The 55021-nt window shown below is 61.6% G+C and carries 57 protein-coding genes, 1 tRNA gene and 3 pseudogenes (2 of these 61 only partly in view); 32 read left to right on the top strand and 29 right to left on the bottom strand.

The genetic code is table 11. The features are described 5' to 3' along the window. The 3 genes in view from NMG70_RS19890 to NMG70_RS19880 are tightly spaced (each overlapping or abutting the next) and all read left to right on the top strand, a layout consistent with a single transcriptional unit that may run on beyond the window. A protein-coding gene (locus NMG70_RS19890) for a hypothetical protein (RefSeq protein WP_254026110.1) crosses the window boundary here: on the top strand, positions 1-225 show its 3' portion. It extends 135 nt beyond the left edge of the window; only the last 225 of its 360 coding nucleotides appear in the window; its start codon lies off the left edge, out of view; it ends in the stop codon at positions 223-225. Further along, positions 165-593 (top strand): hypothetical protein, encoded by a 429-nt coding sequence (locus tag NMG70_RS19885; protein ID WP_254026109.1) that lies wholly within the window; start codon positions 165-167, stop codon positions 591-593. The genes NMG70_RS19890 and NMG70_RS19885 overlap by 61 nt, the downstream gene beginning before the upstream one ends. Further along, the gene (locus tag NMG70_RS19880) at positions 568-1017 is read left to right on the top strand and encodes a hypothetical protein (RefSeq protein ID WP_436798425.1); all 450 of its coding nucleotides are present in this window, start codon (positions 568-570) and stop codon (positions 1015-1017) included. Before NMG70_RS19885 ends, NMG70_RS19880 begins: the two co-directional genes overlap by 26 nt. Before the next feature lie 529 nt (positions 1018-1546). On the opposite strand, the gene NMG70_RS19875 is transcribed toward NMG70_RS19880, so the two are convergent. From NMG70_RS19875 to NMG70_RS19850, 6 genes are all read right to left on the bottom strand, one after another. Then, entirely contained in the window at positions 1547-1840 is a 294-nt protein-coding gene (locus tag NMG70_RS19875) for a hypothetical protein (RefSeq protein ID WP_254026107.1), read from the bottom strand. 294 nt (positions 1841-2134) lie between these two features. Then, positions 2135-2272 carry a hypothetical protein gene (locus NMG70_RS19870; protein WP_254026106.1) on the bottom strand — a complete coding sequence of 46 codons (138 nt, stop codon included), beginning with the start codon at positions 2270-2272 and terminating at the stop codon, positions 2135-2137. 15 nt (positions 2273-2287) lie between these two features. Then, positions 2288-2620 carry a hypothetical protein gene (locus tag NMG70_RS19865; protein WP_254026105.1) on the bottom strand — a complete coding sequence of 111 codons (333 nt, stop codon included), beginning with the start codon at positions 2618-2620 and terminating at the stop codon, positions 2288-2290. Between the two features lie 358 nt (positions 2621-2978). Further along, on the bottom strand, positions 2979-3335 hold the full coding sequence (locus tag NMG70_RS19860; RefSeq protein ID WP_254026104.1) for a VOC family protein: 357 nt from the start codon (positions 3333-3335) through the stop codon (positions 2979-2981). A gap of 29 nt (positions 3336-3364) precedes the next feature. Beyond that, complete coding sequence (locus NMG70_RS19855; RefSeq protein WP_254026103.1) at positions 3365-3763, bottom strand: SRPBCC family protein; 399 nt, start codon at positions 3761-3763, stop codon at positions 3365-3367. 68 nt (positions 3764-3831) lie between these two features. Further along, positions 3832-4629: a helix-turn-helix domain-containing protein gene (locus tag NMG70_RS19850; RefSeq protein WP_254026102.1), complete on the bottom strand. Its 798-nt coding sequence runs from the start codon at positions 4627-4629 to the stop codon at positions 3832-3834. 375 nt (positions 4630-5004) lie between these two features. Here NMG70_RS19850 and NMG70_RS19845 point away from each other — a divergent pair, with 375 nt between their 5' ends. Then, complete coding sequence (locus NMG70_RS19845) at positions 5005-5697, top strand: TerC family protein (RefSeq protein ID WP_254026101.1); 693 nt, start codon at positions 5005-5007, stop codon at positions 5695-5697. 209 nt (positions 5698-5906) lie between these two features. Then, a complete protein-coding gene (gene rimO / locus NMG70_RS19840; RefSeq protein ID WP_254026100.1) occupies positions 5907-7220 on the top strand; it encodes a 30S ribosomal protein S12 methylthiotransferase RimO in 1314 nt (437 codons plus the stop codon). Positions 7221-7713: 493 nt separating this feature from the next. Here the strand turns inward: rimO and NMG70_RS19830 are convergent, their stop codons facing one another. Both NMG70_RS19830 and NMG70_RS19825 read right to left on the bottom strand, forming a co-directional pair. Continuing rightward, positions 7714-8016, bottom strand: coding sequence for a LysR substrate-binding domain-containing protein (locus tag NMG70_RS19830; RefSeq protein ID WP_254026098.1), 303 nt, complete (start codon positions 8014-8016; stop codon positions 7714-7716). Next, positions 7950-8384 (bottom strand): LysR family transcriptional regulator, encoded by a 435-nt coding sequence (locus tag NMG70_RS19825; RefSeq protein ID WP_254026097.1) that lies wholly within the window; start codon positions 8382-8384, stop codon positions 7950-7952. Before NMG70_RS19825 ends, NMG70_RS19830 begins: the two co-directional genes overlap by 67 nt. 113 nt (positions 8385-8497) lie before the next feature. Between NMG70_RS19825 and NMG70_RS19820 the strand changes: the two genes are divergently transcribed. Beyond that, a complete protein-coding gene (locus NMG70_RS19820; RefSeq protein WP_254026096.1) occupies positions 8498-9805 on the top strand; it encodes a beta-propeller fold lactonase family protein in 1308 nt (435 codons plus the stop codon). Positions 9806-9924: 119 nt separating this feature from the next. Here the strand turns inward: NMG70_RS19820 and NMG70_RS19815 are convergent, their stop codons facing one another. The 8 genes from NMG70_RS19815 to NMG70_RS19780 all read right to left on the bottom strand — a co-directional run bounded on the left by NMG70_RS19815 (position 9925) and on the right by NMG70_RS19780 (position 18070). Next, positions 9925-10992: a BMP family ABC transporter substrate-binding protein gene (locus NMG70_RS19815; RefSeq protein ID WP_254026095.1), complete on the bottom strand. Its 1068-nt coding sequence runs from the start codon at positions 10990-10992 to the stop codon at positions 9925-9927. Between the two features lie 51 nt (positions 10993-11043). Beyond that, on the bottom strand, positions 11044-11964 hold the full coding sequence (locus NMG70_RS19810) for an ABC transporter permease (protein WP_254026094.1): 921 nt from the start codon (positions 11962-11964) through the stop codon (positions 11044-11046). After that, positions 11964-13076, bottom strand: coding sequence for an ABC transporter permease (locus tag NMG70_RS19805; RefSeq protein WP_254026093.1), 1113 nt, complete (start codon positions 13074-13076; stop codon positions 11964-11966). Before NMG70_RS19805 ends, NMG70_RS19810 begins: the two co-directional genes overlap by 1 nt. After that, on the bottom strand, positions 13073-14650 hold the full coding sequence (locus tag NMG70_RS19800; protein WP_254026092.1) for an ABC transporter ATP-binding protein: 1578 nt from the start codon (positions 14648-14650) through the stop codon (positions 13073-13075). The genes NMG70_RS19805 and NMG70_RS19800 overlap by 4 nt, the downstream gene beginning before the upstream one ends. 229 nt (positions 14651-14879) lie before the next feature. After that, positions 14880-15857, bottom strand: a complete 978-nt coding sequence (locus tag NMG70_RS19795) for a quinone oxidoreductase family protein (RefSeq protein WP_254026091.1) — start codon at positions 15855-15857, stop codon at positions 14880-14882. A 51-nt stretch (positions 15858-15908) separates the two neighbouring features. Beyond that, the gene (pcsA, locus tag NMG70_RS19790; RefSeq protein WP_301555165.1) at positions 15909-16745 is read right to left on the bottom strand and encodes a phosphatidylcholine synthase; all 837 of its coding nucleotides are present in this window, start codon (positions 16743-16745) and stop codon (positions 15909-15911) included. After that, complete coding sequence (locus NMG70_RS19785) at positions 16742-17356, bottom strand: DUF1326 domain-containing protein (RefSeq protein ID WP_254026090.1); 615 nt, start codon at positions 17354-17356, stop codon at positions 16742-16744. The genes pcsA and NMG70_RS19785 overlap by 4 nt, the downstream gene beginning before the upstream one ends. 12 nt (positions 17357-17368) lie before the next feature. Beyond that, positions 17369-18070 carry a DUF2182 domain-containing protein gene (locus tag NMG70_RS19780; RefSeq protein ID WP_254026089.1) on the bottom strand — a complete coding sequence of 234 codons (702 nt, stop codon included), beginning with the start codon at positions 18068-18070 and terminating at the stop codon, positions 17369-17371. Positions 18071-18368: 298 nt separating this feature from the next. Here NMG70_RS19780 and NMG70_RS19775 point away from each other — a divergent pair, with 298 nt between their 5' ends. After that, positions 18369-19580: a UbiH/UbiF family hydroxylase gene (locus tag NMG70_RS19775; protein ID WP_254026088.1), complete on the top strand. Its 1212-nt coding sequence runs from the start codon at positions 18369-18371 to the stop codon at positions 19578-19580. Between the two features lie 205 nt (positions 19581-19785). Continuing rightward, positions 19786-20109 carry a heat shock protein HspQ gene (gene hspQ / locus NMG70_RS19770; RefSeq protein WP_029352484.1) on the top strand — a complete coding sequence of 108 codons (324 nt, stop codon included), beginning with the start codon at positions 19786-19788 and terminating at the stop codon, positions 20107-20109. Between the two features lie 116 nt (positions 20110-20225). Here the strand turns inward: hspQ and NMG70_RS19765 are convergent, their stop codons facing one another. Further along, positions 20226-20855 (bottom strand): invasion associated locus B family protein, encoded by a 630-nt coding sequence (locus tag NMG70_RS19765; RefSeq protein WP_254026087.1) that lies wholly within the window; start codon positions 20853-20855, stop codon positions 20226-20228. 232 nt (positions 20856-21087) lie between these two features. Here NMG70_RS19765 and NMG70_RS19760 point away from each other — a divergent pair, with 232 nt between their 5' ends. The 3 genes from NMG70_RS19760 (at position 21088) to NMG70_RS19750 (ending at position 26026) form a co-directional block, all read left to right on the top strand. Further along, positions 21088-22902, top strand: coding sequence for an extracellular solute-binding protein (locus tag NMG70_RS19760; protein WP_254026086.1), 1815 nt, complete (start codon positions 21088-21090; stop codon positions 22900-22902). A gap of 23 nt (positions 22903-22925) precedes the next feature. Next, positions 22926-23606, top strand: coding sequence for a DsbA family oxidoreductase (locus NMG70_RS19755; protein WP_254026085.1), 681 nt, complete (start codon positions 22926-22928; stop codon positions 23604-23606). Positions 23607-24121: 515 nt separating this feature from the next. Beyond that, the gene (locus tag NMG70_RS19750) at positions 24122-26026 is read left to right on the top strand and encodes an ABC transporter ATP-binding protein/permease (protein WP_254026084.1); all 1905 of its coding nucleotides are present in this window, start codon (positions 24122-24124) and stop codon (positions 26024-26026) included. A 136-nt stretch (positions 26027-26162) separates the two neighbouring features. On the opposite strand, the gene gor is transcribed toward NMG70_RS19750, so the two are convergent. The 3 genes from gor to rpiA all read right to left on the bottom strand — a co-directional run bounded on the left by gor (position 26163) and on the right by rpiA (position 28986). Beyond that, entirely contained in the window at positions 26163-27551 is a 1389-nt protein-coding gene (gor, locus tag NMG70_RS19745; RefSeq protein ID WP_254026083.1) for a glutathione-disulfide reductase, read from the bottom strand. 152 nt (positions 27552-27703) lie between these two features. Next, positions 27704-28270: a DUF2059 domain-containing protein gene (locus NMG70_RS19740; RefSeq protein WP_254026082.1), complete on the bottom strand. Its 567-nt coding sequence runs from the start codon at positions 28268-28270 to the stop codon at positions 27704-27706. After that, complete coding sequence (rpiA, locus tag NMG70_RS19735; RefSeq protein ID WP_254026081.1) at positions 28267-28986, bottom strand: ribose-5-phosphate isomerase RpiA; 720 nt, start codon at positions 28984-28986, stop codon at positions 28267-28269. Before rpiA ends, NMG70_RS19740 begins: the two co-directional genes overlap by 4 nt. Positions 28987-29136: 150 nt before the next feature. On the opposite strand from rpiA, the gene NMG70_RS19730 reads away from it, so the two are divergent. From NMG70_RS19730 to NMG70_RS19720, 3 genes are all read left to right on the top strand, one after another. Then, a complete protein-coding gene (locus NMG70_RS19730) occupies positions 29137-29820 on the top strand; it encodes a phosphoglycolate phosphatase (RefSeq protein ID WP_077378024.1) in 684 nt (227 codons plus the stop codon). Between the two features lie 125 nt (positions 29821-29945). Continuing rightward, positions 29946-30020: transfer RNA gene (locus NMG70_RS19725), tRNA-Val, on the top strand. 236 nt (positions 30021-30256) lie between these two features. Beyond that, a complete protein-coding gene (locus tag NMG70_RS19720; RefSeq protein ID WP_254026080.1) occupies positions 30257-31249 on the top strand; it encodes a hypothetical protein in 993 nt (330 codons plus the stop codon). 974 nt (positions 31250-32223) lie between these two features. Here the strand turns inward: NMG70_RS19720 and NMG70_RS19715 are convergent. Next, complete coding sequence (locus tag NMG70_RS19715; RefSeq protein WP_254026079.1) at positions 32224-32484, bottom strand: hypothetical protein; 261 nt, start codon at positions 32482-32484, stop codon at positions 32224-32226. A 596-nt stretch (positions 32485-33080) separates the two neighbouring features. Here NMG70_RS19715 and NMG70_RS19710 point away from each other — a divergent pair. From NMG70_RS19710 to NMG70_RS19690, 5 genes are all read left to right on the top strand, one after another. Then, entirely contained in the window at positions 33081-34340 is a 1260-nt protein-coding gene (locus NMG70_RS19710; protein ID WP_254026078.1) for an ABC transporter substrate-binding protein, read from the top strand. A gap of 69 nt (positions 34341-34409) precedes the next feature. Then, the gene (locus NMG70_RS19705) at positions 34410-35477 is read left to right on the top strand and encodes a carbohydrate ABC transporter permease (protein WP_254026077.1); all 1068 of its coding nucleotides are present in this window, start codon (positions 34410-34412) and stop codon (positions 35475-35477) included. Between the two features lies 1 nt (position 35478). Then, a complete protein-coding gene (locus NMG70_RS19700) occupies positions 35479-36354 on the top strand; it encodes a carbohydrate ABC transporter permease (RefSeq protein ID WP_254026076.1) in 876 nt (291 codons plus the stop codon). A 97-nt stretch (positions 36355-36451) separates the two neighbouring features. Further along, on the top strand, positions 36452-37537 hold the full coding sequence (locus NMG70_RS19695) for an ABC transporter ATP-binding protein (protein ID WP_254026075.1): 1086 nt from the start codon (positions 36452-36454) through the stop codon (positions 37535-37537). Positions 37538-37665: 128 nt separating this feature from the next. After that, a complete protein-coding gene (locus tag NMG70_RS19690) occupies positions 37666-37923 on the top strand; it encodes a PepSY domain-containing protein (protein WP_254026074.1) in 258 nt (85 codons plus the stop codon). Positions 37924-37981: 58 nt separating this feature from the next. Here NMG70_RS19690 and NMG70_RS19685 read toward each other — a convergent pair whose 3' ends face one another. Continuing rightward, positions 37982-39874, bottom strand: coding sequence for a L,D-transpeptidase family protein (locus tag NMG70_RS19685; protein WP_254026073.1), 1893 nt, complete (start codon positions 39872-39874; stop codon positions 37982-37984). Between the two features lie 230 nt (positions 39875-40104). Here NMG70_RS19685 and NMG70_RS19680 point away from each other — a divergent pair. Beyond that, positions 40105-40191, top strand: a pseudogene (locus NMG70_RS19680) (TetR/AcrR family transcriptional regulator); the annotation flags it as partial. Between the two features lie 16 nt (positions 40192-40207). On the opposite strand, the gene NMG70_RS19675 reads toward NMG70_RS19680, so the two are convergent. Next, complete coding sequence (locus tag NMG70_RS19675) at positions 40208-41119, bottom strand: alpha/beta hydrolase (RefSeq protein WP_254026072.1); 912 nt, start codon at positions 41117-41119, stop codon at positions 40208-40210. Positions 41120-41166: 47 nt separating this feature from the next. On the opposite strand from NMG70_RS19675, the gene NMG70_RS19670 reads away from it, so the two are divergent. Beyond that, positions 41167-41619: a MarR family winged helix-turn-helix transcriptional regulator gene (locus NMG70_RS19670; protein ID WP_254026071.1), complete on the top strand. Its 453-nt coding sequence runs from the start codon at positions 41167-41169 to the stop codon at positions 41617-41619. A 108-nt stretch (positions 41620-41727) separates the two neighbouring features. Here the strand turns inward: NMG70_RS19670 and NMG70_RS19665 are convergent. Then, a pseudogene (locus NMG70_RS19665) lies at positions 41728-42337 on the bottom strand (pyridoxamine 5'-phosphate oxidase family protein). Positions 42338-42401: 64 nt separating this feature from the next. Then, complete coding sequence (locus NMG70_RS19660; protein ID WP_095492986.1) at positions 42402-42755, bottom strand: gamma-butyrobetaine hydroxylase family protein; 354 nt, start codon at positions 42753-42755, stop codon at positions 42402-42404. Between the two features lie 197 nt (positions 42756-42952). Here NMG70_RS19660 and moaA point away from each other — a divergent pair, with 197 nt between their 5' ends. The 10 genes and pseudogenes from moaA to NMG70_RS19610 all read left to right on the top strand — a co-directional run bounded on the left by moaA (position 42953) and on the right by NMG70_RS19610 (position 51216). After that, positions 42953-43948 carry a GTP 3',8-cyclase MoaA gene (gene moaA / locus NMG70_RS19655; protein WP_254026070.1) on the top strand — a complete coding sequence of 332 codons (996 nt, stop codon included), beginning with the start codon at positions 42953-42955 and terminating at the stop codon, positions 43946-43948. Between the two features lie 149 nt (positions 43949-44097). Beyond that, positions 44098-45018: a DMT family transporter gene (locus NMG70_RS19650; protein ID WP_254026069.1), complete on the top strand. Its 921-nt coding sequence runs from the start codon at positions 44098-44100 to the stop codon at positions 45016-45018. Between the two features lie 213 nt (positions 45019-45231). Next, positions 45232-45741, top strand: a complete 510-nt coding sequence (gene mobB / locus NMG70_RS19645) for a molybdopterin-guanine dinucleotide biosynthesis protein B (protein WP_254026068.1) — start codon at positions 45232-45234, stop codon at positions 45739-45741. A 234-nt stretch (positions 45742-45975) separates the two neighbouring features. Then, entirely contained in the window at positions 45976-46758 is a 783-nt protein-coding gene (locus NMG70_RS19640) for an ABC transporter substrate-binding protein (RefSeq protein WP_254026067.1), read from the top strand. A gap of 112 nt (positions 46759-46870) precedes the next feature. Continuing rightward, on the top strand, positions 46871-47584 hold the full coding sequence (locus tag NMG70_RS19635; RefSeq protein ID WP_254021124.1) for an ABC transporter permease: 714 nt from the start codon (positions 46871-46873) through the stop codon (positions 47582-47584). After that, positions 47581-48414 (top strand): ABC transporter permease, encoded by an 834-nt coding sequence (locus NMG70_RS19630; RefSeq protein WP_077378084.1) that lies wholly within the window; start codon positions 47581-47583, stop codon positions 48412-48414. The genes NMG70_RS19635 and NMG70_RS19630 overlap by 4 nt, the downstream gene beginning before the upstream one ends. Before the next feature lie 58 nt (positions 48415-48472). Further along, positions 48473-49348, top strand: a pseudogene (locus tag NMG70_RS19625) (NAD(P)-dependent oxidoreductase); the annotation flags it as partial. 8 nt (positions 49349-49356) lie between these two features. After that, positions 49357-50058 (top strand): DNA alkylation repair protein, encoded by a 702-nt coding sequence (locus NMG70_RS19620; protein WP_254026065.1) that lies wholly within the window; start codon positions 49357-49359, stop codon positions 50056-50058. Further along, a complete protein-coding gene (locus NMG70_RS19615; protein WP_254026064.1) occupies positions 50021-50599 on the top strand; it encodes a GNAT family N-acetyltransferase in 579 nt (192 codons plus the stop codon). The genes NMG70_RS19620 and NMG70_RS19615 overlap by 38 nt, the downstream gene beginning before the upstream one ends. Positions 50600-50646: 47 nt before the next feature. After that, positions 50647-51216: a DUF3299 domain-containing protein gene (locus NMG70_RS19610; protein ID WP_254026063.1), complete on the top strand. Its 570-nt coding sequence runs from the start codon at positions 50647-50649 to the stop codon at positions 51214-51216. Between the two features lie 11 nt (positions 51217-51227). Here NMG70_RS19610 and NMG70_RS19605 read toward each other — a convergent pair whose 3' ends face one another. The 4 genes from NMG70_RS19605 to NMG70_RS19590 form a co-directional block, all read right to left on the bottom strand. Beyond that, positions 51228-51719 (bottom strand): Lrp/AsnC family transcriptional regulator, encoded by a 492-nt coding sequence (locus tag NMG70_RS19605; protein ID WP_006333679.1) that lies wholly within the window; start codon positions 51717-51719, stop codon positions 51228-51230. Positions 51720-51838: 119 nt separating this feature from the next. Beyond that, positions 51839-52456, bottom strand: coding sequence for a uracil-DNA glycosylase family protein (locus NMG70_RS19600; protein WP_254026062.1), 618 nt, complete (start codon positions 52454-52456; stop codon positions 51839-51841). Positions 52457-52471: 15 nt separating this feature from the next. Continuing rightward, entirely contained in the window at positions 52472-53083 is a 612-nt protein-coding gene (locus NMG70_RS19595) for a glutathione S-transferase (RefSeq protein ID WP_254026061.1), read from the bottom strand. A gap of 149 nt (positions 53084-53232) precedes the next feature. Beyond that, positions 53233-53856 carry a thermonuclease family protein gene (locus tag NMG70_RS19590; protein ID WP_254026060.1) on the bottom strand — a complete coding sequence of 208 codons (624 nt, stop codon included), beginning with the start codon at positions 53854-53856 and terminating at the stop codon, positions 53233-53235. Between the two features lie 75 nt (positions 53857-53931). Between NMG70_RS19590 and NMG70_RS19585 the strand changes: the two genes are divergently transcribed. Then, positions 53932-55021 carry the 5' portion of a sensor histidine kinase gene (locus NMG70_RS19585; protein WP_254026059.1) on the top strand. It continues 431 nt past the right edge of the window, so the window shows 1090 of its 1521 coding nt (coding positions 1-1090); its start codon is at positions 53932-53934; its stop codon lies beyond the right edge, outside the window.

Raw genomic sequence — 55021 nt, 5'->3', positions numbered from 1 at the left:
CCGCATATGCCGGCGGTGGCGGCACTGAGGCAAAAAGCCAAAAAGGGAGTGGACGAAACAAAGCGCGAGCCAGTCCTGGCGATTACCGCCGCTGCGATCCTGCCGTTCTTCGCCTATTATGCCGCCTGGGGTTTCTTGGGGATACGGTTCGCGAATATTCGCGCATGGCGCTCGCCCAAGCCGATCTCGGCAAGAGCGTCGACATCTTCGCCATTCTTCAGTTAAGCGGCGTGGCACTGTCGATCGTCATATGTTGGCTGGTGCGTTTGGCCGCCAAGCGACTGAATGCGCGCGCCTCTCACCCCTACTGGCGGCTGCTGATCGTAGCGACGGACGCAACCTGGGTCTTCATCGGCCTCTACGCGCTCGGCGTATGGAAGGACCAGTTCATCCGCTGGCTTGGGCGCAGGCGCCGCTCTGCAACAACTCAGCCTCGATTTGCTTGCGCCGATAAGCCAGGCGGCCGCGGCCGGCCAGTTCGTTCCCGTGGAATTCCGGCCGGTTCCCTTCGGCGAGCAGCTTCAGAATCTTTTCTTTTTCGCGTTGCTGCCGATTGTCTGGCTGGTGATGGCGGCGATCATCAACGGCTATGAACTTTCCGCGCCGGCCGCTCCCGGTCCCGCGCCATCGCGCGTAACCTCCTGGCAGAAGTGGCTGAAGGATTTCGCGTCTCACTTCGTTGGCGGCTACCGCAGCCGCTACTCGCCGGTCTGGACTTGCCTCAAGCTGACCCTCAGTGCCGGGCTTGCCACGCTTGTCACCTTCGTCATCGCCTATCAGGCCATTTCGTGGGCCGGCGCCTGGGCATGGTACGGCCTGACGAGGCTGATCGGAGCGCATGATCTCGGGACCTGGCAGATCTTCGCCGATGCCATCAGCCTGTTCATCGGCAGCCCAAGTGAACTCGACGGAGGACTCCTGCTCGACGCGGTCCGGGTCGCGCTGCTTGCAGCCGTGCTCGAGACCGCGGTCGCCCTGGCTGGCGAAGCGAATGGCGTCAAGTCCGCGGATCGCTGAATCTGAGATAACTCGGCAGCCCCGAGTAGAGGGCGATCGATAGCGTGAGGCTGTAGCGTGAGGCTGCTCGCCGCAGGCGGAATCGAAAAGCTGGCAGCCATCCGTGCCGGTTTGCCGGGCTCCGTCGCCGCGAATGCCATGCCGCCACACAGGGACCGTTGCTCGGCCTCCGGATACTGCTTCCTGACCACCGGATCGGCAAACAGGGTTGGCCGCCATTCGCGACCGCTGCCATCGGAAAGCCGCACCTCGCAAGGTACCGAGCCGAGCGCTTTCGGGTCAGCAGCGAGAGCTTCGAATTCGGCAAGCACGACGGCGCTTCCCGCGCTGCCTGCCAGTCTGGTGAAGCGTGTCACGGTCCATCTGGCGCCGGCATAATCGACCGGCTGGCCCAAGCTCGCAGATACCGGCTGGCGCGCATGTTGGGAGCGCCAGTCCTTGATGCTTCCCCACGTCTGCGCGGCCAGCGCGGCAGGCAGTGCGACCACCAGCGCCATCATGCTCAGCCAGTAGCCTCGCCGCGTTGACGTCACCTTTGCGGGAGAACAGTCCATGGCGGCCTCTCTTCGTTTCGGCGTATGGTGATTGCCGGCTCGATGTCTTTGCCGGAAACATTCGTGGCGACGCGGATCTCGTCGTCGAGCGGCAGCAATTTTGTGCGTGCGACCACGACGGTCCCGCCGGCGACGGCATCCTCCGGCACTTCGAACACCAGAAGGACCCGACGTGGCAGCCCGGGCTGGTAGACATCGCCCGGCATCATTTCGATCGTTGCCGGCACGCGGTCGGTCAGGACATACCGGACGCCACTGCGACTCAGCACTCGCCCGATGTGAGACCCAGGGTCTCGAATTTCGCCTCGGCCTCGCCTTCACCACAACCCAGACGCCGGAACTCGTGTAGGTCTTTGACTTGCCGAAGGTCTCGACGTTGAGAACATGCGACACCCTGGCGCTGTCCAGAGAAAGCGCGAAGGCGCGGGCCTCCACACGCTTGTTCATGCCGCCCGAAGAGACTATCGGCGATGTAATGTCGCTGTACAGCGGACGCGTATGCTGCATGCCGTAGAGCACGGCGGCAGCGAACAACAGCGCCAGCGCCGAACGCACCATCCCCATCATGGCGCCTTCTCCACCGGCAGATCGACCGTCGCAACGGGAACACGGTCGTACCACCCGCTTGCGCCGTAGAGATTGTCGCGCAACTTGTAGATCTGGCCGGTGACGGTGATCGTCACCTTGTCGGGCACGGGCACACCGGCCGGCCACTCCTAAGCCATGGTCAGGCGTTCCGGCATGTTGGGATTGAAATATCCCGCCAGATACTTGTCGCGATTGAGATAAACCGTTGGCATCGGCAGCCTTTGCGCCGGCGCGCTGAGCGTGACGACGCGATGGAGCACGTTGTTGGGGGTGGCGGAACGGTTCACCACATCCATATCCACCATCACAAGCTGCACGGGCCGCGATGGGGGAACGCCTGTCGGCGGCACGGTTCCGACACGTGCCGTTCGCAAGGTCACAAACCAGCGACCAGTATCGATCTGCTGGCCCGCCTGCACAACAGGCGCCTTTGGCGGGTGGGCAGCTTCGTAGAGCGTCATCGAAAACGAGATTGCCGATGCGGCCAGCCCGCCCAGGCCAGCGATCAAAAAAGCATACAGCCTTTGCCGTATTGTCGTTCGTGTCGGTTCCGTCATGCGCCGTGCGATATGCGATGGTCCTCTGGCCAGCCTTATACGATGCGAGAACAATTTGTTACAACAGCAGCGGCAGGCATCTCCAAGGGGTTCAGGGCGGGGACACCTGCCGCGCAATCGGTCCTTGGTGGCTCGCGCGGTCAGTGTTCAATCTCCGCTCCTGGCGCCGGGAGCGGCATTAGTCCCGATGGCCCCGCCTAAACCATTCGGCCCAACCATTCGATAGAGGCGCCGGGCTTGGCTCGGCGCCCCCTCACCTTCTTCACTTGTCCGACCACACCGCCAGCTCGTAACCATCCGGATCGGAAAAGTGGAAGCGGCGGCCGCCCGGGAAGGAATAGGCGGGCTTGACGATCTTTCCGCCGGCCTCCTCGACATGGCCCTGGGTCTCGTCGAGCTTGTCGGCATAAAGGATCACCAGCGGCCCGCCTGCCGCCTTGCGCTGGCCGCCGAGAGCGAAGCCGCCGGCCAGGCGGCCGTCGTTGAACTCGCAATAGCTCGGCCCGTAGTCCTTGAAGGACCAGCCGAACGCCTTTCCATAGAAGTCGCGCGAGCGCGCGATGTCGCCGACGGAAAACTCGACATAATCGATGCGCTTGTCGTTGCTGGATTTGGCCATGATCTTCTCCTTTCGCGGTTTTTGGATGCTCAGCGTTCGAGCATTCCCTTCAGGGTGTTGAGGTCACGCTGCACGGCCTCCGCGTCGGCAGCGAATATCTCCTCCGTCATGTCCGGCGTCCTCAAGAGCACGAACATGACCTCCGCGCCGGTCCCGTTGGCAACCACGCGCATCGCATTGCGGGTTTCCTTGTCCTCGGCAAAGACGATGTGATCGAGGACACCGTATTCGTTTGGCCGGGAGAAGCGGATGCGGATGAGCCGACCGTCGGGGTCCTCCGCGGTCCATTCCTCGCCTAATCGTTCGAAGCGCCTGCCGAGGCCTGCCGCCCAGCGCTGGAAATTCTCAGGGATAGAGGCGAAGTCATAGACTTCGCGCCAGTCCCGGTCGATGGACACGGTGATGATGCGGGATCTGTAGATGGTCATATCTGCCTCCTTTCAACGAAGGCAGACTAGGCCGAGTTGGCGGTCGCGTATTGAACGAAACGGTCAGCTCAGGCGCTGAGCTGTCGCAGAACCGTCGCCGGCGAGAAGCCCGACAGGCGCCGCACCTCGCGCGTCAGATGGGCCTGGTCGGAATAACCCGCCTCGAACGCAAGATCGGCCAGGCGCGGCTCGGTGGCCTGCCGCGCCAGGTTCAGGAACCGCTGGAAGCGGAGAATGCGGTCGAGCGTCTTCGGACCATAGCCGAAAGCTTCCCGGCAGCGGCGGCGAAGCGTTCGCGGGCTGACGTCGAGCCGGTCGAGGATCACCGCCATGCCCGGGCCGGCGGATTCGGTTCTCAGCGCGTTGAAGGCAAATCCCATGTCGGGAGGCGGCGGCTCGACATCTGGCGCAAGCCTGCACAGTGCCGCTTGCATCGCCCGCATCCGCCCCACCGTGGAGGACGCATCGCCAATTTTTTGGGCGATTTCGCGCGCCAGCGCTCCCCAGAAGTGGCTGAGCGCCACCCGGCCGCCGACGATTTCCGACATCGGCAGACCGAGCCACCGGCTTGCCGCACCCGGTCGGAAGCGGGAGCCGATAACCGTAGAGCCTGAAGTCAGCGTAGAGAGGGCAACCTCCACGTCGGGGCCCGCCACGACCAGATCGCCGTCGATCCAGGTGATGTCGACGCAGCCGTCGGGGACCACGGCCGATAGGCTCCCCGCGTCCGGTCGCAATGCCGCGTCCGGTCGCAATGTATTGGACCAGGCACATTGGAAATGCCCTTCGAGTGCGGCCGGAGGATCGAACTCGCGGTATTCCCCGATTGCCCCGGAAAGGACGGGTGTGTTGTCGTCAGACGTCACGAGCCTCTCCTGTGAGGAACACCCTCCAAGGCACCGTACTCTTCGGTACCCGAATAAGGCACTGTACTCTCCGGTACCCGAATAAGGCACTGTACTCTCCGGTACCCGAAATCTATTGCGGTGGCGGCACGCTTCAACCCTATCCTCGGCGGTTCAACCTGAGGTTGAGCCCTGCGCCGTGAGCGGGCGTCTGCGGTGCCTTGCGTGCTGACGACCGGGGCGTCGTTCGATCGGCAGCTTTCACTGGCTGCTGGCGATTTCGACCGCGACTGGCAGTTTGCCGTCTTTATCGCCATGGAGCCTTGACGCGCGGGAACCATACACGTTAGGCGTTCGGCGCGAACGATTGGCGACCAAGCAAGGAAATTCCAGCTGATGGAAATTTTTACCGCCGCTGGCCTCGCGGCCCTGCTCCAGGTCATTGCCATCGACCTTGTGCTTGCCGGCGACAATGCCATCGTCATCGGCCTTGCCGCGGCAGGCCTGCCGTCGGATCAGCGCAAGAAGGCGATTCTCGTCGGCATTGCGGCGGCCACCGTGCTTCGCATCTTCTTCGCCCTGATCACACAGTGGCTCCTCACCATCGGCCCCATTCTCCTGATAGCCGGCGGCCTGCTGCTGCTTTGGGTGTGCTGGAAGATGTGGCGCGAGTTGCGTGTCAGCTACGAGCAGGAACATGACGCGACGGAATCGTTGTCGAATGTCGATTACGACAAAAGCGGGACGATTGGCGGCAAAGGACCACGCAAGACCTTCGCACAGGCAGCCTGGCAGATCGTCATTGCCGACGTTTCGATGTCTCTCGACAACGTCCTTGCAGTCGCCGGCGCGGCGATGGACCACCCGACGGTCCTGATCATCGGTTTGGCGCTGTCGATTGCGCTGATGGGCTTCGCCGCTTCGTTTGTCGCTCGCCTCCTGCATAAGTACCGCTGGATCGCCTATATCGGCCTGGTGATCATTTTCTACGTCGCCGTGAAGATGCTTCTGGATGGTGCTGTGCAGCAGTTCCCCGAACAGTTTGCGTTCCTGGCGCCCTGGTTCGGCCGGGCGGTCATTGAACCTTAGCAGAGCAGGGAAACCTTAGCAGTGCCGGGAACCTTAGCAGTGCAGGTCCGCCCGAGCGGCGCCAAGCCATTCCTCGGTTTGCTTGATTGCGGAACTATGCTATTGCGCCGTGCAAATTGAGCTTCCGCGAAAGCTCAAAAGATCAACATGCATCGAGACTTCCGGGCCGGGCCTCAGGGTTTCCGGCCCGCGTCCATTGGAAACCGCACATGTCTGTCCCTCGCGTCAGTTTCGTCAGCCTTGGATGCCCCAAAGCCCTGGTGGATTCGGAGCGCATCATCACCCGCCTGCGCGCCGAGGGCTATGAGATCGCGCGCAAGCATGACGGCGCCGATCTGGTCGTCGTCAACACCTGCGGCTTTCTCGATTCGGCTCGCGACGAATCGCTCAATGCCATCGGCTCCGCCCTTTCGGAGAACGGCAGGGTCATCGTCACCGGCTGTCTCGGCGCCGAACCTGACGTCATCCGCGAAAAGCATCCCAACGTTCTCGCCATCACCGGTCCGCAGGCCTACGAGAGCGTGATGGCTGCGGTGCATCAGGCCGCGCCCCCGAGCCACGATCCCTATGTCGACCTTTTGCCGTCGCAAGGCGTCAAGCTCACGCCGCGCCACTATGCCTATCTCAAGATTTCGGAGGGCTGCAACAACCGCTGCACCTTCTGCATCATCCCGGCGCTGCGCGGCGATCTCGTCTCGCGGCCGGCGGCCGACGTGCTACGTGAGGCCGAGAAACTGGCCAAGGCCGGCGTCAAGGAAATCCTGGTCATCTCGCAGGACACCAGCGCCTACGGCATCGATATCAAGTACCAGGCCAGCATGTTCGGCGATCGCGAAGTGCGGGCCAAATTCCTCGATCTGTCGGAGGAACTCGGCAAGCTCGGCGTCTGGGTACGCATGCACTACGTCTACCCCTACCCGCATGTCGCCGATGTCATCCCGCTGATGGCCGAAGGAAAGATCCTTCCCTATCTGGACATCCCGTTCCAGCACGCCTCGCCGCGAGTGCTGAAGAACATGCGCCGGCCCGCCCATGGCGAAAAGACGCTCGACCGTATTCGCGGCTGGCGCGAAATCTGTCCGGATCTGGCGATCCGCTCCACCTTCATCGTCGGCTTCCCCGGCGAGACGGACGACGATTTCGAGATGCTGCTCGACTGGCTGGACGAAGCCAGGATCGATCGCGCCGGCTGTTTCAAATACGAGCCGGTCAGGGGCGCCCGCTCCAACGACCTCGGCCTCGAACAGGTACCGCAGGAAATCAAGGAGGCGCGCTGGCACCGTTTCATGCAGCGTCAGCAGAAGATCTCGGCGACGCAGCTCGCCAGGAAGGTCGGCAAGCGTCTGCCAGTGCTGATCGACGAGGCCCATGGCACCTCGGCGAAGGGCCGCACCAAGTACGACGCACCCGAAATCGACGGCTCGGTGCATATCCAGTCGCGGCGCCCATTGCGTGCCGGCGATGTCGTCACCGTCAAGATCGACCGTGCCGACGCCTACGATCTCTACGGCTCGGCGGTCTGACCGCCGGCGGGGTGAAGACCCCTTCTGCTAGAGCATTTTGCAGCCAAACGTCTTCGTTGGCGTCCGACAAAATGCGCTAAAATAGAGAGTTAGAGCGCGGTTTTGGTTCGACCAAAACGCAAAGCGCTCTAATGCATGTCGCTCAAAAGCATGCCCTCGGGCCTGACCCGAGGGTGTGCAGCGGTTTTGCGATAACGACATGCATAAAACAACAACCTAAAGCGCGTCGCGTGAGGCCGGTCAAACGCGACGCGCTTTTAGGACGTGACTGTTTCGCTTGCACGGATAAGCATCCGCCTGAGCCAGGCGTGACCGGGGTCGCTGTCGTTCCTCCGATGCCATAGCAGAGTTTCCTTATAACCGATGTAATCGAAGGGCAGCGGAAATGAGCGCACGCGCGGCCAATTCGTCAGCCGGATCACGTTTGCCGACAAGGTGCAGATCATGTCCGTCTGGGCGATGATCGCCGGCACGGCGAGCGCATAAGGCAGGCTCATTGCTTTGCTACGGTCCGCTTCAGGCCGCGGTCGTCCAGAAGGCGATCAATGTGGCCCTTCAGATCGCCGACATGAGTGACCAGCAAGTGCGGATACTTAAGAAAGAGTTCGAGCGTCATCGCGTCGCGGATCTCAGGATGCTCGGCCGAGACGATCGATAGCCAGTTCACGTGGAAGAGTGATGCACGTTTGATCGTCGTCGGCGCATCGGGCAGGATAGTGACCGCAAGGTCTATCGAGCCCTTGTCGAGACAATCGACGATTTCCTGTCGGTGTAGGCTGCGCAGGACGATCGACATTCTCGGCGCCGCTGAACGGAGCGCAGCATGGGCATCAAAGTCGCCGCGATGTGATCGGTGGTCGCGATCCTGAAGATGCGACCCCATCGCTCCGGCGAGAACTGGCCGAACCCACCCAGCGCATCCTGGATCTGGCGTAGCGCGGCCCGGATCGGATCGGCGAGGTCGAGCGCCTTTTCGGTCGGCCGCACGCCATCGGCATGACGGACGAAGAGATCATCGGCGAAGAGCCGACGCAGATGGGCGAGGCGCTTGCTCATCGCTGGCTGGCTCAGCCCGATACGGGCCGCCGCCCCGCTCACGCTGCCTTCACTGAGCAGAGCGTCGAAGGCGACAAGCAGGTTCAGATCGATCGAAGCCAGATTCATGCTGGACCTCCGAGCTCTTATTACTGAGAGGAATATTGAGATGTCAAATATCGATTTGACGACTGTAAGCGAACCCCGAACATAGGCGCCCTTCAATCAATATGGAGACATTGATGCGACGCTGTTCTCTCGCTGCTGTTGTTCTATTCCTGATGCCGAACCTCTCAAGCGCTCAGCCGGCCGAAAGTCGCGGAGAGACCGTGTTCGCGCTGTCGGATGTCGATATGGTGCCGACCGTCTACGAGACGGGCGAGCTCGGGCCTCCAGATCCTCACTATCGGGATACGCTGTCCATCATCACCTCGCCGACAGAGCGGTCTCGCTCTGTTGCGATGACGAAGGTTTCGAATTCGACCTATGGGCCGCCCGGAGCACTAGACGTCTCCCTGGATGGCCAGTTCGTTTTCGTCGCCGAAACCTTCCGTCAACGCTCCGAGCGGGCGACCCGCCTCGACGAGTTGCAGCAAGGCGACACGATCCGATCGCTCCAGTTCGATGGCGGCCACTCGGCGGTGGTCGACAGCGTGCGGATCGGAATCCAGCCGCAGGCGATCCATCTCAATCCTGCTGGCGATCTCATCGCCGCAATTGCTGCCGACGCCGAACACGAACTCACTTTCGTTCCGGTCAGGGAGGGTCGGTTCGGCCAAGTGTCCAGCTTCGGTCTCGGTCTTGAGCCGTCAACGGGTTTCATTCCATTGAAGGCGACCTGGGTGCAGTGGCATCCAAGCGGCCGGTATGTCGGGATCAATCTCGTCGACCGTGGTCAGGTTGCCTTCTACGAGGTGCTGCGCGGAGAGGACGGAACGGTTTCTGCTATTCGTCCCTGGGGCAATCGCATCCAGACGAACAAGTTCCCCTTTGTCGGCCGCTTTTCGCCAGACGGCCGCTACTACATCACCTCCGATGTTCAATGGGGAATCGATACGGCTGGTTTCTATGGCGTTCAGGAGGGCATTCTCACCACGGTCCGGCTTGCCGATGTCGGGACGACGGGCGACGCAGCAAGGCACACCGTGCCTCACATCGCGCTTGGTGGCTGGGGCGCCGAGACGATCGCCTTCAGCCCCGACGGCCGCTTTCTTGTCACGTCCAATCTTCGCGGCACCGGTAAGCCAGATGGCTTGCGCGACTGGACGGAGCACGCGTCGCTCAGCCTCTATCAGCTGGACACTGAAGCAGGACGGCTATCGCCGCACGGCGAATGGCCGATCGCAGGCGTGCTGCCGCAAGGACTCGCTTTTGATCGCACGGGACAAAAGCTCTTCGTTGGTGTGAACCGTTACCGCAATGAGGAAGCGCCGCTTGGCGGCGCCGTCGAGATATGGCAGATCACGACAGAGGGGCGGCGCCCGGCGCTCGCTCCCACATCGGATCGTATCAGGCTGCCGACGGGCGTTCACACGATAGTCGCCCGCTGAACTTTCGTGAGTGGGATTCGCAGCCGGGCAGTTAATCTTCGAAGCTCTGCAGATGAAGAGAGGGCGCCAAAGGCGCCCTCTCCTGTGCCGGCGAAAGCCGGCCGAGCCAAGGCTTGCGCTTACTGCGGCAGCTTGTCGTCAACGCCCTTGACGTAGAAGTTCATGCCGAGCAGCGTAGGGTCGTCGGCGACTTCGCCGTCCTTCAGCCACGGCGTGCCGTCCTGCTTGGCAATCGGCCCGGTGAACGGGTTCCATCCTTCGACAATCTTCTTCTCGGTGGCTTCCGCCATCGCCTTCACGTCGTCGGGCATGTTGGTGTAAGGCGCCATCTTAACGGCGCCGTCCTTGATGCCCAGCCAGACATTGCCGGGTTTCCATGTGCCGTCGAGTGCAGCATTCACCCGGCCGATATAATACGGCCCCCAATCGTCGACGATCGAGGTCAGCTGCGCCTTGGGGGCGAACTTGATCATGTCCGAAGACTGGCCGAAGCCCTGCAGTCCGCGCTCTTCGGCGACTTGCAGGGGAGCGGTCGAGTCGGTGTGCTGGACGATGATGTCGGCACCTTGGTCGAACAGAGCCTTGGCGGCATCGGCTTCCTTGCCCGGATCGAACCATGAATTGATCCAGACGATCTTCGCCTTGAAATCTGGCTTGATCGACTGGGCGCCGAGCATGAAGGAATTGATACCCATCACCACTTCGGGAATCGGGAACGAAACGATGTAGCCGGCGACGCCCGACTTCGACTGCTTGGCGGCGATCTGGCCGAGGATGTAGCGGCCTTCGTAGAAACGTGCGTTGTAGATGCCGAGATTTTCAGCCGTCTTGTAGCCGGTCGCGTGTTCGAACATCACGTCGGGGAATTTTTTGGCGACCTTCACTTCGGGGTCCATGAAGCCGAAGGACGTGCCGAAAATGATCTTGCATCCTTCGCGCGCCAGGCGCTCGAAGGCACGATCGGCATCGGGACCCTCGGAGACGTTCTCCAGATAAGCGGTCTCGACCTTGTCGCCGAGTGCCTTCTCCACGTCCAGGCGGCCCTGGTCATGCTGGTACGAATAGCCGAAATCGCCGATCGGGCCGGTGTAAACCCAGCAGGCTTTCAGCTTTTCCTGAGCTTCGGCGGTCGCCGCCACAGACAATGCTGCCGCTGCGGTCATCAGCGCAATAAGCAGTTTTTTCATCGTGTTACCTCTCTGAGTTAAGCCTTGGAGCTTCCCGTTTGTCTTTTATCGTCAACGATCCGGAACGAATGGCTGCCCCAAGGAAGCCGGTGTGTTCATCATCGTCAAACGCTTGTTGCGCGAGATTAGAACGAGAACCACGATGGTTGCCAGATAGGGCAACGAAGAAAGCAGTTGCGAGGGAACCGGAATGCCAAAAGCCTGTGCATGAAGCTGGCCGATCCAGACCGCGCCGAAGATATAGGCGCCCGCCAGCACCCGCCATGGCCGCCATGATGCGAACACGACCAGCGCCAGCGCGATCCAACCGCGTCCGGCGGTCATGTTCTCTACCCATTGCGGCGTATAGACCAGCGACAGGTGGCCTCCGGCAAGGCCGGCACAGGCGCCGCCGAAGATCACCGCCAGATAGCGGTAGCGGATGACCTTGATGCCAAGCGCATGGGCCGATGTGTGGCTGTCGCCGATCGAGCGCAGCGTCAGTCCGGTGCGGGTCTTAAACAGGAACCACATGACGGCGACGGTCAATGCAATCGAGATGTAGAAGATCGGGTCCTGGCCGAACAACAACCTGCCGATGACGGGGATCGCTGTCAGGCCGGGAATGTCGAGGTTTGGCAGCCTGGCGCCGGGCTGGCCGACAAAGCTGGTGCCCATCATGCCGGAAAGGCCGAGGCCGAGCAATGTCAGCGACAGGCCGGTCGCCACCTGGTTGGTGGCCAGCGACAATGTCATGACGGCGAACAGCAGCGAAAACACCGCACCCAGGGCGATCGCCGCCAACAACCCGATCCATGGCGATCCGGTGAGATAGCCGGCGCCGAAACCGCCGACCGCGCCCATGATCATCATGCCTTCGACACCGAGGTTGAGCACGCCGGAACGTTCGACCACCAGCTCGCCGATCGCTGCGATCAGCAAAGGCGTCGCCGCGGTCGCGATGGTCAAAAGAATGTTGACGGTGATGTCCATCAGCGGGCCTCCTCCAGCTTCGGCGCGGCTTCAAGCGTCGGCGTAGCCAAGCCGATCAGACGAATGCGGTAGTGAATGAGCGTGTCGCAGCCGAGCACGAAGAACAGGAGCATGCCCTGGAAGACGCGCGCCACCTTGTCGGAGATGCCGAGCGCGCTTTGTACCGCCTCGCCGCCGAGATAGGTCAGCGCCAGCACCAGGCCCGCCGCGACAATGCCTAATGGATTGAGCCGGCCGAGGAACGCCACGATGATGGCGGCAAAACCGTAGCCGGGCGAAATCACCGGCTGCAGCTGGCCGATGGCGCCGGAGACTTCCGAGATGCCGGCAAGTCCGGCCAGTGCCCCCGACAGCATGAAGGCGAAGAACACCATCCGGTTGATGCCGAAGCCGGCGAAGCGCCCTGCCCTGGGGCTTGAGCCGAGCACGCGGACCTCAAAGCCTTTCAGCATGCGGCTCATCAGGATCCAGACCAGCACCGCGGCGACCAGCGCGAACACGAAACCCCAATTGGCACGGCCGGAGGCCGGCATCAGTTCCGGCAATATCGCCGAGTCGTTGAACTGTATCGTCTGCGGGAAATTGAAACCCTTCGGATCGCGCCACGGCCCGCGCACCAGCCAGTCGAGGAACAGCTGCGCGACATAGACCAGCATCAGGCTGGTCAGGATCTCGTTGGTGTTGAAGCGCGCCTTGAGCAGGGCGGGAATGGCGGCGTAGGCGGCACCGCCGACCATGCCGAACAGCAGCATCAGCGGCAGCACCAGAGGGCCCTCAAATTGCGGGAACAGCACCGGAATGCTCGAGCCGACGATGCCGCCCAGGATGAACTGGCCTTCCGCGCCGATGTTCCAGATGTTGGCTCTATAGCAAACCGACAGGCCGACCCCGATCAGGATGAGCGGTGCCGCCTTGATCGCCAGTTCATGCAGCTGCCAGACCTGGCTGACAGGCTCGAGGAAGTAAATTTGGAACGCCTTCACAGGATTGACGCCAAGCAGTGCGAACAGGATGGCGCCGGCAATGATCGTCAGCACGAATGCAATGAAGGGCGACAGCGCCGAGAACAGCATCGAGCGCTGCGGCCGTTTGACGAGTTCGAGGCGCATCATGACGTCTCCAGAGCGTGTTCGGCGTGGCCCGGCTCGGCCCCGCCCATCAGCAGTCCGATCTTTTCGAACGTGGCCTCGACGATCGGCAAGGGCTTCGACAATTCGCCATTGTGCATCACCGCGATCGCGTCGGATATCTCGAACAATTCGTCGAGATCCTGGCTGATGACCAGCACTGCCGAGCCGCTGCGCGCCAATTCGATCAGCGTCTGCCGGATGTGGGCGGCCGCACCGGCGTCGACGCCCCACGTCGGCTGATTGACGACCATGACGCTTGGCCTGCGGTCGAGCTCGCGGCCGACAATGAATTTCTGCAGATTGCCGCCTGAGAGCGCTGCCGCCTCGGGGTCCGGAGCGCTCTTGCGCACATCCATCGCCTTGATGATGCGTTGGGCAGCGGCATAGATCGCATCGCTTTTGACCATTCCGCCGGCGCCGACAAACACCTTGCCGTCGGTGGCATGACGCGACAGCAGCAGGTTTTCCGAAAGCTTCATGCGGGGTGCTGCGCCGTGGCCGAGCCGCTCTTCCGGCACGAAGGCAGCGCCCATCAGCCGCCTGCCGGTGATGCTGAGGCCGCCGGCGTCCTTGCCGCGGATGCGCACCGAGGCGGCATCCTGCTGCGGCACCTCGCCGGAAACGGATTCGAAGAACTCGCCCTGGCCGTTGCCGGCGACGCCTGCAATGCCGATCACCTCGCCGGCGCGTACGGTCAAGTTGATGTTTCTGAGCGGGATCGAGAACGGCGTTGCCGGCTTGCGGCTGAGCGCGCGGATTTCAAGCAGCGGCTGCGCGGTCTCGATACCCTGGGCCGGTGCGCGCACCACGGCCTCCACGTCGTTGCCGACCATCATGCGGGCCAGCGATGCCGCGGTTTCCTTGCGCGGATTGCAATGGCCAACCACCTTGCCGTGGCGCAGCACGGTGGCCCGGTCGCAGATACGCTTGACCTCTTCAAGCCGGTGCGAAATGTAGAGGATGGACTTTCCTTCCGAGCGCAGCCGTTCGAGCGTCTCGAACAGCTTGTCGGCTTCCTGTGGCGTCAGCACCGAGGTCGGCTCGTCGAGAATGATGAGTTGCGGCGTCTGCAGAAGACAGCGGATGATCTCGATACGCTGTCGCTCACCCACCGAGAGGTCGCCGACCAGCGATTGCGGATCGAGCGGCAGGCCGTAGCTATAGGAAAGCGCCCTCGCCTTCGCGGCAATCGTGCTGATCGGCGAACCGTCGTCCAGTGACAGCGCGATGTTCTCGGCCGCCGTCAGTGCCTCGAACAGCGAAAAATGCTGGAACACCATGCCGATGCCAAGCTTCTTCGCAAAGCCGGGATTGGTGATCGTGACCGCCCGGCCGTTCCAGAAAATCTCGCCCGAATTGGGCTCCAGCGTTCCGAACAGCATTTTGACGAGCGTCGACTTGCCGGCGCCGTTCTCGCCGAGCAACGCATGGATTTCGCCGTTTGCGACGCTGAGATCGACATGGTCGCACGCTGTCAGTGTGCCGAACGTCTTGGTAAGGCCACGAACCTCAAGCAGGTTTGCGTCGTCCTGATTTGCACTCACAGTGCCTCCCATCTGGTTTGCCAGATATGTTCTGTGTTCCCGCAGGCATGGTATGCGCGGCCTGCTGTCATCGCAAAGCGGCACCCGTCTTGAAAGAGCTTCAAGAATTTCAGCGGAAACCTAACGCATCGGCCCGAAAATCGAAATCGATTTTCGGAAAGCACGATGAGTAGACTCAAAATGTTGGAGCGTGCTTTTGTGCGTCCAAGTGGACGCTCTTCGCTCTAAGCGATAGCAAGGCTCAGGGGATAAGAATGGTTGTCCCGGTTGTCCTGCGGCCTTCAAGGTCGGAATGCGCCTTGCCGGCGTCCTCGAGCGCGTAGCGCTGGTTGATCTTTATCTTGACCGCGCCGCTGAGCACGATTTCGAACAGCGCGGCGGCGGATGCTTCCAGGTCTTCGCGCTTGGCGTTGTAGACGAACAGCGTCGGACGGGTTGCGAACAGCGAACCTTTTTGCGCCAGCAGCGACATGCTGAACGGCGGGACCGGTCCCGACGATTGACCGAAGCTGGCGAACATGCCGAGCGGCTTCAGGCAGTCGAGCGAGGCCGGAAAGGTGTCGTTGCCGACCGAATCATAGACGACGTCGCACTTCTTGCCGCCGGTGATGGCGAGGACGCCGGCGACGAAGTTCTGCTCGCGGTAGTTGATGACATGGTCGAAGCCATGCGCCTTGGCGAGCTCGATCTTGTCGGCGGAGCTGGCGGTGCCGATCACGGTTGCGCCAAGATGCTTGGCCCATTGGCCGAGGATCAGCCCGACACCGCCGGCCGCCGCGTGAAACAGAATCGTGTCTCCCGCCTTCACCTTGAAGGTCCGGCGCAGCAGATATTCCGCCGTCATCCCTTTCAGCATCATGGCGGCGGCCTGTTCGTCGCTGATGCCGTCCGGCACCTTGACGACGCGATCGGCGGCGATCACGCGCTGCTCGGCATAGGCGCCAGTCGTCACGGCGTATGCGATGCGATCGCCCGGCTTCAGCCAGTCGATATCCGCGCCCACTTCCACGACCACCCCAGCCGCCTCGCTGCCGGGTATCAGCGGGAAACCGCCTGGCGGCGGGTAAAGGCCGGAGCGATGGTAGACGTCGATGAAATTGAGGCCGATCGCCGTGTGCCTGACCAGGATTTGCCCCGAGCCGGGTTGTCCCGGATCGGCGTCCTCATAGGTCAGGACCTCCGGACCGCCATGGGCGTGGATGCGTATTGCTTTGGACATTGATGGGGCTCTCTTGGGACCAGACTCTCTTGCGACCAGACTCTCTTGGGATCAGGTTTTCTTGGCGCCGAGCGTTGGAAAGAGCTGCATGATACCGCCGATGCATGCGAGGTAAAGTCCGGTGACCGTGATGCCGATCTTGGTGAAGACACTCACCTGCTCGCCCAGGACGCCGATCTGGTCGTAGAAGGCGGCAAGCGCTGCCTGCGCCAGCGCCAGCGCTCCGAAAGCGCACCATAGCAGCGTCATGCCAAGGTTGATCGGCCGCAGCCGCACCACCCGCACCGGGTGGATGAAATTGATCGGCACAAAGGTCAGGACGCCGGCCACCACGACCACGGCGAAGGAAACCCATTGTCCCGGCTCGATGACGAACAGCGTGAACACCACCATGTTCCAGACCACGGGAAACCCCTTGAAGAAATTTTCCTTGGTCTTCATCCCGGTGTCGGCATAGTAGATCGCGCTCGATACGACGATGATCGCCGCCGACAGGAACGACAGGCCCTCACCCATGAAGCCGCGCTGGTAAAGCGCGAAGGCCGGTATCAGCACATAGGTGACGTAATCGATGATGTTGTCGAGGAGTTCGCCCGACCACGTCGGCAGGATTTCCCTGACCTCGAGTTTCCTGGCGATCGGCCCGTCGATGCCGTCGACGAACAGCGCCAGCCCCAGCCACCAGAACATCGCCGTCCAGCGCTGCTCGCTCGCTGCCACCAGCGACAGGAACGCCAGGAACGAGCCCGACGCGGTCAGCAGATGGACCGAAAACGCGCGCGCCTGCGGCCATGTGACTTTCTTCTTCGGCCTCGGAATCCTGTCGGCGATTTTCCTGGCCGTGATTTTTCCGGCCGTGATTTTTCTGGCCGTTGTTTTTTTGCTCACGGGCCCCGCCAGTCCAGCTTGCAGATTTCGGCCGAGCGGCCGGCAAAATTCCAGTTGCGGCCGAAGGCCCGCATCTTGCTCTTGTCGGAGCTGGCGACGATGATTTCCGGTGCGATCCAGTACTCCGAATTACTGATCACCGTATCCTCGTCGCGGTCCTTGCCGGAAGTCGGCGTCACCGCCCCATCGATGATCTTCGGGATCTGGAAGATCCGCGTCCTGTCGCGCGTCTCATAGGTGATCGGCGCTTGCTCGACGCCGAGGAACTTTCCGACCAGGATGGCTAGCAGCGAGGTGGTTCCCCCAGCCTTGCCGGTGAAAATCCTGGTCAGCGCCCTTACAGCGTAGACTGAGGCGCGCTTGTCGATGAACAATCCGGCGGTCCAGTTGCCGCGGCTCATATAGCCGGGGATTTCCATGACCAGCCCAAGATTGAGGCCGGACAGGTCGACCTCGCCGAAATGGCCGGCATCGATGCGGAACCCCGCCCAGGTCTGACAATAGCCCTCGGTCGGCGGGTGACTGCCGAGGGACAGCACGCAAGGACAAAAAACCGTGCAATTGCAGGAGAGCACCAGCTCTCCTTTCATTGCCCAGCCTTGATCCGCCATCGAATTCTCTCCCTATGCCGAGACTACTAGCAGGGCGGTTGCCCAGACAAGCAGTATCGCACCGGCGAGCCGGGTTGGCAGCCTGCCCGCCGACTGTTTTTCGACCAAGGTGAACAGGCCGATCAACGCCAACCAGAACACGTTCATCACACCGACGGCGAACATCACCAGCATCAGCGCCCAGCAGCAGCCGAGGCACCAGACACCCTGCGCCATGCCGAGCCGGAAAATGCGGCCGGGCCTCGCGCTCCAGTTCGAAAACAGGATCGAGAACGGGCTTTTGCATTTTGTCAGGCAGGCTTCCTTTAGGCCGCTGAACTGATAGAGGCCAGCAGCCAAAAGCGCGACTGCTCCGGTCGCTCCGACCACCGGATCGAGCATCTGCACAGATGAGGCGAAGGCGTGAACGATGAGCGTCAGCGCCGCAAACACTGCCGACGCAGCCAACCACACGCTGAGGTAACCGGCGACCAGGATCAGCGGATGGACGACCGCTTCGCCCTTGATCCGCGCGGTATCGGCAATCTCGCAATAGGTGCGGATCATCGGCGCCGCCGAAGGCAGCATGGTGGCGACCGCCATCAGGAACCACATGATGATGAGCGCTCCGGCCTGCGCGCCGAGGCCCCCGTCGAGCGGCGCAGGTGCAAGACAAAGGGTGAAGAAGCGCTCGAGAAGATCCGGCAGCGGCAGCCCCGGCAGGTACCTGAGCATCGTGTCACCGGGTGCATCGATGCCCGGTACCCGACTTTCGGCGCCACGTATGGCCATAGCCCCAAGAAGCAGCCATGCCAGGACGACGCTCCGCCCAGAACGATGTTCACCGCCAGTCGAGGATTGCGCGAGACGCTCGCCGCGGCGCGGCCGAAACGGTCGAGATGACTGAAATCATGGTCTTCGGCGGTCATGGCAATCGAATGGGCCGAATCGCCGCGTTGATCAAGCCGCATGATCTGATCTATATGCTCATCAGGTCGGACCGACCGCCTCGCATCGCAACCGGGAAGCCGAATTGGACCGTCGGGAAACAGCACGGATACTGGTCGCCGGCAGTGGCCCGGCAGGGCTGATTGCAGCGCTTGGTTTCGCAGACGCCGGCTTTCCCGTGACGCTCGTCGGACCCGAGGCAAATAGCCAGGACGGCCGCACGACGGCCCTGATGAATCCGGCCCTGAAGATCCTCGAGCGGTTGGGCGTCCTCGATGCGGTGAGGTCCCAGGCCGCGCCGCTGAAGGTGATGCGCATCGTCGATGCAACCAGCCGGCTGATCCGCAGCCCGGTGGTCATTTTCCGCGCCAGCGAAATCGGCGAGGAGCAGTTCGGGCTGAATTTACCCAACAGTGCGCTCAACCCCGCACTTGCCAGTGTTGTTGCCGCGCATTCCGGCATCGAATGGCGAAATGCGATGGTGGAGACCTGGCGCCTCGAGGGCGACCATGCGCATGCGATCCTGTCTGACGGCAGCGAGGCCACAGCATCGCTGGCCGTCGCTGCAGATGGCCGTTTGTCGCCGGCCCGCGAGGCTGCCAACATCTCGACATCCGCGCGGCCCTACCCGCAGGCGGCATTGGTTCTCAATTTCGGCCACCGCAGCGACCACGCTTTCACCTCAACCGAGTTCCACACCGAGACCGGCCCGTTCACCCAGGTTCCCCTGCCCGGCAACCGGTCCAGCCTTGTCTGGATGGTAGAGCCGGAAACGGCGAAGGAACTCGCCGCACTGGACGACGCGGCGCTTTCGATGCGGATCGAACAGCGGATGCAATCGATGCTGGGCCGGGTTTCCGTCGAACCCGGCCGGCAGATCTACCAGCTTTCCGGCGTGACGCCGCGGTGCTTCGCGCGCAACCGGGTGGCACTTGTCGGCGAAGCCGCCCATGTGTTTCCGCCGATCGGCGCGCAAGGTCTCAACCTTGGTGTCAGGGATATCGATGATTTGGTTGGAATTGCTTGCAAAAACAGGGACGACCCAGGCGCCGTCAAGGCACTCGCAGCCTATGATTTCAAGCGCCGGCCCGACATCCTGGCGCGCAGCAATGCGGTCAACCTGCTCAACAAGTCGCTGCTCTCGCAGATGCTGCCGGCACAGATGGCGCGCAGTGCTGGCCTTGGCGTGCTCGGCGGCTTCGCGCCGCTCCGCGCCTTTTTCATGCGCGAGGGGCTGCGGCCCGGCAGTGGTTTTGCGGCGCTCGCCGGCGGCTTAAGGAAACAGATCAGGCGCTAGCACGTCCTCGGGCCGGCTGGCCGTAGCTTGGGAGGGCGTCAAGCGCTTCGGCATTGAATTCATGCGGCGTCTGCGCCAAATAGGTCAGGTATCAGCCATAAGTCGGGCTCGATTTTTTGAAGCGTAACGCGTAAATTCAAGGTCTTAGAGAGTCTTTGCGCATTCCAAGGACGCGGCACTCTAGGACTTAGTGGTGAGTACCATGATGAAAACAGCCAAATTTTCGATCGGACAGGTCGTTCGCCACCGGCTGTTTCCGTTCCGCGGCATCATTTTCGATGTCGACCCGCAATTCGCCAACACCGACGAATGGTACGAGGCGATCCCGGCGGATGTGCGGCCGCGCAAGGACCAGCCCTTCTACCACTTGCTCGCCGAGAATTCGGAAACGGAATACATCGCCTATGTGTCTGAGCAGAACCTGCTCGAGGATCAGTCTGGCGAACCGGTGCGGCATCCGGAGATCGGCGAGATGTTCGACAAGAGGCCGGACGGCCGCTACGAGCCGAGACGCCAGTCAAGACATTGACCTGACGGATTGCGGGCCTGATGGGATCAAGAAATGGCCGGCCGGAACAAAAAAGCGGGGCATGACCCCGCTTTTTTGTTGGCTTGAGAAATTGTCTTTTTTGCCCCGAGGGGCGATCAGTTGGCGGTCTTCGCCTTGTCCTGCTCTTCCTTGAGCTTCTTGGCGAAGTCCTGATTGTTCTTGGCAACGAAATCCTGAAGCTTCTTCTGCCGATCCTCGATGTCCGACTGCTGCAGCGGCGGCCCGTCGAAGGCGCCGCTGAAGCCGGTCAGCGCGATCTTGATCGGGTTCGGCTGGTTCTGGAAATTGACCGAGGTCAGCGTCAGGTTCGAACCCTTCTTGAAGGAGGCGATGAGCTGGTCGGTCAGCGGCACTTCCGCCACGCAGCGGTCGGGGAAGCAGATCACATAGTCGAGCTTCTGCGCCTTCCCGGTGTCGATCTGGAGGCCAATGCCGGGAGGAACCAGGCGACCGGTCGGAACCGTCACCTGGAACACCTTGCGGTTTACCTTGCCCTTCAATTCGATCAGGCTGACGCCGGTGACGAGCTGGCCGTTGCCGGCAGTGGTGATGTTCTGGACATTGCAGATGTCGACGTCTTCCTGCTTGGTGCAGGCTTTGAACCAGCCCTGCGGAATCTGCTGTTGCTGCTGCGCAAGAGCAGCGGGAAGCTGTGCGCCCAGAAAGCCGACCACGCCAGCGGCCATGACCGACAGGCGGTACGCGTTGCTGTTCAGGCTCGTCATATCGTGCACTTCCTCTCAAATGATCCCGGGACCGGCTTCTTCGCGCCGTGTGGTCCAGCTACCTGTTGCCGAAATGAGGCAACAGAATGACTTCGGACGGCGTGTTACACTGCAAGCGGTGCCGAATCCAGCCCGATACCCGCAATTCTTAAGCTCGCGATTGGCCGGGAGGCGGTCGGCTCATGTTAGGGTGCGCTCCGAATCATCAAGCCGACCCAGTAAGGAGACGGTCATGGGCCGCGTTCTTGTTTGGCTGATCGCCGCGATTATCACCCTTTCGTTTCAACCAGCCTTGTCGGCGCCGAAACACGCGATCGCCATGCAAGGCGAGCCGGCGCTGCCGGCCGACTATGCGCATTTCAACTACGTCAATCCCGCTGCGCCGAAGGGCGGCAGCATCACCTATTGCGTCGTTGGCAGCTTCGACAATCTCAACCCGTTCATCCTGAAAAGCCTGCGCACGACGGCACGCGGCATGATCGACAGGATCTTCGGCAATCTCGTCTTCGAGCCGTTGATGCAGCGCAATGACGATGAAGCCTTCAGTCTTTACGGCCTGCTTGCCGACACTGCCGACATGGATCCGGAGCGCAAGAGCATCGAATTCCACCTCGATCCGAGGGCCAAATGGTCTGATGGCCAACCGGTGACGGCGGAAGACGTGCTGTTCACCTACGACGTCTTTACGGAGAAAGGCCGACCACCCTACAGCGCCCGTATGAGCATGGTCGCCAAACTGGAAAAAATCGGCGACCGCAGCGTGCGTTTTACATTCAACGACAAGGCTAACCGCGAGACTCCGTTGGTTATCGCGATGACGCCAATCGTGCCGAAGCACGCTTTCGACAAGGAGACCTTCGACAGGACCACGCTGAAACCTTTGATCGGCAGCGGCCCCTACACCGTGGCGCACGTGGCGCCCGGCCAGCGTATCGTGTTCAAGCGCAACCCAAATTATTGGGGCAAGGACATCCCCGCCAAGCGCGGTTTCGACAATTACGATCAGATCACCATCGAATATTTCCTCAATGCCAACGCCAAGCTGGAAGCTTTCAAGAAAGGCATCTGCGCTATCGCTGACGACAGCGATCCGGTCAAGCGCGAGCGCGATCTCGACTTCCCGGCCTTCCACAAGGGCGACGTGATCGCCGAAACGTTCGACACCGGCATCCCGCCAGTGGTGACGGGGTTCCTGTTCAACACACGGCTGCAGAAGTTCTCCAATCCGGAGGTTCGACGCGCGCTCGGCATGCTCTACGACTTCGAATGGGCCAACAAGAACCTGTTTGGCGGCAAGTACATGCGCACCATGAGCTATTGGCAGAATTCCGAGCTGTCGGCACTCGGCCACCCGGCCAACGACAGGGAAAAGGCGCTCCTGGTACCCTACCCGGGCCGTGTGCCAGCCGATGTCATGGACGGCAGCTGGCGGCCACCCGTCACCGACGGCTCGGGCCAGAACCGCAAGGTGATGAAAGCTGCCTTCGACATATTCAAGGGCGCGGGCTATGCCTTGCAGGATGGAGTGATGCTCGATCCCGGGGGGAAATCCTTCGGCTTCGAGATCCTGACCGCCTCCCAGAACGAGGAGCGCCTTGCCGCCATCTACCAGCGCACGCTTGCGAAGATCGGCATCGATGTCACCATCCGCAGCCTTGATGGCGACCAGATCCAGTCGCGTAAGCAACGTTTCAATTTCGAGGTGCTGATCGGCACCAGCGGCTTCGAGAACTCGCTGTCGCCCGGCATCGAGCAGTTCGGGCGCTGGGGATCGGCTGCCGCCAATGCCGAAGGGTCGTTCAACCTTCCCGGCGTCGCCGATCCGGCGATAGATGCAGCACTTGAGGCGATGGTCGACGCCCGCAGCCGCGAAGATTATGTTGCCGCCGTCCGGGTCCTCGACAGGTTGTTGATCTCCGGCCACTACATGGTTCCGATGCAGCACAATACGCAGCAATGGCTCGCCTACTGGAGCTATCTGGAACATCCGCGAAAGACCCCCATTTCCGGTTATCGACTGCCGACATGGTGGCGCAAGCCGAAGTGACCTCTTCGGAACAGGAGATCAAGATGAGCGACGAGAAGTCGATTACCGTCGATGTGGTCTCCGACGTCGTCTGCCCTTGGTGCTTCATCGGCCAGAAGCGGCTCGACAAGGCGATTGCCGCGGCAAACGAGGTCGAAGTGCATATTCGCTGGCGGCCATTCCAGCTCGACCCGACCATCCCGCCCGATGGCAAGGATCGCCGCGAATACATGATGGCCAAGTTCGGCAGCGACGAACGCATCCGCGAGATCCACGCCCGCATCGAGCCATTGGGCGAAGCCGAGGGAATCAACTTCGCCTTCGCTGCCATCAAGGTTGCGCCCAACACGCTGGACGCGCACCGCGTCATCCGCTGGGCTGGTGCCGCCGGCGAGGTCATGCAGAACCGGCTGGTGCGACGTCTGTTCCAGTTGAATTTCGAGGAAGGCGCCAATCTCGGCGACCATGTCGTCCTGATCGACGCCGCCCGCGAGGTCGGCATGGATGCGTCCGTCGTCGAGACGCTTTTGCCGACGGACGCCGATGTCGAGGCGGTGCGCGCCGAAATCGCCACCGCTTCGCGCATGGGCATCACCGGGGTGCCGTGCTTCCTGCTTGAGGCCAAATATGCGGTGATGGGCGCGCAAGACGTTGACACGCTAACCGACGCCATTCGCCAGGTTGCGGCGGCCAAGGCGCGGGGCGAGTTGGAGAAAGCGAACTGATAGACGTCATTCGCTAGGCGCGTTTGGCGACATCGCCACAGCAGCCAACGCCCTCCGGGCCAACGCCCTCCGGTCACTTTCCGGCTGCCGCCAGGTCGATATGGCAACAAGGATGACGGCGCGTCTTTGCGTCGATTCGTCTTCCGCAACATAAAAATCGGCCGATCGGCCACGCTCTTCCCATAACAAAACTGTGCAAAAGCCTTCCCTTGGGGAAGATGCTGACGCTTGCATACGTGAACCAGCAAATCATTGAAATTATAGAGATAATATGCGCCGAGAGCGGCATCGCATGACGTTGCCGCTGTTGCTTAATGGCAACGGCTAGGGGTTCAATCCTCCTCAGCCCGAGAAAAGATAATTGAAAATGATCAATTGGTGTTACTGTCTGTAACAAAACTAAAAGAGGTTTGGGCGGGATTGTGATTCGGGTCGGTAGACCAGAGCGACATTCAATATCGGAAAAATGGCTCCGCGGTGCCGCAAGGCCGCCGCTCCTGACACCAGTTTCCTCGATGCGCAGCTTCTGGGGGCTGATGCGGGCCTACTGGTTCTCGGACCGCTGGGTGGAGGCCTGGACGCTGACGCTGATCATCGCGCTGTTTACCGCGCTCTCCAGCAAAGCCGGCGTCTGGTTCGCCGAAGCATCCGGGGAACTGGTCAATTCGATCGCCTTCTACCACGATGCCGCGAACACCACGCCGCTCGCATCGCTGCTCACCAACGCCGGCGTGCTCATCCTTCTGGTCGTGCTCAAGGACGCGGGCTTTACCGGCATCCGCACTTTTGTTTCCGCGACGCTGCATCGCAAATGGCGCGGTTGGCTGGACACCCGTTTCAACGCAGCGCTTCTCGACACCAATCACACGCATTTCCATGCTCAGCACGGTTCCTCCGCCGCTGCTGCTCCCGACAACATCGACCAGCGTGTCCAGGAGTCGATCAAGGACATGACCGGCGGAGCCATCGGCCTCGCCATCGGGGTGATGGCTGTCGCCACATCGCTTTATTTCGTCGGCCGGAAACTGCTTGAATCCTCGGCAGAGGTGAAAGGGCTGGAGTTCCTCGGCAGCTATGGCAGCGCGGTCCTGGCATTTCTGGCGGTCGCCATATACGTGCCGCTGAACACCTGGATCGCGGTGAAGCTCGGCAGGTTGCTGGAACGGCTCAACATCCGGATGCAGCAATCCGAAGGCAGTTATCGCGGCGAACTGACCACGTTCCTGCGCCGCAGTTTCCACGTCGCCGCCTCACAGGGCGAGAATGTGCAAAAGGCGATGCACGACCGGCTTTATGTCGACATCGACCGCACCTGGGCAAGGCTGAACATCGTCAACACCAGCTATCGTTCTTTCGAGCTGGTCTACACTTTCATCGGCGCCCGCATTGTCGCCTATGCGCCGGGCCTGGTGCCCTACATCCACAACCGTTTCGACCTCAAGGGCTACATAACCGGCTCCGAGATGGTCAACTCGCTCATCAATCAATGTTCGTGGTTCATCCATGTCATGCCTTCCATTGCGGCGCTGCGCGCCAACAGCCAACGCGTGACCGAACTCGCCAACGCGATCGAAAACGTCCAACACCCGCAGGAATTCTACAGTCTCACCGGTTGTTCCGATTTCCGCTACGACCGTCAGAACCCGGTTTTCGGCTTGACCATCCAGAAACTGGAGCTGACCCATCAGGGCGAGGATGCCACGCCCTTCCTGAGTGCTGCGAATTTGCGCTTCCGGCGTGGCGAGTGGACGTTCCTGAAGGGCGAATCCGGCTGCGGCAAGACATCGCTGATCAAGGCGATCAACGGTCTGTGGCCCTATGGCCGCGGTACCATCGTCTTCCCGGAAGGGGTCGAGAGTTTCTATGCCGCCCAGGAGGTCAAGCTGCAGCAGGTCTCGCTGAAGCAACTGGTCTGCCTGCCCGGTTCAGAGCGCGATCACACTGACACGCAGGTTGCATCGGCGCTGCACAAGGCCGGCCTTGGCGATTTCATCGAACACATGGCCGATGAGAGCCGTGACGGAATGAGCTGGGACCAGGTGCTTTCGGGCGGCCAGAAACAGAAGCTGGTTGTCGCTCGTATCGTGCTGCAGCAGCCGGGGCTGCTGTTCCTCGACGAGGCGACCGGGGCGCTCGATCCGGAAGGGAAGATCGCCTTCCATCAAGCGATCAAGGACAATTGTCCAGATGTCACGGTGATCTCGATCATGCACGAGGCCGTGCCGCCAAGGTCGCTTTCAGGCGCCGAATTCTACCACAGCATCGTTGCCATCGCGGATGGCGTCGCGACCAAAAAGTCGCTGGCGCCGAGCCTGCCGGTCGAGCTCACCACCATCCTCGCGCACCCCAGGCCAGTCGCGGAAACAAGGCCGGTCGAGGAAAGATGGCTGCGCTTCCCTCGCCGCATCAGGCAGAAATAGCGGCGAACAAGATGGCGAACAAGATATCGTTGCCCAGTGTCGCATCGGATTGGGTGATCTAAAATTGTGGTCGGGTGGTGCGGCGCCATTGCTTGCGAGCATCGAGTGCTCCGTTGGCGACGGTGTGGGCAAAACGTCAGGCGCGCTCGCCGTCCCTCACCCGGTAGGTCGGCTTGTACATGGTGACGAGTTCTTCCGCCGCGGTCGGGTGCACGGCCATCGTGCGATCGAAGTCGTCCTTGGTCAGCCCGGCCTTCAGCGGAATGCCGAGAAGCTGCGCCATCTCGCCGGCATCAGGCCCGAGGATATGGGCGCCGAGCACCTTTTTCGAGGCGCCGTCGACCACCAGCTTCATCAGCATCTTTTCGTCGCGGCCCGACAACGTGTTGCGCATCGGCCGGAAGCTGGCGCGGTAGACCTCAACCTCGGCAAAACGCTTTATGGCCTCGTCTTCCGACAGGCCGACCGTGCCGATCTCGGGCTGCGAGAACACCGCGGTGGCGATCGTTTCATGGTCGGGCGCGGTCGGGTTGCCCTTGAAGGCGGTCTCGACGAAACACATCGCCTCATGGATCGCCACCGGCGTCAATTGCACGCGGTTGGTGACGTCGCCGATCGCCCAGATGTTGTCGATGCTGGTGCGCGAATATTGGTCCACATGAATAGCGCCGGTCCTGGTCATCTCGATGCCGAGGCCCTCAAGCCCCATGTCTTCGGTGTTGGGCAGACGCCCGATGGCGAGCATGACCTGATCGACCGTCAGCACCTTTCCGCCGGTGACGACCGCGTCGAGGCGCCCGTCCGGACGCTTCCTGACCCATTCGGATACGGCATGGCAGAGGATTTTTATTCCCTTCTTTTCCATCGTCTCGTGCAGCATGCGCCTAAGGTCCATGTCGAAGCGCGAGAGGATCTCCTTGCCGCGATAGACCAGCGTTGTGTCGACGCCGAGGCCGTGAAAGATGTTGGCGAATTCGACGGCAATATAGCCGCCGCCCTCGATCATGATTGCCTTCGGCAATTCCTTGAGATCGAAGGCCTCGTTGGAAAAGATACAATGCTCATGGCCGGGCAGAGCCGGGTGCGGTGCCGGGCGGCTGCCGGTGGCGATGAGAATCTGGTCGGCGGTGACGGTGCGGTCGTCGCCGAGAAGATGCACCACATGCGGATCGACCAGCATGGCGCGCGACTGAAACGTCTCGCCGCCGGCGCCTTGGACATTCTTCCTGTAGATGGCTTCCAGCCGGCTGATCTCGCGATCCTTGTTGGCAACCAATGTCTGCCAGTCGAAGCTCGCCTGCGGCACGGTCCAGCCATAACCGGCGGCGTAGGCAAAATGTTCGGGAAATTGCGAGGCATAGACATAGAGCTTCTTCGGCACGCAGCCGCGAATGACGCAGGTGCCGCCAAAACGGTATTCCTCGGCAATGCCGACGCGCTTGCCGAGTGCCGCCGCCATGCGCGCCGCCCTCACCCCGCCGGAGCCGCCGCCGATGACGAAAAGATCGTAGTCGTAACCGGCCATGGTGCGGCTCCTTGTCCTTCAAAATGTTTGAGACAGGTAGGCTGCAAACCACCAAAAGAAAAGCCCGGGCCACCACGCCGCGCATGCTGTCAGACGCGCAACGGAGGCCGGGCTTTCCGGTCCAGCAGCGATAACGCCGCCGGGAAATTTGCTCAGTTCTTCGGTGCTTCCGGCTCCGTACCAGCCGCGGGAGCCGCGGCATTTGCCGGCGCTGTCGCCTTTGCCGCCGCGGCCAGCGTTTCGCCGACCTGCTGGGCGAGATCGCGAGCGAGGCCGTTCTGCCAGATCTCGGCGGCCTTGAGCAGGTCACGCGTCACAGCCGGGCCGCTGTCGAGCAGTTTCTTGCCGGAATCGGAATTGTAGAAAGCGGCGATTTCGGTAAGCTCTTTTTCGGAAAATACCTTGGCATAGGCCAAGGCCGCTTCCTTCTCGAGATCGGCGCGGCGCGAGGCCAGCGCCAGAGCCTTTTCGCTAACCGTTCTGCCGATCAGTTCCTGCATGTCCGGGTTCTTTTGGATAAGCTGCTGCTGAAGCGCGGCGGCGGCCTGCGGCAGGATGCTGTCGAACGGGTCCGTCGCGTGGATCGCCGCGACTGCGGCGCGGGCCGCCTTCAGATGCCCCTCGGCGACGTCCTGCGAGAACGCCGGCGATGAAAACGCAAAGACGGCTGAAGCTGCCAGAATGGCAGAAAAACGGCGTACCCGGTTATGCAACGTCATGATCGGTAAAAACTCCCTGGTTTTCGGGCGGCATGGACGGTTTGGACGCCGTCGCCGGCTATGATGGCCGCTGATGCTAGCCCGATGAAAAGACCATGCTCGACCACGCCCGGAATGGCATGGAGAGCATTCGAAAGCGCTCTTGTATCCGGAATGCGGCCAAAAGATGCATCGAGGATAAAATGGCCGCCGTCTGTAACAAAAGGCTGGCTTCCCGTCATCCTCAATGTGACGGGGCCGGAAAGGCCGAGCCTTCCGGCTGCCGCGGCGACGGCGATTTCCGTGGCACGCAGGCCGAACGGGTTGACTTCGATGGGCAGTGGAAAACGCCCGAGCGTCTCGACCATCTTCGAACGGTCGGCAATGACGATCATGCGGGCGGAAGCCGCCGCCACGATCTTTTCGCGCAGCAGCGCGCCGCCGCCGCCCTTGATCAATGTCAGTGCCGGATCGATCTCGTCGGCGCCGTCGATGGTAAGGTCGAGCTCTGGCGTTTCTTCCAGCGTCGACAGCGGCACGCCAAGCTCGCCGCAGAGGATGGCGGTGCGCTCCGAGGTCGGCACGCCGACAATGGTAAGGCCGGTGGCGACCTTTTCGGCGAGCAGCCGCACGAATTCCTCGGCGGTCGAGCCGGTGCCGATGCCGAGCCGCATGCCGTCGCTGACATTGGCAAGCGCTGCCCGCGCGGCCTCGACCTTCAACTGCCTCGCATCCATGCTTGCCCCGGATTTCGCTTGTTTCGGCGCTCCTAGCATCTTTGCCCGTCCGGTCAAAGACTTTGCCCTGTGGATTGACCAGGCACAGCTTGCCTGGATGGGCTGCAGCGGCTATCGCCTGCCGGCAGCGCAATCGTCACAGGACAAGCCATGACCCGACCGATCATCGTGTTCGACCTTGACGGGACGCTGATCGACACAGCGCCGGACCTGCTCGACAGCCTCAACCACAGCCTTGCCGCCAGCGAACTCGCAGCCGTCGATGAGGCCGGCTTCAAGCGCTTCGTCGGCCATGGCGGCCGGGTGATGATCGAGCGCGCGCACGCCGCGCAGCAGAGATCGCTGGTGGTGGAGGAACACGACCGATTGCTAAAGCTGTTCCTCGATCACTACACCGACAACATCCCGGGCAAATCGCGCCCCTACCCTGGCGTCGTCGAAACGATCGCGCGATTCGAGGCGGCCGGCTATCTCTTGGCCGTCTGCACGAACAAATACGAAGCCAACTCGGTGGCGCTGATCGAGGCGCTCGGCCTGGCGAAGCATTTCGCGGCGATTTGCGGTCAGGACACGTTTGCGTTCCGCAAGCCCGACCCGCGCCACCTGACCGAAACCATCGTGTTGGCCGGCGGCGATCCGCACCGCGCGCTGATGGTGGGTGATTCGCAGACCGACATCGATACGGCGAAGGCGGCCGGCATTCCCGTGGTGGCGGTCGATTTCGGCTACACCGACCGCCATGTGCGCGAATTCGAACCGTCGGCGGTGATCTCGCATTTCGATGCGCTGACGCTTGGTCTGGCCGAACGCCTGATTGCCGCTGCGGGGCACTGAGCGACGGCGACCGGGTCGCTCCCGGCGGAGTTGCATTCGGTCTCCTCGGAACGCCAGCACATCGCCTTGACTTCCCCGGTCGGCCTCCCTTATATCGCGGCGCGCTTGGCCTTCGGGCAACGAGCGGGCGATTAGCTCAGCGGGAGAGCACACCCTTCACACGGGTGGGGTCGCAGGTTCAATCCCTGCATCGCCCACCATCTTTCTTAATGAAATTAACGGCAGGACGTTGCAGGCGCACTCAATACCCTTTTGCGCGAGCTCGGCGGCTGCCGGGCTTAGCGGAGCAAATCCCGTGTTCCACGAAAATCGGTGAGGGATAATCGGCATTTCTGCGTTCCTGCCGGCCCCACCAGCGGCCGATCGCCTTCACATCTCCTACAGGACATGAGATCAGATCACGCAAGCTCCGTTTCCGACAGAAGAAAGTGCAATCGTGAGACGAATTCATCCCAAACAGAAAAAGCAGTTCATCAAGGAACTCGACGCCAGCCTGAACGAGAAGATGCGTCAGGAAGCTTATTGGGCGTTCCTCGAAGAGCTCAAGCGCGTCTACCATCGAGGGTGTCCCAGTCGAACCGAGCGGAATGATCTCGCCCACAAGATTACAGACATAATATCTGCAAAGGAGGATCCCTACGTTATCGAGTGCCGCGTGGTCGCACGCGACCAGGAGCGAATGACGCTTGGAACCTCCCTACGCGTATATGCCGATGAAGAGAACAGCCAAGCGCGAGATGAAGCCACGCGATACCCAGTCAGCGCCTTTCGCGCGATGATCGGGCAGGACCGCGCTGAGATTTTCAACGGGTATGTGCCATTCCGGATCACGCCGCATGCACTTATTCGCATCATCGAGCGCTCGAAAGTTGCTTATCAGCTGACTTCCTCCGGCACCTTTGGGATGGCCGCTGTCACCCGCTCCTTGGGAGACATCGTTCAGGCCCTGCCGCTTCAGATCATCGCGGCGCTCAGCACTGGCCAGACACATTTCGGTCTTCGCATCGCCGATGGCATCCTGCTCTGCGAGACCTTCGAGGAGACGACCTATTACGAGGCCGGTTATGTCGAGGTCGACTGCGACGGCGCCCGTCCCATCGATGGTCAGTCGATCTTCGGCAATCCCGAAAACGGGGTCTCGCGCGTGATCCTGGCCAAAATCTGGATCGGCCCGCATGAAGTGCGCCCCGAACAGGAAAGGCTTATATCTGAGATCGAGGCCGTCCTCTCAAAGCAGCCTGAATTGTCCCGCCGATTGATGGAAGCAGATTTCTTCCGCATCCCGAACTGGATCGACCGTAACCGGCCGAAGTTCGAGCCATTGCCTAGCGAACTGCTCGCAGAGATCATTGTTCCTGCGGCCAAAATAATGATGACCCCAGAGTATCACGCGCAGTTCACCCCCGCTGAGGCGCGCAGGAAAGTCTGATAGCAATTTCACGCGCTATCCCGAGACCAGTGAGCCACGTCCGGCCGGGCCTACGAGCACCATTGCCAGCGTTCCCGGCTGCCCAGACAGCAGGGCTTCTGCTTCTTCGCTGCACCTCCGCCTGCCGATGAACCCGTGCGCGCCCTTGTCGTGAGCGAGAAGGGGCTGCAGGGGACGGACACTGGCAGCGGGCGATTACGAGTGTGGCCTTAGGTCGCAAGAACTGGCTTCCGAAAGCAAGGCCTCGGGCTTTAATGAAGCTGCGTCCAACACCACATAGTAATCCACGACCAGCCGTGTGCGAGAAACTCGCCCACCCTGAGGCGGTCGCGCTGCCCTTTCAAAGATGGACGTCAGTGCGCCACGGCAATGGCCATAACCTATGAACTTGAAAGAACATCATGCTTGAAAATTCCAGACTTCCCGCGGGCGACGTCCCTCTCATTTTGCTGGGCCGCTATCAGTGCCGCTTCCCGGTTCGCGAAGACCCTTCGGTGCCCGGCGGTTACCGTTTTTGTGCTGGGCCAACTTCGCCGGACCGCGTCTACTGCGATCACCACCACAGTCTCGTGACCGCCGTCGAGCCTCGCCGAGCCCGTTCGGGTTTCCACCTCGCTCGACGCGCCGCGTAATCGGGCGGCAGACCCCACGAGCCGACCTCTGGGGCTTGGCGCGGTGCACTCCGCGTCAGGTCGCAGACCACATCGTCGGGGCCGATCAGTGCAGTGGGAGGCCGCGGACCATGCACTTCTGCTGTTGAAGCGAGCGGCGGGTATTTGTGATCATTACCTCCCCGGCTGTCGACTGGGCCTGCCGCTGAAACCAGCCGCCGGCATATCGCCTTCTACGTGATCGCCATCCACAACCACTTGGAACGCATCGCGAGGGTCGTCGACCGCCTAGAGCACCCCACGGCCTCACATTGAGCCGCACGCCGAGCGCCGCCGGTTTCGCCATAGTCATCGTACACGGCGTCAGCCCCGCATCATCGAGTGCAGGATGGCCTGCATGTGCTCTTCCAGATCGAGTTCGCCCCGTGCCTCAGTGGTTAACAGGTACTCGGCCTTGGCTCGGCGATAGCCTCGGCTGATCGCAGGATAGGAGCAGATGGCCAGTAATGCTTCCTCTTCGATCCGGTCTGCCCTCTTGCGGTCGTGACTGTTGCTGCCCCCTCGATGAACAACCCTGTGGAGGCCGACATAGGCGGCCTCATGGGCTCCAATCAGCGCCTGCAATTCGGGTGAGGCATCTCCTCTTCAGCAAATGTCGGTTCAACGACCGAGGCTACGGCGGTAAACGCAAGAAGTGTACGGCGGGTGATTTCGGGCATGCCTCATATCCCTGCAGTCTGATCATGCCGGCACACCATAGCACTGGCGCAGCGGTTCGGAGAGGTGCTCTGGGACGCGACCACATTGTCTGCTGACAAAAAGTATCCGCTCCCGCCGCAGCGTCACTTGCACAGCTGTCCATGTCCCGCCCCGCGCGCTGGCGATGCCACGGCGATTGAGTGCGGATTTGCCGCAACGATTTAACTCCGCTCGCCTGAACGCGGCCGGGAGAAAGTTGACGCAGGATAAAATCGTCCTAGGTGAACTGCTATCTCGTGGCCCGCGAACTGACGAGGGGAAATCGCCGTCGACCTCCTGCTCCGACCCGGTGAAACTGCGCAATTGCAAATGCGTCCGGCTTCCGCAAACATTGCTGGACCCTATCAAGGGGCCCGTAGCGGCCGACCCGAAAACTGAGCGCTGGCTTCTCGGCCCGCCGTCCTGGCGGCCTCGACCTTGGATCCAGCCAGCGTCTTTAAGTCAAAACGGAGGAACAACCGATGAAACTGACGAAACACCTCACCGGTGTGGTGATCGCGTCGACCTGTCTGTGCGCGCCCGCGCTGGCGCAGACCAGGTTGACCATGTGGTATCACGGCGCCGGCAACGAGGTGGAGTCGCGAATTCTCAACCAGATCATCTCCGACTTCAACACCAGCCAGTCCGACTGGACGGTGACCATCGAGAGCTTCCCCGAGAAGAGCTACAATGATTCCGTCGCGGCGGCGGCCCTGGCGGGCAACCTGCCCGACATCCTGGATGTGGACGGGCCCGTCATGCCCAATTGGGCCTGGGCCGGCTATCTGCAGCCGCTGCCGATCGACGAGAGCGAGTTCGCCGACTTCCTGCCCGGCACCAAAGGCGTGTGGGACGGCAAGCTCTATTCGGTCGGTCTATGGGACGCGGCGGTGGCGCTTTTTGCACGCCAATCGACGCTGGACGAGCTGGGCCTGCGCAAGCCGACCCTCGACAAGCCCTGGTCGAGAGAGGAATTCACGGCCGCGCTCGATGCCGCCAAGGCCTCCGGCAAGTATGAATTCGCCCTTGATCTCGGCATGAACGACCAGGCCGAGTGGTATTCCTATGCCTTCTCGCCGTTCCTGCAGAGCTTCGGCGGCGACATTGTCGACCGTTCGACCTACAAGACGGCGGAAGGCGCACTGAACGGCGAGGCTGCGCAGGCATTCGGCAAGTGGTGGCAATCATTGTTCAGCGGAGGCTATGCGCCTGGCACCAGTGAAGACCCGGCCGATCAGCAGACGGGGTTCATCGGCGGCAAGTTCGCCTTCCAGTGGAACGGCAATTGGCGCGCGGTGGCAACGATGGAAGCCGTGGATGACGTCGTCTTCCTTCCAGCCCCCGATTTCGGCGCCGGCAACAAGATCGGCGCGGGATCCTGGCAATTCGGCGTCTCGGCCAAGTCAAAACATCCGGAAGGCGCTGCCGAGTTCATCAAGTTCGCCGCGCAGGACAAATACCTGGCCGCCTTCTCCGACGGCATCGGCCTGATCCCGCCGACGCCCTCGGCGGCGCAGATGACGAAGAACTATAGTGGCGGCCCGCTCGCGGTGTTCTTCGACCTCTCCAAGGCACAAGCCCTGGTGCGCCCGGTCACCCCGGGCTACGTGGTCCAGGCCAAGGTCTTCACCAAGGCACTGGCCGATATCGCCAATGGCGCCGACGTGGCCGACACGCTTGACGCGGCGGTCGACGAGATCGACGCCGACATCGAAAGCAATAGTGGCTACGGCCACCGCTAGTTCTGTCGCGCCGGGGTCCTCGCCAGCCGCGGACTCCACCCTCTCTGGCTTGCTGGGCGGATACCGCAAATGGCGTCGAAACTAACCCTGTCGAATCGGGCGGGCTGGACATTCGCCCTGCCGGGCTTCGCACTCATCTTTACATTCATCGTCCTGCCGTTTTTCTTCGCGATCGGTCTGTCATTGACAAATCAGCGGCTGCTGTCGCCGAACCCCACCCAGTTTGTCGGGTTGGAAAATTATCAGCAGCTGCTGGGCCTTGCGGTGGTGACCCTCGAACCAGAGCGCAACGATGCTGGCGAAATGATCCGAAACGCGGCTGGCGAAATCCAGTATCCCCGCCTGCGTGCGATCACCCGTAGCGACGACTATCCTCAGTATCGCGGCATGCGCGAGTGGTTCCACTGGCAGTCCGGCGAAAACGTCATGATCGTCATCGCCAGCGACGTTGTGTTCATGAAGGCGCTGGTAAACACCTTCCTGTTCGTCCTGGTCGTGGCGCCGGTGCAGGGCAGCCTCGCGCTAATGCTTGCTTTGCTGATCAACCACAAGGTCAAGGGCATCAACCTGTTCCGGACCATCTACTTCATGCCGGTGGTGGTCTCCATAGTCGTGGTCTCGCTGCTCTGGCGGTTCATCTATGACGGCCAGAACGGGCTGTTGAACAGCATCCTCCAGGCCCTCACCTTCGGCCTCTTCCAGCCCGTAGACTGGCTGGGCAGTCCCTCGACCGCGCTGCCCGCAGTCATGGCCATGTCGATCTGGCAGGCCGTCGGCTTCCATATGGTCATCTGGCTGGCGGGGTTGCAGACGATCAGCCCCACGCTCTACGAGGCCGCCGCCATCGAGGGGGCTTCGAGATGGCAGACCTTCCGCTATGTCACCTGGCCGGGCCTGCGCAACACCGCCGTGCTTGTCCTTGTCGTGATCACCATGCAAGGCTTCGCGCTTTTCGCCCAGATCGACGTGATGACCAATGGCGGTCCGCTCGACAGCACCCAGACCCTCGTCTTCCAGGCGGTCGAGCGCGGCTACGGCAAGCAGGACATCTCCGGCGGCTCGACCATCTCGGTCATCCTGTTCGCGATCGTGCTGGCGATCTCACTCATCCAGCGCTGGCTGACACGGGAGCGTTAAGATGGCCGTCAATCCCGACAATTACGGCCTCAGGCTGTTCGTCCGCTATCTGGTGCTTTGCCTGATCGCGCTGATCTTCATCTTTCCGCTCGTGTTCATGATCAACTCGAGCTTCAAGCCGGACAGTCAGCTCCTCGCAGACACTTCCAGCCTGCGTGCCTTCCTGCCCGTCGGGGACATCAGCCTCAACAACTATTTCGGTGCGTTCCGGCGGGCGCCGGTCGGCCTGTTCGTCCTGAACTCGGTTCTGGTCACCGGGACGACCGTCCTTCTCTCGTTGCTGATCTGTTCGCTGGCCGCATTCTCCTTTGCTTTCCTGCGGTGGAAGGGGCGCGATGTCCTGCTCTCGATCGTCATCGCGACGCTGATCATCCCTTTCGAGACCATCGCTATCCCGCTGCTGCTCCTGGTCTCGAAACTGCCCTGGATCGGGCTTGATGGGCTGCATTGGGGCTGGCTCAATACCTACCGGGTGCAGATCGTCCCGTGGATCGCCGACGGGCTGACGATCTTCCTGTTCGTGCAGTATTTCAAGGCGCTGCCGGGCGAGCTGATCGAGGCAAGCCGGGTGGAGGGCGCGAATTGGTGGCAGGTCTACTATCGCGTCGTCATGCCGCTCTCAGGGCCAGTTCTGGCGACTGCCGCCATCCTGAAATTCCTCGTCATGTACAACCAATATCTCTGGCCGCTCATCGTGGTGCAGCAGGAAAGCTATCGCCCGGTCATGGTCGGCCTCGGCTACTTCTTTCAACTCAACGTCGCCTGGGGTGAAGTCATGGCTTATCTCACCCTTATCACCGTCCCGGTGCTGATCTTCTACCTCTTGCTGCAGCGCGCCTTCATCGCCTCGATCGCCTCTACCGGCGTGAAGGGCTGAACACATGGTTCGCGCGCTTAAACGCCAGTGGATCTGGGACGGCCGATCGGTGATCCCGAATTGCCGCACATGATTCAGGAAACGGGAGCCATCGCTCATGGCTGAGGTCTCGCTCAAGGGCGTCAAGAAATCCTTCGGTCGCGTCGAAATCATCAAAGGCGTCGATATCCACATCAACGACGGCGAGTTCGTCGTCTTTGTCGGACCGTCGGGCTGCGGGAAGTCCACGTTGCTGCGCATGATCGCCGGACTCGAGGACATAACCGAAGGCACCCTCGAGATTGGAGGCCGGGTGGTCAACCAGCTCCAGCCTAAGCAACGCGGTGTTGCGATGGTGTTCCAGAACTATGCCATCTTTCCGCATATGACCGTGCGCGAAAATATCGCGTTCGGCCTTACGATCGCCGGCGCTTCCAGGCAGGAAAAGCAGCAGAAGGTCGCCGAGGCCGCACGCATCCTGCAAATGGAACATTTGCTCGACCGCCGGCCAAGTCAGCTTTCGGGCGGTCAGCGCCAGCGCGTCGCCATCGGGCGCGCAATCACGCGGAAACCGGCTGTATTCCTGTTTGACGAGCCGCTCTCCAACCTCGACGCCGCGCTGCGCATGGACATGCGCATGGAAATCGGCCGGCTGCGCAGGCAACTGGGCACAACGATGATCTATGTCACGCACGACCAAGTCGAGGCGATGACGCTGGCTGACAGGATCGTCGTCCTGAAGGACGGTCAAGTCATGCAGATCGGAGCGCCGATGGAGCTCTATCACGAGCCGGCCAACAGGTTCGTAGCCGGCTTTCTGGGAGCCCCGTCGATGAATTTCCTGAACGTCGACGTCCTCGAGCTCGATGGCGAAGTGGCAATGGTTGGCAACCAATCCCTGGAGCCGATCAGGGTAGCGACCAGAAGGCGTCCCTTCCGGAAAGACGGCAAGGCCATCCTGGGTGTCCGCCCGCAGTACCTCCGGCCGGTGCACTCTGGAAAAGGCTTGCTGCATGGCATCGTGGCACATGCCGAGCGATTGGGCAGCGAGACGGTCGTGGACCTGACACTGCGCGACGAACGCGAGCTCATTGCGGCCTTCAATGAAGACAAGGTCTTTGAACCGGGTGTCGCTCTGGAGCTCACGTTCGACACGGCCTTGGCCCACCTCTTCCCCGACGAAGGTGAGTTGCAGACGCATTAGCATGAGCAACGACAACAAGATGCGTCGGCGCAGTTCGCTTGTGTCCATTCCGGAACCCGGAACAAACCTGCCCGGAACAAACCTGCATGGCCGCGAGTTTCTACTTTCGCGAGAAGTGAGGGAAAGCCATGTTCAGACTTGTTTTGGCGACAGGCGTCGTAGTTCTCTTTTTCGGTGAACCGGCCTTTGCCGCAGACGGAAGTCCGTTGCCTCCGCAGAATGCCAGGAAACTGTCGGAGATAATCGCCAAGGTCGAGCAGCGCGACGACTTTCGCTATGTCGACGAGGTCGCCTGGGTCAGCGGCGCCTATACCGTTACTTATTACACGACCGACAAGGCGAAGGTCGAAATCACCTACGATCCGGTGACAGCCGAGCCCAAATAGATCGCCGCATACCGGCGCGGCCGGGGTTCCGGCGCCCGCTCCCCCTGCGTTAGCGTCCTCAGATCGCCGGCGATCGCACTGCTTCCGTGCTGTCGAGTGCCTGCTGCAGCCGCGTGTCGCGGTCGTAGACGTCGCTGAAATATTCGACTTTGCCGAACATATCGGGCCAGGCGGTGAAATAGGCGACATAGACCGGGATCCTGCGCGCTACCTTTTCGGTCGCATGTCCGTGCTTCAGCTTCTCCGCGATGTCGTCGACCGAGGTGCCGAGCACGGCGGCCGCCATGCCGCGCGGATCCTGCAGGCGAACGCAGCCATGGCTGAGCGCGCGCATGTCGCGCTGGAAAAACGTCTTTTGCGGCGTGTCGTGCATGTAGATGGCGTGCTTGTTGGGGAACAGGATCTTCAGTTCGCCCAGCGCATTGGCCTCGCTCGGCAGCTGGCGCACGCCATAAGGTATCTTCGCGCCATAGGCGCCCCAATTGACCGAGGAGGACGGAATGCGTTTGCCGCGCGCGTTGACCACTTCGTAGCCGGCGCGGTCGAGATAGCCGGGATCCCTGCGCAGCCGGGGCAGCATCTCGTTGACGAGGATCGACTGCGGCACGCCCCAATAGGGATGGAAGTCGACCTGCTCGAGCTGATCGTAGAAGAAGGAAGTCTGGTTGGTGGTCTTGCCGATGACGACGCGGGTCTTCAGCTTCTCCTCGCCATTCTCGATGTAGCTCGCCGTAAATGCCGGCTGGTTGATGAAGACACGCGGGCTGCCGAGATCGGATGGCAGCCAGCGCAACTCTTCCAGCGCGACCTGCACCTTTTGAATCTTGTCGGCCTTGGACGTCCCGACCAGCGCCGCGACGGTGCGCGGACCGATGACGCCGTCGCCCTTCATGCCAGCCTTTTTCTGAACCGCCTTGATGACCGGCACCAGTTCCGGGGCATAGACCTCGCTGCTGGCCAGCCTGGCCAATATCTCGCCATAGGCGCCGCCCATCTCGTCGTCGAGGTTGCGCGCGATCTTCGCCAGAAGCTTCGGCAGTTCGGGGCTGCTCTCCTCTGGCTTCAGCAACAGCTTGGGATCGACGACGATCTCGTCGTCGGCGCTGGCCTGAAGTGATTCCAGTTCGACACGCAGCGCCTGATATTCGGCGTTCTGCGGATGCCGCGATTCGAGATAGGTGCGCACTTGCTGGGTGCGTGTCAGCGTTTTCAGCACGCCTTCCATGTCGAGCGGCTTGACAGGAAAATCATAGTAGCCGGTGATGCGATTGGGATCGACGCGGCCGCTTTGCGCATCGTGGACATAGCGCAAGACGCGCGCTGACAGCGCCATCTCGAAGCGGACGAGTTCCTCCAGCCGCGCATCGGCGCTGCCGGTCGATGCGCCGGCGGCGGGCACTTCAACCGTATAGTCGGCCGGCGTGAGGCCATAGCTCGTCGCCTCGCCAAGCACCCGCACTGCATCTTGCGCGCGGCTGTTGGCACCGGCTCCCGTCACCCAGATGAAATCCGGATTGGCCGCGTAATAGGCGACGAGCGCCTTGGCGATGTCCTTCTCGGCGTAGAGTTCGTAGCTATCCAGTCCGGCAATGGCTTCGCGGAAGGCAGCGCCGGTGGCGGAAGATGGCTGGAATGCGGCGTCCAGTGGCATTGCCGGCTCCGGCGCTGCCGTCAGCGTCGAGAAGTCGACGCGCACGAGCGGATCGCTCTTGTAGGTGTAATAGGACGGGCTGCTGATACGAGAGGCAGCGGGCGCCGTTGCATCTGGCTTGTATTTCGGCCTCTGCCTCGACGGCGGCGGGGGGAAATCACGTTGCGGCACATGCCTGATACCACCGCCGAAAAGCCTCTCGAAAAACCCTTGCGCGTCTGCCTGCGGCACGCCGAAGGCCAGCATTGCCGCGACCGCCGCAAGGGGCATCACGGTTGCTTTGTTTCCGAGGAATTTCATGGAATCACCCGCTCCGGCTGCACCGGCTCCCGTTCCGCATCGCTTGACGGTCTCGCCCACCGCATCATGGATGTAGGGCGCGACTACACCGATTCATACTGATTTCGTTAAGCTTTCATAAATTTCAGAAGGTCTGTTGCAGAACAGTTTCACAACGGTGGCAGCCGAAGCGAATTGGGTCCGCTCCGGTTTCAGCAAATAGCGCTCAAGGTCGGGCGTTGGCGCCGCCGGCGATGGGAATCAACTCGACCAGCCTCTATGCCGCGTTCGGCTGCAAGGAAGCGCTCTTCCTCGAAGCGGTCGATCTCTACACGCAGGTCAAGCCGTCGGTGTTTAATGCAGCGATACCGGCTTCCGGTGTTCGGCAACGAAGCCGACCGCACGCTCGATCACTCCCTTGTCGGCGAGGATGCGGCGGTGGCCGAGCCCGTCGGCCCAGTACAGCCGCACATGGTCGCCGGCGCCGGCATAGAGCCTTGCATGGTCGGCGGACACTTCGCGGTCGTCCGGAGCATGGATGACCAGCGTTGGCACCGGCGTGCTGGCAAGCTGGCGGTCGCCGGTGAATTCGTGCAGCGGCCGGCCGGCGATGCGTTCGACCCGGTCGGCCATGGCGGCCTGCGAGCGTGGGCCGACACTGAGCATGCGGCTGAAATCGTTGAAGATCGCCGGCAGCGAGCTCGGTGCCGCGATCAGCACCAGCCGCTCGGCCGCCAGCGGCGGAATGTCCTTGACCGAACCGACGACGGCATTGGCGGCGACGGCACCGCCGAAGGAATGGCCGACGACCGCCACGAACGGGCCGAACCATTCGCCGGCCAGCCGTGCGGCTTCGACAGCGCTGACCAATGTGAGCCGGCGGCCCTGCGATTGGCCGTGGCCCGGCAGGTCGAGCGAGACAACCTTGTAACCGGCGTCACGATAGGCTTCGATCAGCGTGCGCATATATTCGGTGCGCGAACGCCAGCCATGGATGACGAGCACCGTGCCGGCGGCCCGCCTGCCCGGCTCTGGCCTGAATTCATGCACCATGACGCAGCCGTTCTTGGTCTTCAGCCGATGATGGCGCGCCTCGGCCATGAAGCCGGCGGCGCGGTCGACGGCGCGTCGCTCGCCGTCGCTGAGAATTTTGGCGTTCGGCGTGCGGCAGAACAGTTCGAATGCCGCGCGCCCGGTAAGGCGGGGAGCCAGGTGTTCGGCGGCGGCAAACACGCCCCGGATGACCTTCAATCCAAATGATGCCATAGTGGCGATCCATCCATTCGTTCAAGCATGAACATAATAGTTCAAACATGAACATTAAACAAGAGCTGCCCTGGGACAACCCGCGTTTTCGCAACTGGGTCGCGGTGGCGCGCGCCTGCCATGTGCTGGAGCGCACGCTGGCAGTGAAGCTCGCGCCGCTGGACCTGAAGCCGGCGCAGCTCGACGTGCTGATGAACCTTTATCGCCATCCCGGCATGTCGCAGCACGATCTCGCCCGCCGGCTGCTGGTCGGCCGCTCCAACATCACCATGCTGCTGCCGCAACTCGAGGCACGCGGCCTGCTGCGCCGCGAAGGCGATCAGAAGGACAAGCGCGTGCTGCGCCTGACCTTGACCGAAGCCGGCACGGAACTGCTGATGCAGGCGCTGAAGGTCCACATGGCGCTGATCGAGAAAGCGATGAGCCAGTCGACGCCGGAGCAATGCGACATGATCGGCGAGCAGATGCGCAAGATTGCCGACGTGCTCAAGGAAGTGTGACTGGAGCATCGGACCCAAAAGCCCGTCCTCGGGCCCGACGAGGGGTGGAAATCGGTTTTGGGAAAATCCGATGCTCAAACAAAGGATGGTGCTCGTGGAGCGACCCGCTCACCACATCGACTTTTTCGCGCGCTCCGGCCATTCCCTGTCGTAGCTTGGCCGTCAATGCCTTTCCGGCTGGTGATTTCCAGGATTTTTCCGGGTGTCGGCAGCGACTTCGGGTCGACATGCCTCGCCGGGTTCCACAATTCCGACCGGATAATGGCGCGGGCGCACTGGAAATAGACCGAATCGACATCGATGACGGTGACCGAACGCGCCGGCTTGTCGTCGACGCTGAACGAGGCGCAGAGCGCGGCATCCGTGGTGACGTGGGCGCGGCCGTTGACGCGCAGCGTCGTGCCGCAGCCTGGGACCAGGAACAACAGGCCGACGCGCGGATCGCGAATGATGTTTTTTAGCGAATCGGCACGGTTGTTGCCGCGCCGGTCCGGCATCATCAGGGTTTTCGGATCATGGATGCGGACGAAGCCGGCGAGATCGCCGCGCGGCGAGCAATCCAGCCCTTCCGGCCCGCTGGTCGCGAGCGCGGCAAAGGCGAGGCCTCGATGAAGGCGGCGTATTCTGGGATCACATGGTCGAGTTCCTTGACCAGCGAGGTCTCGCTGGGCAGGCCATAGAGTGCTTCGAGCTGTTCGACCGTGGTGATGACGGACATGCTTCGTCTCCGAGTATCCGCAGCCGCTACTCCAAATCGGTGACGCTTTGACGACGGGCCGGAGCTACCGATCGCGGCTTAGCCCCTTCTCTTCCAGCTCGGCGAGATAGGCGGCCCAGCGTGCGTCCTTCTCATGACCCAGCGTATGCAGATAATTCCAGGTGAAGATGCCGGTATCGTGGAAATCGTCGAAGGTGATGCGGACAGCATAGTTGCCGACCGGTTCGATCTTCAGGATCGCAACGTTGCGCTTGCCGGGAACGGTCACGCGCTGTTCGGGCGAATGGCCCTGCACTTCGGCCGACGGCGAGGCAACGCGCAGCAGCTCCGCCGGCAGCTCGAACGGCTGATGGTCCGGGAATGTCACGGTTAGCAGCCTGCGGTCCTTCGAGACCCTGAGTTCCTTCGGCGCCGTCATGGTGATAAGTTCCGCATCATCTGTCCTTCCCTACGCCGCTTCGCGCAGCGGGAAAAGGCTGCTTCGAAACTTCCGGCACAAACTGTCGGCGGCGCGATGTTGCCAGGGATCGGAACCCCTTATCTTGAATGACAGGTTGGATCGTATCACATAGCCATATATAACGATGCCGTTCGCAGCCGGGGAAACGCACCAGCATGGACATGATCGATCCTTTTGGTCGCACGATCAGCTATCTCAGGGTGTCGGTCACCGACCGCTGCGACTTCCGCTGCACCTATTGCATGGCCGAGGACATGGCGTTCCTTCCCAAGAAGGATCTGCTGTCGCTGGAAGAGCTCGACCGGTTATGCACGGTCTTCATCGAAAAGGGCGTCAGGAAACTGCGTCTTACTGGCGGCGAGCCGCTGGTGCGCAAGAACATCATGCATCTGGTGCGTCAGATTTCGCGTCATCTCGAAAGCGGCGCTCTGGAAGAACTGACGCTGACCACCAACGGCTCGCAGCTTTCGCGCTTTGCCGCTGAGCTCGCCGATTGCGGGGTCAAGCGCATCAACGTCTCGCTGGACACGCTGGACCCGGAAAAATTCCGCCAGATTACCCGCTGGGGCAATCTCGACAAGGTCATGGATGGCATCGACACCGCACAGGCAGCGGGGCTGAAGGTAAAGCTCAATGCGGTGGCGCTGAAGGATTTCAACGACGCCGAGCTGCCGGAGATGCTGCGCTGGGCGCACGGCCGCGGCATGGAGCTGACGGTCATCGAAACCATGCCGATGGGCGAGATCGACGCCGACCGAACCGACCAGTATCTGCCGCTGTCGCTGCTGCGCGCAGCACTTGAGCGGCAGTTCACGCTGACCGACATCCCCTACAAGACCGGTGGCCCGGCCCGCTACGTCCACGTCGCCGAGACCGCTGGCAGGCTCGGCTTCATCACGCCGATGACGCATAATTTTTGCGAAAGCTGCAACCGCGTCCGGCTGACCTGCACCGGCACGCTCTATATGTGCCTCGGCCAGGAAGATGCCTCCGACCTGCGCGCACCGTTGCGTGCATCCGAAGGCAACGAACTGGTCGCCGACGCTATCGACGAAGCCATTGGCCGCAAGCCCAAGGGCCATGATTTCATCATCGACCGCCGCACCAACCGTCCATCGGTATCGCGGCACATGAGCGTCACCGGCGGCTGATCTTCCTGGTCGCACCGCCGAAAATAGATCCTGCCGCTCTTGCGAGGAGGTTGTGACGAGCCGCCGAAAGGCCGTGGACCAGCCCTTTGACGTTGCTGTCTTGCCGCCGGCTGGTAGAGGCTTGATGCAGAACCACGGTGGTAACGCCCTTGCTTCTTTCCCCAAATCTTCGCGGCGCGCTGTTCATGGTGGTGGCCATGAGTGGTTTCACCCTCAACGACGCGATCACCAAAGTCGCGTCGGAGTCCATGAACATGGCGCAGGTCATGCTGATCCGCGGCGCCTTCGCGTCGCTTTTCGTAGGCCTGCTTGCCTGGCAACGCGGTGCGCTTGCCCTGCCCGGCTCGATGCTGCAGCCGATGGTGGCGATACGCGTGATCGGCGAAGCCGGCGCCACCGCGTCGTTTCTCATCGCCCTTGCCCATCTGCCGATTGCCAATGTCTCGGCCGTGCTGCAGGCGCTGCCGCTGGCGGTGACGATGGGCGCAGCACTTGTGTTCAACGAACGCGTCGGCTGGCGGCGTTGGCTGGCCATCGCCATCGGTTTTGCCGGCGTGCTGATCATCGTGCGGCCCGGCTTCGAGGGGTTCAGCATCTATTCGCTGCTGGCGCTGGCCTGTGTCGCCTGTTGTGCGGTGCGTGACCTCGCAACCAAGCGGATACCGCAAGCCATTCCGACATTGCTGGTGTCGACCACCACGGCACTCGCCATGACCATGCTCGGCGCGGCGCTGCTTTTGCCAATGGGTGGGTGGACCCCTATGACGGGAGAAAGCACGGCGTCGCTGGCAATGGCGGCAGTGCTCGTGGTCATCGGTTACCAGTTCATCATCATGGCGATGCGGGTGGGCGACATCTCGTTCATCGCGCCGTTCCGCTACACGGCCCTGCTCTGGTCGATCCTGCTTGGCCTGTTCATCTTCGGCGACGTCCCCGACCTGCCGATGATCCTCGGCGCCAGCGTCATCGTCGGTTCCGGCCTCTACGCACTTTACCGAGAACGGATCGTCGGCCGGCGAAAGACAGCCGCCGAAAGCGCTGGACCTGATATGGCGCCGGACGGCATATAGGGCTTGCCGTTCGCGACGAGTGACCGCATGGACGATAGGCAATGACCGAAAAGAGCGCCGGCATTTTTCTGGCCGATAGCCAGTCGCGGCGAATGGGCGGCGGCGACAAGAGCCTGCTGACGTCGGACCATCACACACACACGACCCTTTCCTGGACATCAATACATCAGACGACCTTGCCCGGGCCGAGGGTCTGTTGCAGAGCATGAAGCCATGATGAGACGCGTCTTCGGTATCACCGGCTGGAAGAATTCCGGCAAGACGACACTGACCGAAAAGCTGGTCGCCGAGCTCGTCCGGCGTGGCTGGAAAGTCTCGACGGTAAAACACGCCCATCATGACTTCGACATCGACAAACCGGGCGCGGACAGTTTTCGCCATAGGCAGGCCGGGGCCACTGAAGTCGCCATCGTGTCGGACAGGCGCTGGGCGCTGATGCACGAGTTGCGCGGCGAGGACGAACCAACGCTGGACGCAATCCTGTCGCGGCTCGGCACCCCCGACATCGTGCTGGTCGAAGGCTACAAGCGCGAGGCGCACAGCAAGATCGAGACGCGGCGGCTGGAAGCTAAGGACCGGGCCCCGCTTTCGGCAAACGATCCGCATATCGTCGCCATCGCCGCCAACTTCGCCATCGCCGACGAAAGCCTGCCTGTCTTCGATCTCGACGACACCAAATCGATAGCCGACTTCATCGAGCGCGCGACAGGTTTGACGCGCTGAGGGTACTGCCGAAGGAGCATCGGCCGCCCGCTGTTTCCTCGTTGGCCCCCCTGTTTTCCTCGTTGGTATGCCTGCCGCAACGTCAGTACTGTCTGGGAATGCGAAACCCGCAAGCAACGGTTTTACAGTTGCTTTTTCTTGGGAAAGAATGGGAGTATCGCGCCAGCGGCGGTCAACAGAACCGCCCACAGAGCCGTTCGGAACGACGGCCGGGAACATACAGAGAGGACTATCATGAGTACTGCACTGCGTATAGCGCTCGCCGCATCGGCCGCGCTGCTGACATTGGGCGTTGCCCAGGCTCAGGAGAAAACCTTGAGGATCGGCACGGAGGGAGCCTATCCGCCGTTCAACAACCTGACCGCTGATGGCCAGCTCGTGGGCTTCGACATCGATATCGCCAAGGCGCTTTGCGACGAGATGAAGGTGAAGTGCACTTTCGTCGCGCAGGATTGGGACGGCATCATCCCGGCCCTTCAGGCCGGCAAGTTCGACGCCATCGTCGCCTCGATGTCGATCACCCCGGAGCGTGCCGAGAAGGTCGACTTCACCAACAAATACTACAACACGCCGCCGGCGATCGCCGCGCCCAAGGACAGCGATATCAAAGGCGTGACCAAGGAGGACCTGGCCGGCAAGACGATCGGCGTGCAGGCGTCCACCACCCACTTCAATTATTCAACCAAGGCTTATACCGACAGTACAATCAAGCCGTACCCGACCGCGCAGGAATACCAGCTCGATCTCGCCAATGGCCGCGTTGATGCGGTCAACGACGACATCACCGTTCTCGAAGGCTGGCTTGCCACGCCGGACGGCGCCTGCTGCAAGCTGATCGGTGCGATCACGCCCGACATCGAGATCCATGGTCCGGGCGCCGGCATCGCGGTACGCAAGGGTGATACCGAGTTGGTCAATCAGTTCAACAAGGCGATCGACGCCATCCGCGCCAACGGAAAGTACAAGGAAATCAACGACAAGTACTTCAAGTACGACGTCTACGGCGGCGAGTCCTGATCCTTCCGGATTGACAGCGAACGACGGGACATCCCGCCGATTGCGCAAGGCGCGGCGCGCGAGAGCTGACGCCGCGCTCTCAAAAAAGCCATAGAGGAGAACAGGCAGGCGGATGCAAAGCGTTTGGACGCTGCTCAGTTGGGGACCCGAAGGCTGGCTCGACGATATCGCCTATGGTGTTTTCATCACCGTTTCGCTTGCAGCCGCGACCCTGCCTCTCGGTCTGGTGATCGGCTTTCTGGTTGCGCTGGCCAAGCAATCCAACGAGCCGTCGCTGCGGCTGGCCGGCAATATCTACACCACGATCTTTCGTGGACTGCCTGAGCTGCTGACCCTGTTCATGATCTTTTACGGCGCGCAAATCGGCATCCAGCAACTGATGCGCCTGTATGACCCGACCGCCGCGGTCGAAGTGAATGCTTTTGTTTCCGGCATGATCGCGCTCGGCGTCGTCTTCTCGTCCTACGCCAGCGAGGTCTTCCTCTCGGCATTCCGCGCCATCCCGAAGGGACAATATGAGGGTGGCTATTCGGTCGGCCTGTCTGGCTGGCAGACGATGCGCCTTGTGGTGCTGCCGCAGCTTGTCCGTATCGCGCTGCCGGGTCTTGCCAATCTGTGGCTCATCCTGCTCAAGGATACCGCCCTGGTTTCCGCCATCGGTCTTACCGACATATTGCGGCAAGCGGGCGTCGCCGCCCGCGTCACCAAACACGCCTTCCTGTTTTTCGGTGTTGCCGCGCTTATCTATCTGCTCCTCGCCATCATATCGTCCTTCGGCATCAATGCGATCGAACGTGCGGTCGGCCGCCAGCAGGTGCAGCGATGAGTGCGGCAGCAGCCGACGTGGCGACGAAGGTCGAAAAACCGCCAGCAATCCCGCACGGCTGGCCGCGCCAACGTATTCTCGGCTACGCGCTGGTCTGTATGTGGATAGCTTTTCTCGCCGGGATTGCTGCGTACCTCATTGTCGCCTGGAACGGCGAGCTTTTCGCGAAATATGCGCCGTCCTATGTGACAGGCCTGGGTGTGACGCTTTTGCTGGTCGCCATCTCGATCGTGCTTGGCGCGATCCTGTCGGTGCCGATCGCCTATGCCCGCATGTCGAAGAACCGGTTTCTTTCGGGTCTTGCCTATGCCTATGTCTATTTCTTCCGCGGCACGCCGCTGCTGGCCCAGACCTTCCTTGTCTATTACGGCGTAGGCTCCTTCCGGCCGCAGCTCGATATGATTGGCCTCTGGGGCTTTTTCCGCGAGGCGTTCAACTGCGCAATCTTCGCCTTCTCGCTCAATACTGCCGCCTATCAGGCTGAAATCCTGCGCGGCGCGATCGAGAGCGTGCCCAGGGGTCAGTGGGAGGGCGCCGCCTCGCTCGGCCTGCACAAATTGCAGACGATGTGGAAGATCATCCTGCCGCAGGCACTGATCGTGGCACTGCGTCCCTACGGCAACGAGATCATCCTGATGATCAAGGGCTCGGCGATCGTAGCCATCATCACCGTCTATGATTTGATGGGCATCACGAAGCTCACCTATTCGCGGACGTTCGACTTCCAGTCCTATGTCTGGGCGGCGATCATCTATCTGATCATTGTCGAAACGCTGCGCCACGCAGTCGAATGGATCGAACGGCGCATTACCATCCATCTGCAACGCTGACTCCCATCGCTTTGCCTGATCCGCTAAGAAGGCCGGAAAGCAGGCTTCTAAGGGATTCGAAAACATGGCATCGGTGGCATTTCTCGGTCTTGGCGTCATGGGCTATCCAATGGCCGGACATCTCAGGAACAAGGGCGGCCACGACGTCACCGTCTACAACCGCACCAGGGCAAAGGGCGAGCAATGGGTTGCCCAGCATGGCGGCAGTGTTGCCAACACGCCGACTGAGGCGGCCGACGGCAAGGATTTTGTCTTTTCCTGCGTTGGGAATGACGACGATTTGCGTGCGGTGACGATTGGAGCCGAGGGTGCATTCCAGTCGATGAAGTCGGGAGCCATCTTCATCGACAACACTACCGCCTCCGCTGAAGTCGCGCGCCAACTGGCGGAGAAAGCGCAATTGGGCGGTTTTTCGTTCCTCGACGCGCCGGTCTCCGGCGGTCAGGCCGGCGCCGAAAACGGCGTGCTGACCGTCATGGTCGGCGGCGAACAAAAAGCCTTCGACAAAGCAAAGCCCGTCATCGATGCCTATGCCCGCATGGTCGGGCTGATGGGTCCGGCCGGCTCGGGCCAGCTCACCAAGATGATCAACCAGATCTGCATCGCCGGTCTTGTCCAAGGGCTGGCCGAAGGCATCCATTTCGGCAAGAAGGCCGGGCTCGACATCGAGAAAGTCATCGAGGTGATCTCCAAGGGCGCGGCCGGCTCGTGGCAGATGGAGAACCGCCACAAGACGATGAATGCCGGCAAATACGATTTCGGCTTCGCTGTCGACTGGATGCGCAAGGATCTCGGCATCTGCCTGGCGGAGGCCGACCGCAACGGCGCCAAGCTGCCGGTGACGGCACTTGTCGACCAATTCTACAAGGATGTGCAGGGGATGGGCGGCAAACGCTGGGATACGTCTTCGCTGCTGGCGCGATTGGAAAAGTAGGTTTTGTCGTGGCCGAGCTTTCGCCACAATCCAGCGCCGAGGAGATTGTCGCCCATCTGCGCTCGATCGGCTCGCAGGAGAATCGCCTTGGCATGCTGCGCTACGGCATCAAGATCGAACGCGCGCTCGGTATCCCGCATGGCGTGCAGCGGCAGATCGCCAAGAAAATCAAGCGCAACCATAACCGTGCCTTCGAACTATGGCAGTCGGGCATCATGGAAGCGCAGTTCATCGCTTCCGTCACAGCCGATCCGAAGCGGTTTTCTGCTGCGGATGCAAGACGATGGGCGGCGACTTTCGACTCGTGGGATATCGTCGACGGCGTCTCCGATCTCTTTGTCGATACGGATTGCTGGAAGGAACTGATAGAAGAGTTTGCGGCCGACGAACGGGAGTTCGTCCGACGCACGGCTTTTGCGATGATGGCCTGGTCGGTCGTCCACCGGAAGAAGGAGCCAGAGGCGACCTTCCTCGACTTCCTGTCGATCATCGAAGCGCACGCTGGCGATGGTCGTAATTTTGTGAAGAAGGCAGTGAACTGGGCGCTTCGCTCTATCGGCAAGCGATCGCTGCATTTGCACGGCGCTGCCCTTGCCCTGGCACAGAAGCTGGCCGGATCGACCGACAAGACGGCGCGTTGGATCGGCAAGGACGCTGCAAGGGAGCTTTCCGATGCCAAAACGCTCGAGCGGCTCGCCAGGAAAGGCTGACCGGAACCAGATCCGCTTTACTGAGGTGACGCGATCGACGCGCGCCGATTTCGAGAACCTGTTCGAGCAGCCTGGCGCACCAAAATACTGCTGGTGCATGGCCTGGCGCCACCTTGAAAACCGCGAGCATGCGTCCAACAATGAGAGGAGACGGGCCATGATAGCGCTCATCGAAGCCGGCACGCCGGTCGGTATCGTCGCCCATGCCGAAGGCAAGATCGTCGGCTGGTGCTCGGTGGCGCCACGCGAGACCTATCGCAAGCTGTCGCAGGAGCCGGACGACAGCGAGGCAGGCATATGGTCGATCGTCTGCTTCTATGTGCCGAGGGCGTCGCGCGGCCGTGGACTGGCAAGCGCCCTGCTCGACGCGGCCATCGATCACGCCTTCGCCAAAGGCGCTAGGACGATCGAGGCCTATCCGGTCGACCAGGCATCGCCGAGTTACCGTTTCATGGGCTTTCGAGAGATGTTCGTGGCCCGCGAATTCCATGAGATCGGCATGGCCGGCTCTCGCCGACATGTGATGCGGCTCGAACGTTGACGCTGTCGGCGACGGCAGCTTTACTCCTGTCAAATGGAGAGCACACGATGAGCAGTCCTCTCAAATTGACAGCGGCGCTGGCGGCCGTGCTGATTTCCATAGCGGCGGGCAGCGCTTCCGCCGAAACCTCGCGCATATTCTGGAAGGACCTGCGCCCGGCGACCCAGCCCGCTGCCGAAAGTGTCGGATTGCCGATGGTCGCGGCAAAAATGCCTGACCGTGGCGAGACGCTGTCTCTCAATTTGCGAGACAAGGCCGTCCAACTGGCGGGATACGCGCTGCCGCTCGATCGGGACGGCGATCTCGTCTATCAGTTCCTGCTGGTACCGTGGACAGGGGCGTGCAGCCACATGCCGACGCCGCCGCCCAATCAGATCGTCCTCGTCACGCCCGCCCGCCCCTACAGGATGTCGCAAGCCTATCAGCCGGTTTCCGTGACCGGCGCCCTGGAGCCGGGCATGGAGAAAAGTCAGCTCTTCATCCTCGACGGTGTCAGCGTGATCCAGTCGGGTTACACAGTGCGCAAGGCGGAGGTGGCGAACGTCGATCTCGTGCCGGACACGATCACGCTACCGGCAAACTTGCCGTGGAGTTTCCTCAACAAAAAGAACAACTAAGCACAAAATCCTCAGGCGGCGTTGGCACCCGATTCCTTGTCCAGTACCATGTAGTCGAGCGGCATTTCGGTCGTGTATTTGATCTGTTCCATGGCAAACGACGACGAGACGTCGCGGATCTCGATCTTGGCGATCAGCCGCTTGTAGAAGGCGTCGTAAGCAGCGATGTCGGGCACCACCACGCGCAAGAGATAGTCGACGTCGCCGCTCATCCGGTAGAACTCGACCACTTCCGGAAATTCCTGAATGACCTCCGAAAAGCGGCGCAGCCACTCATGGCTGTGCGAATTGGTACGGATCGACACGAACACGGTAACGCGCACATTGACCTTTTCATGATCGAGGATGGCGACGCGCCGCTTGATGACGCCTTCCTCCTCGAGCTTCTGAATGCGCCGCCAGCAGGGCGTGGTCGACAGTCCGACTTTCTTGGCGACATCGGCGACCGCGAGCGTCGCGTCCTCCTGCAGGAGGCGGAGGATTTTTCTGTCAAGGCGGTCCATTGGGTGCTCCCACGGGGATAGATCAGGAATAGATTGGCTATAGTCCTTCTTATTTGGGCCATTCACAAGAAAGAAATTCTGCCAGATGGCGCAAAAGCGAGTGGTTTCTTGCTTACGCTTCAGCCGAGGCGATAGCGGATTTCCGATCTCAGAAACGGCAGCAAATCCATTTCAAACCACGGATTGCGCTTCAGCCAGCTGGTGTTGCGCCACGAAGGATGCGGTAGCGGCAGCACTTTCGGGGTGGTGGGCGCATTCCAGATGGTGCGCCAATCCATCACCGTCTCCGTCAGCGAGGGCCGGCGCGCCGCGCCCATGTGCCAGGATTGCGCATAGAGGCCGATCGTCAGCACCAGGTCGATGCGCGGCATCAGCGCCATCAGCGGCGCACGCCAGGCCGCTGCACATTCGTGGCGCGGCGGCAGGTCGCCGCCCTTGGCATCCTGGCCGGGAAAGCAAAAGCCCATCGGCACGATGGCGAATTTTGTCGTGTCGTAGAATTCTTCCGCGCTGACCCCCAGCCAGTTTCGCAACCGATCGCCGGAAGCGTCGGTGAACGGCATGCCTGACATATGCACCTTGGTGCCCGGTGCTTGGCTGGCAATCAGGATGCGGGCGCTCGACGACGGCCTGAGCACCGGGCGCGGCTCATGCGGCAGCGGCCGACCGACCGGGTTTTCGACGCAGATACGGCAGGCGCGCACCCTCGCCGCGAAGTTTTCCAGCTCTTCGCTCATGCTAAGGGCTCATTCTCAGGCGGCGGCGCTCGGCCGGCTGGAGATCGCCTGATGCCAGCGCAGCACGTTGGCACAGTCTTCCGGCACCTTGATACGCGCCGGCTTCATGAAGTCGATGGCAATCAGCCCGGTGATGTCGGCGATCGAATAGGCGTCGCCGGCAACGAATTCCCGGTTCGCCAACTCGTTGTCGAGGAGTTTTAGGAATCCAACGGCTTTCGGCTTGTTGGCCTCGCCCCATTCGGGGATTTGTGGAACTTCCCATTCCTTCATCGCCGGATGGACGTGTCGGAACGCGGCGGTGACGCGATTGAGCAAATTGAGCTCCATCCGTCTTTGCCACATCTCGACCAGGGCTTTGCCGAGCGCGCCGCGGCCGAACAACGCCGGTTCCGGATGCAGTTCCTCAAAATAGCGGCAGATGGCGACGGATTCGGTGATGACGGTGCCGTCGTCGAGCTCGAGCACCGGCAGACGCTGCAGCGGGTTGCGCGAACTGACCGGCTGCTCTCTGTGCTCCAGCGCGCCCATGTCGACGGGCACCAGCGGAACCTCAAGCCCCTTTTCCGCGAGGAAGACGCGAACCCGCCGTGGATTGGGCGCCCGGCCGCCGTCGAAGAGTTTCATCCCATCCTCCTTTCGCGCCGGCCCGACAACCGGAATCGCTTTCCGGAAAGCACAACGCGAGAATCAAAAAACCTGGCGCATGGCTTATGCGTCCGCATGGACGCACATCGCTCTGATCAGGTCTGTTGCAACAACTATAGGGTTGACCATCACCAGAAGCGAAAAATTTCTCGCAAGCCATCGCCGATCGAAGCCAGACGACCGTGCTTTCTTTCGACCACTTCGTGATCGTGGCTCTCGCGCCAATCCTGCGGCTCGTCGAAAGAGCCGGCCCAGATGCCGGCCTTGCCTGATCGGGCCGCGGCCTCCTCGGTTTCGAAATCGCCATAGGCAACTGCCCAGCCGGCCTCGACCTGGGCGCGGTTGAGATCCCTGCCGCCGGCGTCGCAATCGCCGAGCAGCCGGCCGTATCGGTCTCGCTGCCAGCCGGTGCAGGAGACGGGTTTTCCTGATATCAGACGTACCAGCGACTGCCGCGCCAGCTTGCCGCAGGGATAGGCGGCGCCGTCCTTGCGGCAGATTTGCGAATATTCTGGCGCATCAATGCCGCGCATGCGGATGCGCTCGGTACCGAGCGTGATCGTATCGCCGTCATTTACGACGGCGGCACCCTCGGTTTTGCGGGTCTCGATCCGATCAAGCCGCGCCGCCAGAAGGATCAGCAGACCGAGGACAAGCACGGCCACTGCGTAGTCTACCAGCCGGCGCCAGAGGCTTCGCGGCCGCGGCGGGACGTATCGCTGTCCCGGCCGCCGCGACCACGATCGGCTCATATGGCAAACCGTTGGTTAATCATTCGAACGTAGCTTAACAATTTGAAACCGCTGCCCGCATAAATTGAAGTCTCCATGCCCTCGCAACGCTCGACCACAGCGGACAAGTTTATTGTGGACCGCCGAAAACCCCATCGCAACAGCGATGTGGCGCGCGCGGTGCGCAAGACGCGCGACCGTCTTTCGCAGCAGGCCGGAAATCCTGATTTCGAACGCGAGCTTTTGAAACTCCACGCCCGTGCGATGATAGGCGGCGCGATCATAGTCCCGCTTCTCGTCCTGGCGACCGCCGCGACCGGTCTGTTTGCTGGCGTCGGTGAGGCAATTGGCGTCTGGGCGCTTTTCATACTCATCTGCTACGCCATCGTCGTGTTCATGGCGAGGCGCGTCGACCGAACGGAAGCTGCCGAACTCAACCCGCTGCAAACGCACCGTGATTTCCTGATAGGCCATTTCCTTTGCGGCCTGGGCTGGGCCTGGTTTGCCTGGCTCGGTTGCGACGCTTGCCAAGTCGACCAGTTCCAGTTGATCAAGGCGGTGGTGCTGCTGCTTGCCATGGCAGCGACCGCGATCACGGCGTCATCCTTGCGCGGCGCGTTGCTGGCGACTTTCGCCGTTCCGGTGGCCGCCTATGCCTATGCCGGCGCCAGGCAGTGGATGCCGGTCGAGTTGATCATGGCCGGGTTGCTGATTGTCTCGCTGCCCTTCTTCGCCTATGTGGCGCGCCGCCTCAATCGCTCGTCCTTGATGTTGCTCTCGTTCCGCTCCGAAAAGGACGCGCTGATCGCCGAACTGGACACGGCGAAATCGATGTCGGACGAAGCGCGGCGACGGGCGGAAGACGCCAACCTGGCGAAGTCGCGGTTTTTGGCCTCGATGAGCCACGAGTTGCGGACGCCGCTCAACGCTATCCTCGGTTTCTCGGAAGTGATGGCGAACGAGGTGCTCGGACCGATGAGCAATCCAACCTACCGCGACTATGCTCGCGACGTCCATGACTCTGGCCAGCATCTGCTCGACCTGATCAACGAAATCCTCGACCTGTCGCGCATCGAAGCGGGCCGCTACCAGCTCAACGAAGAGCCGATGATGCTGCTTTCCGTCGTTGAGGATTGCTGTCACATGATGGAGTTGAAGGCGCGCAACAAGGACATCCGTATCGTCC

This window comes from Mesorhizobium ventifaucium (assembly GCF_935822925.1).
Taxonomy (GTDB): Bacteria; Pseudomonadota; Alphaproteobacteria; order Rhizobiales; family Rhizobiaceae; genus Mesorhizobium; species Mesorhizobium ventifaucium.
The sequence above is the reverse complement of the archived record's forward strand: the minus strand, read 5'-3'. Positions and strand labels throughout refer to the sequence as shown.

Excerpts from the sequence above, each read along its gene's own strand:
- NMG70_RS19695 (WP_254026075.1), top strand. The coding sequence starts at position 36,452 with ATGGCTGAGGTCTCGCTCAAGGGCGTCAAGAAATCCTTCGGTCGCGTC.
- NMG70_RS19600 (WP_254026062.1), bottom strand. The coding sequence starts at position 52,456 with ATGAGCGAAGAGCTGGAAAACTTCGCGGCGAGGGTGCGCGCCTGCCGT.
- NMG70_RS19760 (WP_254026086.1), top strand. The coding sequence starts at position 21,088 with ATGGGCCGCGTTCTTGTTTGGCTGATCGCCGCGATTATCACCCTTTCG.
- NMG70_RS19615 (WP_254026064.1), top strand. The coding sequence starts at position 50,021 with ATGCCAAAACGCTCGAGCGGCTCGCCAGGAAAGGCTGACCGGAACCAG.
- NMG70_RS19690 (WP_254026074.1), top strand. The coding sequence starts at position 37,666 with ATGTTCAGACTTGTTTTGGCGACAGGCGTCGTAGTTCTCTTTTTCGGT.
- NMG70_RS19750 (WP_254026084.1), top strand. The coding sequence starts at position 24,122 with ATGCGCAGCTTCTGGGGGCTGATGCGGGCCTACTGGTTCTCGGACCGC.
- NMG70_RS19810 (WP_254026094.1), bottom strand. The coding sequence starts at position 11,964 with ATGGACATCACCGTCAACATTCTTTTGACCATCGCGACCGCGGCGACG.
- NMG70_RS19660 (WP_095492986.1), bottom strand. The coding sequence starts at position 42,755 with ATGACGGCGCCGAAGGAACTCAGGGTCTCGAAGGACCGCAGGCTGCTA.
- NMG70_RS19860 (WP_254026104.1), bottom strand. The coding sequence starts at position 3,335 with ATGGCCAAATCCAGCAACGACAAGCGCATCGATTATGTCGAGTTTTCC.
- NMG70_RS19880 (WP_436798425.1), top strand. The coding sequence starts at position 568 with ATGGCGGCGATCATCAACGGCTATGAACTTTCCGCGCCGGCCGCTCCC.
- NMG70_RS19830 (WP_254026098.1), bottom strand. The coding sequence starts at position 8,016 with ATGTCGATCGTCCTGCGCAGCCTACACCGACAGGAAATCGTCGATTGT.
- NMG70_RS19885 (WP_254026109.1), top strand. The coding sequence starts at position 165 with ATGGCGCTCGCCCAAGCCGATCTCGGCAAGAGCGTCGACATCTTCGCC.
- NMG70_RS19630 (WP_077378084.1), top strand. The coding sequence starts at position 47,581 with ATGAGTGCGGCAGCAGCCGACGTGGCGACGAAGGTCGAAAAACCGCCA.
- NMG70_RS19590 (WP_254026060.1), bottom strand. The coding sequence starts at position 53,856 with ATGAGCCGATCGTGGTCGCGGCGGCCGGGACAGCGATACGTCCCGCCG.
- NMG70_RS19740 (WP_254026082.1), bottom strand. The coding sequence starts at position 28,270 with ATGACGTTGCATAACCGGGTACGCCGTTTTTCTGCCATTCTGGCAGCT.
- NMG70_RS19825 (WP_254026097.1), bottom strand. The coding sequence starts at position 8,384 with ATGAATCTGGCTTCGATCGATCTGAACCTGCTTGTCGCCTTCGACGCT.
- NMG70_RS19685 (WP_254026073.1), bottom strand. The coding sequence starts at position 39,874 with ATGAAATTCCTCGGAAACAAAGCAACCGTGATGCCCCTTGCGGCGGTC.
- NMG70_RS19815 (WP_254026095.1), bottom strand. The coding sequence starts at position 10,992 with ATGAAAAAACTGCTTATTGCGCTGATGACCGCAGCGGCAGCATTGTCT.
- NMG70_RS19670 (WP_254026071.1), top strand. The coding sequence starts at position 41,167 with ATGAACATTAAACAAGAGCTGCCCTGGGACAACCCGCGTTTTCGCAAC.
- NMG70_RS19800 (WP_254026092.1), bottom strand. The coding sequence starts at position 14,650 with ATGGGAGGCACTGTGAGTGCAAATCAGGACGACGCAAACCTGCTTGAG.
- NMG70_RS19865 (WP_254026105.1), bottom strand. The coding sequence starts at position 2,620 with ATGACGCTCTACGAAGCTGCCCACCCGCCAAAGGCGCCTGTTGTGCAG.
- NMG70_RS19675 (WP_254026072.1), bottom strand. The coding sequence starts at position 41,119 with ATGGCATCATTTGGATTGAAGGTCATCCGGGGCGTGTTTGCCGCCGCC.
- NMG70_RS19700 (WP_254026076.1), top strand. The coding sequence starts at position 35,479 with ATGGCCGTCAATCCCGACAATTACGGCCTCAGGCTGTTCGTCCGCTAT.
- NMG70_RS19820 (WP_254026096.1), top strand. The coding sequence starts at position 8,498 with ATGCGACGCTGTTCTCTCGCTGCTGTTGTTCTATTCCTGATGCCGAAC.
- moaA (WP_254026070.1), top strand. The coding sequence starts at position 42,953 with ATGGACATGATCGATCCTTTTGGTCGCACGATCAGCTATCTCAGGGTG.
- NMG70_RS19795 (WP_254026091.1), bottom strand. The coding sequence starts at position 15,857 with ATGTCCAAAGCAATACGCATCCACGCCCATGGCGGTCCGGAGGTCCTG.
- NMG70_RS19845 (WP_254026101.1), top strand. The coding sequence starts at position 5,005 with ATGGAAATTTTTACCGCCGCTGGCCTCGCGGCCCTGCTCCAGGTCATT.
- NMG70_RS19605 (WP_006333679.1), bottom strand. The coding sequence starts at position 51,719 with ATGGACCGCCTTGACAGAAAAATCCTCCGCCTCCTGCAGGAGGACGCG.
- NMG70_RS19785 (WP_254026090.1), bottom strand. The coding sequence starts at position 17,356 with ATGGCGGATCAAGGCTGGGCAATGAAAGGAGAGCTGGTGCTCTCCTGC.
- NMG70_RS19765 (WP_254026087.1), bottom strand. The coding sequence starts at position 20,855 with ATGACGAGCCTGAACAGCAACGCGTACCGCCTGTCGGTCATGGCCGCT.
- NMG70_RS19755 (WP_254026085.1), top strand. The coding sequence starts at position 22,926 with ATGAGCGACGAGAAGTCGATTACCGTCGATGTGGTCTCCGACGTCGTC.
- rimO (WP_254026100.1), top strand. The coding sequence starts at position 5,907 with ATGTCTGTCCCTCGCGTCAGTTTCGTCAGCCTTGGATGCCCCAAAGCC.
- NMG70_RS19610 (WP_254026063.1), top strand. The coding sequence starts at position 50,647 with ATGAGCAGTCCTCTCAAATTGACAGCGGCGCTGGCGGCCGTGCTGATT.
- NMG70_RS19710 (WP_254026078.1), top strand. The coding sequence starts at position 33,081 with ATGAAACTGACGAAACACCTCACCGGTGTGGTGATCGCGTCGACCTGT.
- rpiA (WP_254026081.1), bottom strand. The coding sequence starts at position 28,986 with ATGGATGCGAGGCAGTTGAAGGTCGAGGCCGCGCGGGCAGCGCTTGCC.
- NMG70_RS19780 (WP_254026089.1), bottom strand. The coding sequence starts at position 18,070 with ATGCTCAGGTACCTGCCGGGGCTGCCGCTGCCGGATCTTCTCGAGCGC.
- NMG70_RS19705 (WP_254026077.1), top strand. The coding sequence starts at position 34,410 with ATGGCGTCGAAACTAACCCTGTCGAATCGGGCGGGCTGGACATTCGCC.
- hspQ (WP_029352484.1), top strand. The coding sequence starts at position 19,786 with ATGAAAACAGCCAAATTTTCGATCGGACAGGTCGTTCGCCACCGGCTG.
- NMG70_RS19635 (WP_254021124.1), top strand. The coding sequence starts at position 46,871 with ATGCAAAGCGTTTGGACGCTGCTCAGTTGGGGACCCGAAGGCTGGCTC.
- NMG70_RS19640 (WP_254026067.1), top strand. The coding sequence starts at position 45,976 with ATGAGTACTGCACTGCGTATAGCGCTCGCCGCATCGGCCGCGCTGCTG.
- NMG70_RS19730 (WP_077378024.1), top strand. The coding sequence starts at position 29,137 with ATGACCCGACCGATCATCGTGTTCGACCTTGACGGGACGCTGATCGAC.
- NMG70_RS19855 (WP_254026103.1), bottom strand. The coding sequence starts at position 3,763 with ATGACCATCTACAGATCCCGCATCATCACCGTGTCCATCGACCGGGAC.
- gor (WP_254026083.1), bottom strand. The coding sequence starts at position 27,551 with ATGGCCGGTTACGACTACGATCTTTTCGTCATCGGCGGCGGCTCCGGC.
- mobB (WP_254026068.1), top strand. The coding sequence starts at position 45,232 with ATGATGAGACGCGTCTTCGGTATCACCGGCTGGAAGAATTCCGGCAAG.
- NMG70_RS19595 (WP_254026061.1), bottom strand. The coding sequence starts at position 53,083 with ATGAAACTCTTCGACGGCGGCCGGGCGCCCAATCCACGGCGGGTTCGC.
- NMG70_RS19805 (WP_254026093.1), bottom strand. The coding sequence starts at position 13,076 with ATGATGCGCCTCGAACTCGTCAAACGGCCGCAGCGCTCGATGCTGTTC.